The 40,560-nt window shown below is 76.2% G+C and carries 41 protein-coding genes and 1 pseudogene (1 of these 42 cut by a window edge); 22 read left to right on the plus strand and 20 right to left on the minus strand.

All coding sequences use genetic code 11. The features are described from left to right. On the plus strand, positions 1–126 hold the 3' portion of the coding sequence (locus tag C8D89_RS19495; protein WP_116709784.1) for a CaiB/BaiF CoA transferase family protein. The gene continues 1,101 nt to the left of window position 1, outside the view; 126 of the gene's 1,227 nt are visible here — the last part of the coding sequence; its start codon lies beyond the left edge, outside the window; its stop codon occupies positions 124–126. Here the strand turns inward: C8D89_RS19495 and C8D89_RS19500 are convergent. Beyond that, positions 123–557: an SRPBCC family protein gene (locus C8D89_RS19500; RefSeq protein ID WP_207787317.1), complete on the minus strand. Its 435-nt coding sequence runs from the start codon at positions 555–557 to the stop codon at positions 123–125. The genes C8D89_RS19495 and C8D89_RS19500 overlap by 4 nt on opposite strands. A gap of 64 nt (positions 558–621) precedes the next feature. On the opposite strand from C8D89_RS19500, the gene C8D89_RS19505 reads away from it, so the two are divergent. Continuing rightward, positions 622–906, plus strand: coding sequence for a DUF3253 domain-containing protein (locus C8D89_RS19505; protein WP_207787318.1), 285 nt, complete (start codon positions 622–624; stop codon positions 904–906). A 12-nt stretch (positions 907–918) separates the two neighbouring features. After that, the gene (locus C8D89_RS19510; protein WP_243418254.1) at positions 919–1,974 is read left to right on the plus strand and encodes an alpha/beta hydrolase; all 1,056 of its coding nucleotides are present in this window, start codon (positions 919–921) and stop codon (positions 1,972–1,974) included. Between the two features lie 187 nt (positions 1,975–2,161). Here the strand turns inward: C8D89_RS19510 and C8D89_RS19515 are convergent, their stop codons facing one another. Then, the gene (locus C8D89_RS19515; RefSeq protein ID WP_116709787.1) at positions 2,162–3,154 is read right to left on the minus strand and encodes an aldo/keto reductase; all 993 of its coding nucleotides are present in this window, start codon (positions 3,152–3,154) and stop codon (positions 2,162–2,164) included. 87 nt (positions 3,155–3,241) lie between these two features. Here C8D89_RS19515 and C8D89_RS19520 point away from each other — a divergent pair, with 87 nt between their 5' ends. From C8D89_RS19520 to C8D89_RS30430, 3 genes and pseudogenes are all read left to right on the plus strand, one after another. Continuing rightward, positions 3,242–3,688, plus strand: coding sequence for a hypothetical protein (locus C8D89_RS19520; RefSeq protein ID WP_133251976.1), 447 nt, complete (start codon positions 3,242–3,244; stop codon positions 3,686–3,688). Between the two features lie 223 nt (positions 3,689–3,911). Next, positions 3,912–4,613, plus strand: a complete 702-nt coding sequence (locus C8D89_RS19525) for a carbon-nitrogen hydrolase family protein (protein ID WP_116709852.1) — start codon at positions 3,912–3,914, stop codon at positions 4,611–4,613. 533 nt (positions 4,614–5,146) lie between these two features. Beyond that, a pseudogene (locus tag C8D89_RS30430) lies at positions 5,147–5,344 on the plus strand (NAD-dependent epimerase/dehydratase family protein); the annotation flags it as partial. A 304-nt stretch (positions 5,345–5,648) separates the two neighbouring features. On the opposite strand, the gene C8D89_RS19535 reads toward C8D89_RS30430, so the two are convergent. The 3 genes from C8D89_RS19535 to C8D89_RS29400 form a co-directional block, all read right to left on the minus strand. Next, on the minus strand, positions 5,649–7,292 hold the full coding sequence (locus C8D89_RS19535; protein ID WP_116709790.1) for an FAD-binding dehydrogenase: 1,644 nt from the start codon (positions 7,290–7,292) through the stop codon (positions 5,649–5,651). Positions 7,293–7,425: 133 nt separating this feature from the next. Continuing rightward, positions 7,426–7,800 carry a transglycosylase family protein gene (locus tag C8D89_RS19540; protein WP_116709791.1) on the minus strand — a complete coding sequence of 125 codons (375 nt, stop codon included), beginning with the start codon at positions 7,798–7,800 and terminating at the stop codon, positions 7,426–7,428. Positions 7,801–8,103: 303 nt separating this feature from the next. Next, entirely contained in the window at positions 8,104–8,955 is an 852-nt protein-coding gene (locus C8D89_RS29400) for an SAM-dependent methyltransferase (RefSeq protein ID WP_165825810.1), read from the minus strand. Positions 8,956–9,304: 349 nt separating this feature from the next. Between C8D89_RS29400 and C8D89_RS19550 the strand changes: the two genes are divergently transcribed. The 5 genes from C8D89_RS19550 (at position 9,305) to mihF (ending at position 13,670) form a co-directional block, all read left to right on the plus strand. Beyond that, positions 9,305–10,453 carry a glycosyltransferase family 4 protein gene (locus C8D89_RS19550; RefSeq protein ID WP_116709792.1) on the plus strand — a complete coding sequence of 383 codons (1,149 nt, stop codon included), beginning with the start codon at positions 9,305–9,307 and terminating at the stop codon, positions 10,451–10,453. A gap of 73 nt (positions 10,454–10,526) precedes the next feature. Continuing rightward, positions 10,527–11,447 (plus strand): GNAT family N-acetyltransferase, encoded by a 921-nt coding sequence (locus C8D89_RS19555; protein ID WP_116709793.1) that lies wholly within the window; start codon positions 10,527–10,529, stop codon positions 11,445–11,447. Continuing rightward, on the plus strand, positions 11,444–12,412 hold the full coding sequence (locus C8D89_RS19560; protein WP_133251977.1) for a lysophospholipid acyltransferase family protein: 969 nt from the start codon (positions 11,444–11,446) through the stop codon (positions 12,410–12,412). The genes C8D89_RS19555 and C8D89_RS19560 overlap by 4 nt, the downstream gene beginning before the upstream one ends. Continuing rightward, complete coding sequence (locus C8D89_RS19565) at positions 12,402–13,025, plus strand: class I SAM-dependent methyltransferase (RefSeq protein ID WP_116709795.1); 624 nt, start codon at positions 12,402–12,404, stop codon at positions 13,023–13,025. The genes C8D89_RS19560 and C8D89_RS19565 overlap by 11 nt, the downstream gene beginning before the upstream one ends. Positions 13,026–13,358: 333 nt before the next feature. Continuing rightward, entirely contained in the window at positions 13,359–13,670 is a 312-nt protein-coding gene (gene mihF, locus C8D89_RS19570; protein WP_116709796.1) for an integration host factor, actinobacterial type, read from the plus strand. 79 nt (positions 13,671–13,749) lie between these two features. On the opposite strand, the gene C8D89_RS19575 is transcribed toward mihF, so the two are convergent. Then, positions 13,750–14,466: a hypothetical protein gene (locus C8D89_RS19575; RefSeq protein WP_116709797.1), complete on the minus strand. Its 717-nt coding sequence runs from the start codon at positions 14,464–14,466 to the stop codon at positions 13,750–13,752. Positions 14,467–15,097: 631 nt separating this feature from the next. Here C8D89_RS19575 and C8D89_RS19580 point away from each other — a divergent pair. The 4 genes from C8D89_RS19580 to C8D89_RS19595 all read left to right on the plus strand — a co-directional run bounded on the left by C8D89_RS19580 (position 15,098) and on the right by C8D89_RS19595 (position 21,097). After that, complete coding sequence (locus C8D89_RS19580) at positions 15,098–15,847, plus strand: pyridoxamine 5'-phosphate oxidase family protein (RefSeq protein ID WP_116709798.1); 750 nt, start codon at positions 15,098–15,100, stop codon at positions 15,845–15,847. Then, complete coding sequence (locus tag C8D89_RS19585; RefSeq protein WP_116709799.1) at positions 15,844–16,902, plus strand: MBL fold metallo-hydrolase; 1,059 nt, start codon at positions 15,844–15,846, stop codon at positions 16,900–16,902. Before C8D89_RS19580 ends, C8D89_RS19585 begins: the two co-directional genes overlap by 4 nt. A 65-nt stretch (positions 16,903–16,967) precedes the next feature. Further along, complete coding sequence (locus C8D89_RS19590; RefSeq protein WP_116709800.1) at positions 16,968–19,448, plus strand: HelD family protein; 2,481 nt, start codon at positions 16,968–16,970, stop codon at positions 19,446–19,448. Between the two features lie 239 nt (positions 19,449–19,687). After that, the gene (locus tag C8D89_RS19595) at positions 19,688–21,097 is read left to right on the plus strand and encodes a serine/threonine-protein kinase (protein WP_116709801.1); all 1,410 of its coding nucleotides are present in this window, start codon (positions 19,688–19,690) and stop codon (positions 21,095–21,097) included. 1 nt (position 21,098) lies between these two features. Here C8D89_RS19595 and eccB read toward each other — a convergent pair whose 3' ends face one another. Continuing rightward, positions 21,099–22,550, minus strand: a complete 1,452-nt coding sequence (gene eccB / locus C8D89_RS19600; protein ID WP_116709802.1) for a type VII secretion protein EccB — start codon at positions 22,548–22,550, stop codon at positions 21,099–21,101. A 115-nt stretch (positions 22,551–22,665) separates the two neighbouring features. Then, positions 22,666–23,157 carry a hotdog fold domain-containing protein gene (locus C8D89_RS19605; RefSeq protein WP_116709803.1) on the minus strand — a complete coding sequence of 164 codons (492 nt, stop codon included), beginning with the start codon at positions 23,155–23,157 and terminating at the stop codon, positions 22,666–22,668. A gap of 149 nt (positions 23,158–23,306) precedes the next feature. Between C8D89_RS19605 and C8D89_RS19610 the strand changes: the two genes are divergently transcribed. Continuing rightward, positions 23,307–23,681, plus strand: a complete 375-nt coding sequence (locus tag C8D89_RS19610; protein WP_133251978.1) for a DUF2795 domain-containing protein — start codon at positions 23,307–23,309, stop codon at positions 23,679–23,681. Between the two features lie 19 nt (positions 23,682–23,700). Here C8D89_RS19610 and C8D89_RS19615 read toward each other — a convergent pair whose 3' ends face one another. Further along, positions 23,701–23,955: a hypothetical protein gene (locus C8D89_RS19615; protein WP_116709805.1), complete on the minus strand. Its 255-nt coding sequence runs from the start codon at positions 23,953–23,955 to the stop codon at positions 23,701–23,703. Positions 23,956–24,211: 256 nt separating this feature from the next. On the opposite strand from C8D89_RS19615, the gene C8D89_RS19620 reads away from it, so the two are divergent. Further along, the gene (locus C8D89_RS19620) at positions 24,212–25,549 is read left to right on the plus strand and encodes an LCP family protein (RefSeq protein ID WP_243418248.1); all 1,338 of its coding nucleotides are present in this window, start codon (positions 24,212–24,214) and stop codon (positions 25,547–25,549) included. 15 nt (positions 25,550–25,564) lie between these two features. Here C8D89_RS19620 and C8D89_RS19625 read toward each other — a convergent pair whose 3' ends face one another. The 6 genes from C8D89_RS19625 to C8D89_RS19650 all read right to left on the minus strand — a co-directional run bounded on the left by C8D89_RS19625 (position 25,565) and on the right by C8D89_RS19650 (position 31,139). Next, on the minus strand, positions 25,565–26,800 hold the full coding sequence (locus C8D89_RS19625; RefSeq protein WP_116709854.1) for a S1C family serine protease: 1,236 nt from the start codon (positions 26,798–26,800) through the stop codon (positions 25,565–25,567). A gap of 246 nt (positions 26,801–27,046) precedes the next feature. Beyond that, positions 27,047–27,574, minus strand: a complete 528-nt coding sequence (locus tag C8D89_RS19630) for a dihydrofolate reductase family protein (RefSeq protein ID WP_116709807.1) — start codon at positions 27,572–27,574, stop codon at positions 27,047–27,049. Positions 27,575–27,581: 7 nt separating this feature from the next. Continuing rightward, complete coding sequence (locus tag C8D89_RS19635) at positions 27,582–28,424, minus strand: alpha/beta fold hydrolase (protein WP_116709808.1); 843 nt, start codon at positions 28,422–28,424, stop codon at positions 27,582–27,584. 373 nt (positions 28,425–28,797) lie between these two features. Beyond that, complete coding sequence (locus C8D89_RS19640; RefSeq protein ID WP_165825811.1) at positions 28,798–29,403, minus strand: class F sortase; 606 nt, start codon at positions 29,401–29,403, stop codon at positions 28,798–28,800. A 73-nt stretch (positions 29,404–29,476) separates the two neighbouring features. Further along, on the minus strand, positions 29,477–30,136 hold the full coding sequence (locus tag C8D89_RS19645) for a hypothetical protein (RefSeq protein WP_116709810.1): 660 nt from the start codon (positions 30,134–30,136) through the stop codon (positions 29,477–29,479). Positions 30,137–30,248: 112 nt separating this feature from the next. Beyond that, positions 30,249–31,139, minus strand: a complete 891-nt coding sequence (locus C8D89_RS19650) for an aldo/keto reductase (protein WP_116709811.1) — start codon at positions 31,137–31,139, stop codon at positions 30,249–30,251. 183 nt (positions 31,140–31,322) lie between these two features. Here C8D89_RS19650 and C8D89_RS19655 point away from each other — a divergent pair, with 183 nt between their 5' ends. The 3 genes from C8D89_RS19655 (at position 31,323) to C8D89_RS19665 (ending at position 34,043) form a co-directional block, all read left to right on the plus strand. Then, on the plus strand, positions 31,323–32,564 hold the full coding sequence (locus C8D89_RS19655; RefSeq protein ID WP_133251979.1) for an excalibur calcium-binding domain-containing protein: 1,242 nt from the start codon (positions 31,323–31,325) through the stop codon (positions 32,562–32,564). Positions 32,565–32,567: 3 nt separating this feature from the next. Continuing rightward, complete coding sequence (locus C8D89_RS19660) at positions 32,568–33,209, plus strand: sortase domain-containing protein (RefSeq protein ID WP_116709813.1); 642 nt, start codon at positions 32,568–32,570, stop codon at positions 33,207–33,209. Positions 33,210–33,386: 177 nt separating this feature from the next. After that, positions 33,387–34,043, plus strand: coding sequence for a phosphatase PAP2 family protein (locus C8D89_RS19665; RefSeq protein ID WP_116709814.1), 657 nt, complete (start codon positions 33,387–33,389; stop codon positions 34,041–34,043). On the opposite strand, the gene C8D89_RS19670 is transcribed toward C8D89_RS19665, so the two are convergent. Then, positions 33,991–34,755, minus strand: a complete 765-nt coding sequence (locus tag C8D89_RS19670; protein WP_116709815.1) for a methyltransferase domain-containing protein — start codon at positions 34,753–34,755, stop codon at positions 33,991–33,993. The two genes, C8D89_RS19665 and C8D89_RS19670, sit on opposite strands and share 53 nt — an antisense overlap. Continuing rightward, positions 34,752–36,242, minus strand: a complete 1,491-nt coding sequence (locus tag C8D89_RS19675; RefSeq protein WP_165825812.1) for a WS/DGAT/MGAT family O-acyltransferase — start codon at positions 36,240–36,242, stop codon at positions 34,752–34,754. Before C8D89_RS19675 ends, C8D89_RS19670 begins: the two co-directional genes overlap by 4 nt. 239 nt (positions 36,243–36,481) lie before the next feature. Here C8D89_RS19675 and C8D89_RS29840 point away from each other — a divergent pair, with 239 nt between their 5' ends. Both C8D89_RS29840 and C8D89_RS19685 read left to right on the plus strand, forming a co-directional pair. Beyond that, positions 36,482–37,177, plus strand: a complete 696-nt coding sequence (locus tag C8D89_RS29840) for a hypothetical protein (protein ID WP_207787319.1) — start codon at positions 36,482–36,484, stop codon at positions 37,175–37,177. Positions 37,178–37,273: 96 nt separating this feature from the next. Continuing rightward, positions 37,274–38,992 (plus strand): MFS transporter, encoded by a 1,719-nt coding sequence (locus tag C8D89_RS19685; protein WP_207787320.1) that lies wholly within the window; start codon positions 37,274–37,276, stop codon positions 38,990–38,992. A gap of 67 nt (positions 38,993–39,059) precedes the next feature. On the opposite strand, the gene C8D89_RS19690 is transcribed toward C8D89_RS19685, so the two are convergent. The 3 genes from C8D89_RS19690 to C8D89_RS19700 form a co-directional block, all read right to left on the minus strand. Beyond that, complete coding sequence (locus C8D89_RS19690) at positions 39,060–39,356, minus strand: hypothetical protein (protein ID WP_116709818.1); 297 nt, start codon at positions 39,354–39,356, stop codon at positions 39,060–39,062. A gap of 220 nt (positions 39,357–39,576) precedes the next feature. After that, on the minus strand, positions 39,577–39,981 hold the full coding sequence (locus tag C8D89_RS19695; protein ID WP_207787321.1) for a hypothetical protein: 405 nt from the start codon (positions 39,979–39,981) through the stop codon (positions 39,577–39,579). A gap of 227 nt (positions 39,982–40,208) precedes the next feature. Continuing rightward, positions 40,209–40,560: hypothetical protein (locus tag C8D89_RS19700; protein WP_243418249.1), on the minus strand; the 352-nt coding region annotated here is incomplete at its 5' end.

Here is a 40,560-nt window from a genome sequence, read left to right on the forward strand (position 1 = left end):
GCCACACCCGGCGCGGTGCGCTGGGCCGGGCCGCCGGTGCCGGGGCACCACAACGCCGAGGTCTACGGCGAGCTCGGCCTGTCGCCCGACGACCTCGCCGCCCTGGCCGAGGAGAAGGTGGTCTAGGAGGCCTCGGCGTCCTTCTTGATCGACGCCAGGTTCTTCTCCGCGCTGGAGCCCATCGCGCGCTCGAGCCCCCATCGCGGCACCGGGACGGTGACCTCCATCGTCGAGGACATCTCCACGCGGGACCCGCCGTCGCCCCGGGAGTGGATGCGGTAGGCGATCGTGCTCTCCTCGATCAGCTTGCCCGCGACGCAGGTCAGGGTGATCGCGTCGTCGGTGTAGCTCACCGCGTAGGTCGACGTCGTGGTGAACCCGATGGCGCCCAGCGTCACGTCGATCTTCGCCGGGCGGCCGTGCTCGTCGTGCTCGGTGACCCGGGCGGACTTGGCCTCGTTGGCCCACCGGTCGGTGTTCTCGAGGTCCGAGATCACCTCCACGACCCGCGACACGGGGGCGTCGATCTCGATCGACCTGGTCACCGGCTTGCTCACGGGTCTCCCTCCGACGGCGGTCAGCTCCCCACTACCCCGTGCCGAGGGTGGGTATCCGGTCGGCGTGGGTGGTGACCGGGCACTCGAGGACGCGATCGGTGAGCTGCTCGACCGCCGGGCGCCCGGAGCGACGATCTGCCCGTCCGAGGCCGCGCGGCGCGTCGACCCCGGACGCTGGTGTGAGCTCGTGCCGGACGCCCGGCGCGTCGCCGGCCGGCTCGTCGCGGACGGGCGGATCGAGATGACCCAGCGCGGCGAGGTCGTCGACCCCGCGACGGCCCGCGGCCCGGTCCGCCTGCGACGCCCGAGTGACGCGGTCGAGAGGCCGGGAGACGATCGGCGATCCTAGGCTCGACGGGTGATGTTCGGAGCCCTGCGGCGCATCCTGCGCGCCCTCATCGCCCTGCCGGCGCCCGCGCGGCGCGCGCTGGCCGGCCCCGCGGTCACCCGCGACGGGCAGGTCCTCGACCTCGACGTGCAGCTCGTGCTGCGCCTGCTCGGGCTGGTCGCCGGGGGCGACGAGCCGTCGCTGGTCGAGCAGCGACGGGCCACCGACCGGGCGGCGGGACTGGCCTGGTCGGCCACGCCCGGCGTCACCGCCCGCGAACTGATGCTGCCGGTGCCGGTCGGGCCCGGACGTGACGAGCCGGGCACGCTGCCGGCCTGCCTCTACGAGCCCGCCGAGGTCGGCGACGGGCCGGCCGGGATGCTCGTGCACTTCCACGGCGGGGGGTTCGCGCTGGGCAGCATCGCCTCGAGCGCGCCGCTGTGCCGGGCACTCGCGCACCAGGCCGGGGTCCGGGTGCTGTCGGTGGAGTACCGGCTGGCGCCCGAGAACCCGTTCCCGGCGGGGCTGGCGGACGCCGCGGCGGCACTGCACCACGTGCTGACCCACCGCGAGGAGTTCCGCGCGACGTCGGTGGCCGCGGGCGGGGACTCGGCCGGGGCGAACCTCGCGCTCACCGCCGCGCACCAGCTCGCCCGCCACGGCGAGGAGACCGCGGCGTTCGTGCTCGCGCTGTACCCGGTGACCGACGCCGGGCGCGTCGGCGGGTCGCGGGAGCTGTTCGCCGAGGGCTTCGGGCTACGCACCGCGGACATCGAGGTGTTCGAGCGCTACTACCTGCCCGACGGCCTCGACGTCATCCGGCCCACCGGCCTGCTCGAGGCCCAGGACCTCGCGATCATGCCGCCCTGCTACGTCGCGACCGCCGGCTTCGACCCGCTGCGCGACGAGGGCGAGGAGCTCGTGGCGGCGCTGCGCGGCGCCGGCGTGCCGGTCGTGTCGCGGCGCTTCCCCGGGCTCGTGCACGGCTACGCGGGCTTCGCGGGCCTCGTGCCGGCGGCCCGCGATGCCGTGCTCGACGCCGCCTCGGCCCTGCGCGCGGGCCTGGCGCTGCGTGCCGCACGTGCGTGATCTTCTGAGCTATAGCGCAGAAGATCACGCACGTAGGAGGCCAGCTGCTCCCGGCCGGGCCGGCGCCGAAGGCAGCAGACGGACACGTCCCCTATAAGGCACGCAGCCAGTCAGATTTCGGGTCACGGCTGCCACCAACGCCGCCAGCCCACCACGACACCGTGGACCGGCCCAGAAAGCCTCACAGTCAGTGGTCGAGCGTCTGCATCGCCGCGGCGGGGTAGCGCTCGCCGCTGGCGACACCCACGGGCGCGACCTCCTCGATCGCTGCGAACTCCTCGCTCGTCAGGGTCACGTCGACCGCGCCGACGTTCTCCTCGAGGTAGCGACGGCGCTTGGTGCCGGGGATGGGGACGATGTCCTCCCCCTGGGCCAGCACCCACGCGAGCGCGAGCTGGGTCGGGCTGACGCCCTTGCGCTCGGCCAGCGCGTTCACCTCGTCGAGCACCCGCAGGTTGGCCTGCAGCGCCTCGCCCTGGAACCGCGGCGAGTTGCGGCGCCAGTCGCCCTCCGGCAGATCCTCGGTGGAGCGGATCGTGCCCGCGAGGAAGCCGCGGCCGATCGGGCTGTAGGGCACGAAGCCGATGCCCAGCTCGCGGCACGCCGCGAGCACGCCGTTGTCCTCGACGTCACGGGTGAACAGCGAGTACTCGGTCTGCACGGCGCTCATCGGCGCGGTGGCGTGGGCGCGGCGGATGGTCTCCGGGGCGGCCTCGGAGATGCCGAGGTGGCGCACCTTGCCGGCCGTGACGAGCTCGCCCAGCGCGCCCCAGGTCTCCTCGATCGGGACGTCGGGGTCGACGCGGTGCTGGTAGTAGAGGTCGACGTGATCGGTGCGCAGGCGCTGCAGCGAGCCGTCGATCTGCCCGCGCAGGTAGTCGGGGCGCCCGTTGACCCGCCCGGTGCCCTGGCCGTCGGGGCCGATCTCGTTGCCGAACTTGGTGGCGATGACGACCTCGTCGCGCCGCGGGCCCAGCACCGAACCGAGCAGCTCCTCGTTGGTGTGCGGGCCGTACATGTCGGCGGTGTCGAAGAAGGTGACGCCGAGCTCGAGGGCGCGCTCGAGCGTCGCGCGCGACTCGGCGTCGTCCTGACCGCCGTAGGCGAAGGTCATGCCCATGCAGCCCAGGCCCAGCGCGGAGACGCGCAGGCCCTGGCCGCCGAGGATTCGTTGCTCCATGCCGCGTGGCTGCCCCGGGCCACGGTGCCCTGAACGTGTGGCCTCACGCTGACCCGCGGGGCGTGACGGGCCTGGCACGGTGACCGGGTGCGTGTGGTGCTGACGGTGCTCGTGGTCCTCGTCCTCTCGCTGGCCGCCGGGCCGGGCGCGGTCGCCGACCCGGGCCTGGTCGTCGGCGACGGCGCGCCGGTCGCGCCCGGGGCCACCGTGCGGGCGCAGATGGGCTGCGAGGAGCCGACGACGGCACCGGCCACCGGGCCCGGGGTCACCGGCGGCCCGTGGGAGCGCGACCCCGAGGGCCACCAGCCCTGGGCCGTCTTCTCGACGATCACCGTCGCGCCGGACGCCGCGCCCGGCCCGGTCACCGTGACCGCGACCTGCGGGGACCGGCCCCTGACCGCGACGCTCACCGTCGCCGACACCGGCTCGGGGAGCACCACCACCCGGCTGCTCGCCGGCGCGGGCATCCTGCTCGCCGTCGTCGCCGCGATGGTGCTGCTGCAACGACGGCGGCGGGGGACGTCGACGCGCTGAGGTGTGCGAGCAATGCGGCTTTGCTGGCGTTCAACGCCAGGATCGCCACATCCTCGCTCGCACGACACGCCGTGGTCGGCCGCCACCCTCCTCGAGGACGTCGCCCCCCTCGCCGCCGGACGGCGCGTGGAGCACCCGGCCGGCGGAGATGCCCGCGGCGATCACCGAGCCGATCGAGCGCTCGGCGACGTCGGCGGGACACCGTTCGGCGACGATGAACGCCGTGGGCAGATCGTTGACCGTCGCCGCGGCCCAGCCCGCCTGCCAGGCCCGCGACCCCGCGTCCAATGTCGCTACCCACGCCGCGGCCGTGCGCGCCGCGCGGGCGCGGGTGGTGGTGTTCCCCGAGCTGTCACTGACCGGGTACGAGCTCGATGCCGACGCGGTGGACTGCGACGACCCGGTGCTCACCCCGCTGGTCGCCGCCTGCGGTGATGCCGGCACGCTCGCGCTGGCCGGTGCACCGGTGGAAGAGCCGGAGGGGCGCTTCATCGCCGTGCTCGCCGTGGACGGCGCGGGAGCGAGGGTGGCGTACCACAAGACCTGGCTGGGTGGCCGCGAACCGGAACACTTCGTCGCCGGGTCCGGGCCGGCCGTGCTCGAGATCGACGGCTGGCGCGTCGGGCTCGGCATCTGCAAGGACACCGGCGCCGCCCGGCACACCGCCGGCACCGCCGCCCTCGACGTCGACGTCTATGTCGCCGGACTCGTGCACCACGCCGACGAGCTCCCCGAACAAGAAGCCCGGGCCACCGTCATCGCACGCGCCTGCGACGCCTTCGTCGTGTTCGCCGGCTTCGCCGGCCCGACCGGTGAGGGCTTCGACCGGACCGCGGGTGCCTCGGCCATCTGGGCGCCCAGCGGCCTGTCCATCTCTCGTGCGGGGCCGGCGCCCGGCGCGATCGTGCGAGCCGTCCTGAGCTGAGCCCGAGGTTCGCCCGCAGCGGAACGTCCCCCGCGCGCCCGGGCGGAGCTGCGAGGCTCGGTGCCGTGCGGATCGTGGTCCTCGGTGGGACGTGGTTCCTCGGGCGACGGGTGGTCGAGCGGCTGCGCGCCCGCGGCGACGAGGTGCTGGTGGTTCACCGCGGCCGCGGCGAGCCCGAGGGCGGGGACGGGTCGCAGCACCTGCATGCCGACCGCCAGCACCTGGCCGAGCACCGCGCCCGGCTGCGGGACTTCGGCCCCGACGCCGTCGTGGACAGCTTCCCGCTCACCGCCCGCGACGTCGACGCCGTGCTCCCGGCGCTGCCCGACGTGCCCGCGGTCGTGCTGTCGAGCCAGGACGTCTACCAGGCCTTCACCGGCCTGCGGACCGGTCGCTGCGAGGCGCCCGTGCCGATCGACGAGGACGCCGGGCTGCGCCGGGAGCGACACCCGTACCGGGGTCTCGGGCTGGACGGGGTGCCCGACGACTACGACAAGCTCGACGTGGAGGAACGCTGGCTCGCCCGCGACGCGGTGATCCTGCGGCTCCCGGTGGTCTACGGCCCGCACGACCGGCAGCGCCGCGAGGACCTCGTCCTGCGCCGGTTGCGCGCCGGGCGGACCCGCATCCCGGTCGGTGCCGGGGACCTCCTGTGGACCCGCGCCCACGTCGACGACGTCGCCACCGGCGTGCTCGCCGCCCTCGACACCCGTGCCGCCGACGGGCTCGCGGTGAACCTCGGTGAGACGCTCGTCTGGCCGGTCCGCACCTGGATCGAGCAGATCCTCGCCGCCGCCGGGTCGGACGCCGAGCTCGTCCGTGTCCCCGACGAGGTGCTGCCGCCCGACCTGGCGCTCACCGCGGCCCCCGCGCAGCACCTGCTGATGTCGGTGGCCGGGCCCAGGAGCTGCTCGGCTGGGCGCCGGGCGACCCCGCGGCCCGGGTGGCCGAGTCGGTGCGCTGGCACCTCGACCACCCGCCGCCCGAGGCGACCTGGACCGCCGACGACGCCCGTGCCGACGAGACGGCGCTCGCTCAGGCCAGCGCCCGCCCCACCTGACGTCCCGAGAACAGGCAGCCGCCCAGGAACGTGCCCTCCAGCGAGCGGTAGCCGTGCACCCCGCCGCCGCCGAAGCCCGCGGCCTCACCGGCGGCGTACAGCCCGGGGAACACCGACCCGTCCGGGCGCAGCACCCGCCCGTCGAGGTCGGTCCAGAGCCCGCCGAGGGTCTTGCGGGTCAGGAGGTGCAGCTTGACCGCGACGAGCGGGCCGGCCTCGGGGTCGAGGATGCGGTGCGGCGGCGCGACGCGAACGAGGCGGTCGCCGAGGTAGGCGCGCGCGGCCCGGACGGCGGCGAGCTGGCCGTCCTTGCCGTAGCCGTTGGCCAGCTCGGCGTCGCGGGCCAGGACCTCGCGCTCCAGGCCGTCCTTGTCGAGCAGCGGTGTCGGGGTGAGGGCGTTCATGCGGTCGACCAGTTCGCCCAGCGAGTCGGCCTGGACGAAGTCCTCGCCGGCGCGCTGGAACGCGGCGACCGGCTCGGTGGGCCCGGGCCGGACGCGCTGGAGCGTCAGGCGGATGTCGCGACCGGTGAAGTCGGGGTTCTGCTCGGAGCCCGAGAGCGCGAACTCCTTCTCGAGGATGCGCTGGGTCAGCACGAACCAGGTGTGGTCGTGCCCGGTGCGCCGGATGTGCGCGAGCGTCGCGAGCGTGTCGAAGCCCGGCCACAGCGGCGGCGGCAGGCGGCGCCCCTCGGCGTCGAACCACAGCGACGACGGGCCGGGCAGGATGCGGATGCCGTGCAGCGGCCAGACCGGGGAGTGGTTGACGATCCCCTCGGTGTAGTGCCACATCCGGTCGCGGTTGACCACGCGGGCGCCGGCGTCCTCGCTGATGCCGATCATGCGCCCGTCGACGTGGGCGGGCACCCCGCTGATCATGTGCTGCGGCGGCGGGCCGAGGCGCTCGGGCCAGTGGCGGCGCACGGCGTCGTGGTCGCCGCCGATGCCGCCGGAGGTGACGACGACGGCGTCGGCGGTCAGCGCGAAGGTGCCGATCGCCGTGCGTGAGCTCGACTCGCCGCGGGCGACCTCGGAGGGCTCGAGCACCGCGCCCGACACCCCGGTCACCGCGCCGGCGGTGACCTCCAGCGCGTCGACGCGGTGGCGGTGGCGGAGGACCACGCGCCCGTCGGCGACGGCGTCGCGGACCCGGCGCAGGAACGGCTCGAGGATGCCCGGCCCCGTGCCCCACACGATGTGGAAGCGGGGCACCGAGTTGCCGTGCCCGGTGGCCGACGCCCCGCCGCGCTCGGCCCAGCCGACCACGGGAAAGAAGCGCACTCCCATGGCGTGCAGCCACGCCCGCTTCTCGCCGGCGGCCCACTCGACGTAGGCGCGCGCCCACTCGCGGCCCCACCGATCCTCGTCGGGACGGTCGAAGCCGGCGCTGGAGGTCCAGTCCGACCAGGCGAGGTCGACGGAGTCGCGCACGCGCAGGCGGCGCTGCTCGGGGCTGTCGACGAGGAACAGGCCGCCGAAGGACCACCACGCCTGCCCGCCGAGCGACGCCTCGGGCTCTTGGTCGAGCACGAGCACGCGGCGTCCGGCGTCGGCGAGCTCGGCGGTGGCGACGAGACCGGCGAGGCCGGCTCCGACCACGATGACGTCGGCGTCGGGCATGCCCGACATCGTGGCAGCTCGGGTGTCGAGGATGCGGCGTTTCTGGCGTCAGACGCCAGCAAAGCCGCATTGCTCGCACACCCCGTGTGCGGACGCACCCCGGGTGCGAGCACCCCGCGGGTGGGCCGGGGGGCTACTGCAGGCCGAGCTCCTGCGAGCAGGTCGGCCAGGCGTTCCAGCCCTGCTCGTCCTGCACCTTTCGGGCGACGGCGATCTGCTCGGAGCGGGAGGCCTCGTCGGCGGCCTCGGCGTACTGCTCGCCGCCGAACTCCTCCCAGGTCGAGTCGGTGAACTGCAGTCCGCCCTTGAACCCGTTCCCGGTGTCGGCCTCCCAGTTCTGGGTGCTCTCGCACATGGCGAGCTCGTCCCAGGTGCTCGACGACGCCGCCGGCGCGGCCACGGCGGTCCCGGCGACCGCGAGCGGGCCGGTGACCGCGGCGGTCGCGAGGACACCCGCGCGCAGCACGGGGCGGGAGGGGGTCGACGGCAGGTGGTGACGGCCAGACATCGGGACTCCGATCCGTTCGGGGTTCGGTCTCGGAGGCCGGCCGCGGCGCGGCCGACCCGGGTGGCGGACGGGGCCCCGCGGGGCGACCCGTGCGTCGCCCGGGGGAGTGCTGGGGAGCGGGTCGACGCGGAAGCGACCGTAACCGAACCGAGACCTTTAGTGACAAGCCGTGACGACCGCGCCGAGTGGGTGTCGCGGTGAGTGGTCACCCGGCCGCGTTCGGCGGCGAACGGAGCAACCATGTGCCCGTGGCGTTGCTCCGAACGGTGCGACGGGACGGCCGGCGGCCGAGGTGGGCGGGGCCTACCGGGCTCGCACGAACCCCACGGCCGCACGGTGTCCGCAGCAGGGCTCCCCGTTCGGGCTGCCGGGACGCGGGGGCTCGGGGCGCCACTGGGCGGCGAACACGAGTCCGGGGTCCACCAGCTCGACCCCGGCGACGATCCGCGCGAGCTCGGCGGCGGAGCGGGGCGTGACGGGCCCGCGCGGGTAGGCGTGGCTGACCCGGCGCAGCGCGGCGGCGTCGACCCGCGGGTCGTCCGCGGAGAGGTGCGAGACGGCCAGGGCGCTGCCGGGAACGAGGCGCGACAGGTACTCGTCGACCACCGTGTGCGCCTCGTCGGTGTCGGGAACGTGCTGGAGCACCGAGAACAGGAGGAGGCCGACCGGCCGGGCGAGGTCGAGCACCGCGGTCACGGCGGGCGCGTCGAGGATCTCGGCGGGCCGGCGCAGGTCGGCCTGGGACACGGAGACGCCGTCGGTGTGGCCGAGCAGGAGCTCGCCGTGCGCCACGGCCACGGGATCGACGTCGACGTAGGCGACCCGCGCGTCGGGCCGCACCCGGCGCGCCACCTCGTGGGTGTTGCCCATCGTCGGGATACCGGAGCCCAGGTCGAGGAACTGGTCGATGCCCTCGCGCGCGAGGAGCGTGACCGCCCGCCGCAGGAACGAGCGGTTCTCGCGGACGATCGGGACGACGAGGGGCTCGGCGTCGATGAGGTCCCGGCCGAGGCCCCGGTCGACCTCGCCGTGCGAGGTCCCGCCGAGCAGGAAGTCGTAGACGCGTGCGGAGCTGGGCCGCTCGAGGTCGTCGCCGACGGCGCCGCCGACCCGCACCGGGAGGCCGGTCGGGGGAGTGCGCGGGTCGTCGACCACGGTCCTCCTCCCGGCGTCCCGGCAGCCGGGCGCCCGATCGTCGCGGGCTCCGGACCGCCGTCGCTGTCCAGCGGTGTGTCCAGTAGCCGACAGTTCGCGGCGTCTGTCAACACGGCCGGTTCGCCCGACCATCCCAGCGCCGGGGCCGTGGTCGACCGACCGTGGTCGACACGCCGACGGGGTCCCGGGCGACACGCAGGTCGGGCTCGACCGGCGACGTCCCGCAGCCACGGTCGGTGACGTCATCGGATGCGCCACACGACGCCGCAGGAACAGTGTTGGGGAGGTGTTGGGGCGGGCGACACGTCGTCGTCGGCCGGCGGGGTCCCGGGCCCGCCACGGTGCCGACGTGCGCGTCGCGGTCGTCACCGAGTCCTTCCTCCCCGCCGTCAACGGCGTGACCAACTCCGTGCTCCAGGTCGTCGCCCACCTGCAGCGTCGCGGGCACGACGCGATGGTCATCGCGCCCGGAGCGGGGCCGGACGTGGTGCCGGGGGCGCCGCGTGTCCCCGTCGTGCGCGTCCCGGCGGTCGACCTGCCGGTGGTGGACTCCCTGCCGGTCGGGGTGCCGACGCCGGCGGTGCGCGCCGCGCTCGAGGAGTTCCGCCCCGACGTGGTGCACCTGGCGTCGCCGTTCGTGCTCGGCGCCCGCGCGCTGACCGTCGCGCGGCGCCTGCACGTGCCGTCGGTGGCCGTGTACCAGACCGACGTCGCGGGCTTCGCCTCGTCGTACGGGGTCGGCCTGACGGCGCGGGCGGCCTGGCGCTGGATCCGGCGCCTGCACAGCGGGGCCACCCGCACGCTCGCCCCGTCGCGCTGGGCGGTGGACGCACTGCGTGCGCACGGCGTGCCCCGCGTCCACCGCTGGGGCCGGGGCGTCGACACGGCGCGGTTCGACCCGGCGCGCCGCGACGAGCACCTGCGCGCCGAGCTCGCGCCCGACGGTGAGCTGCTCGTGGGCTACGTGGGGCGCCTGGCGCCGGAGAAGCAGGTCGAGCGGCTCGCCGCGCTCGAGGGGCTGCCGGGGGTGCGGGTGGTCGTCGTCGGCGACGGCCCGGCGCGGGCTCGTCTGGGCGCGATGCTGCCGTCGGCGCACTTCCTGGGCTTCCGCGGTGGCACCGAGCTCGCCCGCGCGTACGCCTCGTTCGACGTCTTCGTCCACACCGGCCCGCACGAGACGTTCTGCCAGGCGGTGCAGGAGGCCCAGGCCTCGGGGCTGCCGGTGCTCGCCCCGGACGCGGGCGGCGTCGCCGACCTCGTGGTCCCCGGCCGCACCGGCTGGCGCTACGACCCGTCGTCCCCGACGGCGGGCGCCGAGATCGCCGGGCGCGTCGCCGCCTGGCGCGACGACCCCCGCGCCCGCCGCGCGATGGGCGCCGCGGGCCGTCGCGCCGTGCTCGGCCGGACCTGGCCCTCGGTGTGCGAGGAGCTGCTCGGGCACTACGCCGCCGTGCTCGGCGGGGGCACCGGGGGCGCCGCCGCCGCCCGCGCGGCCTGAGTTCACCGGGACCACACTCGACGGTCACGCCGGGGTGGGTCGCCGGGCGATCTCGGCCCGTAGACACCGGCCCATGGCCACATCCCAGGTGCTGGCGCGGTCCACCGGACCCGCCCCCGACAGCCAGGACGAGCGCCTCCCGTCCCCCACCGTGCCCCCTACCGTGCCCCCCACCGGGCCCGCGCCGGCGGTGCCCGACCGCGACACCGCCGCGGTGGTGTCACCGTCGGGGCCCTACAGCCTGCTGCTCACCCGCGAGCCCGACGACGTCGCCGCGGCGCAGCGGCTGCGCCACGCGGTGTTCGCCGGCGAGCAGGGCGCCCGCCCCGCGGCCGGGGACGCGGTGGCCGTCGCGGCCGCGGCGCAGGGGCGCGACGCCGACGCCTTCGACGAGCACTGCGACCACCTCGTGGTGCGCGAGGACGCGTCCGGCGAGATCGTCGGCACCTACCGGATGCTCACCCCCGCCGGGGCGCGGGCGGCCGGACGCCTCTACTCCGACACCGAGTTCGATCTGACGCCGATCGACCCGCTGCGCGACGAGATCGTCGAGGTCGGGCGCTCCTGCGTGCACCCCGCGCACCGGCACGGCGTGGTGCTCTCGCTCGTGTGGGCCGGGATCGGGCGCTACATGGTGCTGACCGGGCACCGCTGGGTCGTCGGCTGCGCGAGCGTCCCGCTGACCGTCGCCGGCGCCCTGCCCGGCGGGGTCTGGGACCTCGTCGCGTCGCGCCACCTCGCCCCGGCCGCCCGCCGCGTACGCCCCTGGCGCGAGGCCCCGATCGGCGAGCACGACCCGCACGCACCGGGCGCCGGCCGCGCGGCGCGGGCGGCCCTGCCCCCGCTGCTGCGCGGCTACCTGCGCCTCGGCGCCGAGATCGGCGGCCCGCCCGCGCTGGACCCGGACTTCGGCGTCGCCGACCTGTTCGTCCTGCTCGACCAGACCGCCATCGACCCGCGCTGGCGGCGCTACCTGTTCGGGGAGGCCGGGTGAATCCCTGGTCGCCCACCTCGCCCTGCGATCCCGGCTGCCTGCCCGCGCCCGAGCCGGTCCACGGCCGGGCACGGGCCATGCGCGTCGCGCGGGTGGGCGTGCGGGGCACCGCCCTCGCGGCGGTGCTCGTGGCCGGCCTCGCGCTGGCGTTGGTCGTCCCGCTGCTGCGGCCCGCGGCCGTCGGCCGGGCCCAGCAGGTGTGGGCGGCCGCCGTCCTGGGCGCCTGCGGGGTACGCGTGCGCCGCAGCGGTCCCCCCGCCCCGCCCGGGGCCCTCGTCGTCGCCAACCACGTCTCCTGGCTCGACGTGCTCGCGCTCAACGCCGTCGCGCCCGTGCGGATGCTCGCCAAGCACGAGGTCCGGCAGTGGCCCGTGCTCGGGGTGATGGCCGCGTGCGCGGGCACGGTGTTCCTCGACCGCGACCGGCTGCGCGCCCTGCCCGACGCCGTCGGCGGGCTCGCCGACGCCCTGCGCGCGGGCACTCCGGTGGGGGTGTTCGCCGAGGGCACCACCCGCTGCGGGCGCGAGCTCGGTCCGTTCCGGCCCGCCGCCTTCCAGGCCGCCCACGACGCCGGCGCGCCGGTGCTGCCCGTGGCGATGCGCTACGGGCGGTGGGGCCCCCACGGCGTCACCCACACCACCGCCGGCACCACCGCCGGCACCACCCCCGACACCACCCCCGACACCACCGCCGCGTTCATCGGCGACGACACCCTCGCCGACTCCCTGCGCCGGGTGCTGGCCGTGCGCGGGCTGGTGGTGCACGTCGTGGCCTGCCCTGTCGTCGACCCGCGCACCGTGCCCGCCGGGCCCGCCCGGGCCGACGCCCGCCGGGCACTCGCGCGCACGTCCGCCGCGGCCGTCGCCGCGGCCCTGCCCCCCGGGCGCGGCGGGCACCCGGCCGCCGCCCCGCCGCACCCCGTCAGCGCGCTGCCCACCACCCCGGACCTCGAGCATGTCGCCTGAGCCGCGCCGCGACCCCTCGCTCGCCGACCGTGCGGTCTTCGCCGCCCAGTTCGTGCGCGCCCCGCTGGCCACGGCGTCGGTGTGGCCGAGCAGCTCCGCGCTGGCCCGCGCCGTGGCCGGCGCCGCGCTGCGTACCGCGCCCGCCGACCCGGTCGTCGTCGAGCTCGGCGCGGGCAGCGGGGCGTTCACCGGCCTGCTCGCCGACCGACTCGGCGGGCGGGGGCGGCAGCTGGCGGTCGAGATCAACCCCGTGCTCGCGCACCGCCTCGCCGACCGCTTCCCCCGCGTCGAGGTGGTGCCGGCCGACGTCGCCGAGCTGGCCGCACTGCTGGCCCTGCGCGGCCTGCAGGGCGCCGACGCGGTGGTCAGCGGCCTGGGCTGGTCGGCGACCCGGCCGGGACGCGAGGACTCGCTGGTGCCGGTCGTGGCCCGCGCCCTGGCCGACGACGGTGTCCTCGTGCAGTTCGCCTACTGCGCGACCTCCTGGGCGACCCCGGCGCGGGCGCTGCGCGCGGAGCTCGGCGCGTGCTTCGCCGAGGTCGACACGTCGCCGGTCGTCTGGCGCAACCTGCCCCCCGCCGTCGTCCACCGGGCGGCACACCCGCGGCGCTGACACCCGCCGCAGGGGCCGCCGCACCGGACGGCCGCGCGGGCGTGCACCGGCGGCTCACCGGCGGCGCCCGTGGGTGACACGCGGGGCCACCCGGTCGTCGCCCGGGTGTCCGCGAGGGCCGACGCGCGGTGATCCGCCCAGGTCAGGGGCAGGGTGGTCTCCGGGCTGGTGTACGGTCCCGCAACCATCGGCCCGGCCGTCCGGGCCGCGGCACCCGTCGCGGCGTGGCGTCACCGGCCGACCGACCGTCCGTGTGACCGTCCGTGTGACCGGTCCGACCGACGTCGCGGTCCCCCGCGACGACCCCGCACCACAGAGAGGGGAGACACCGCGATGGCCCTCCCGACGTTGACCCCCGAGCAGCGCGAGGCCGCCCAGGCCAAGTCCCGCGAGGCCCGCCAGGCCCGCTCGGCCCTGCTGGCCGGCATCAAGAGCGGCGACGAGTCCATCCCCGCTGTCCTCGACCGCGGCAAGAGTGACCCGATCGCCGGCAAGACCAAGGTGTCCCAGCTCGTGCGGGCGCTGCCCGGCTACGGGCCGGCCAAGGCCGCGGCCGTGCTCGAGCAGGCCGGCATCCCCGAGGACCGGCGCGTGGCGGGCCTCGGGTCGCGTCAGCGCGAGGCGCTGGTCAGCGCGCTGAGCTGACGGCGCCCACCGCCACGACGGACGGGGCGGTCGGTGGTCCGGGAACCCGGATCACCGACCGCCCCGTCGTGTGTGGAGGTCAGGAGTCGCCGTCGGAGGACCGGTCGGCCCGGTGCCGGCCGCCCTCGCGGTCACCGGACCCCTGGTCGGCCCGGCTGCCGGCCCGGTTGTCGTCGCGGTCGCCCGACCCCGTCGACGTCTCGCGGGAGGCCGGGGCCACGGTCGCCGCCGCGGCGCCGGCCTCGGCGACGCGCAGCTCGCCCGTCTCCGGCGTCGGGTCGGCGGCGAGCATCGAGCCGCCGCCGATCACCGCGACCCCGCCGCCGGCGAGCGCGCCGACGAGGGCCAGGGCTCCCGCCGTACGGGTGGGCAGGGGCACGCGACGGCCGGGACGGCCGCGACCGACGGCCGGCACCGCGTGCGAGGGCGTCGGCGGTGCCAGCGCGCTGGGCACGGCCGCCGGGTAGGCGGGCCGGGGCGTGCCGCCGGTGGTGGGGTCGTCGGCGACCGTGCGGGCGACGGGTGCCGAGGCCGACCGGCCGGTGGGCGACGAGCCGGTCGGGGGGAGGCCGGCGCGCCGGTCGCGGGCGGCGGCCAGGGCGATCGCGGCCAGGTCCAGCGGCGAGGTCTCGGGGGCGTGCCCGCCGGGAGCGCCCGCCGCGGGGCCCGGGGCCGGGGCGGCGGCGCGTGGGGCGCGACCGACCCGGGGGAGCGGCCCCGAGGGGTGCGCCTCGCCACGGCCCTGCTGCGGCAGGAGGTCGCCGAGGTCGCGCCGGGTCGCGGGGGCAGGGGTCACGGGGGGTGGGGCGGGCGCCGTCCGGGCGCCGTCCGCACGGTGTCGGGCCATGCGTCGTCTCCGTTGCGCCGCCCGTCGTACCGACCTGGCCGAGGGGGAGCGAACCAGGTGCCGCGCGGCCGGTGGGGAGTCCGGCGCCGACGGCGTTCGTGGCCTGTCCGCGCGGGGCTCGGGGGCCGCGCCCGCCGGACAGGCCCGGGGCGGACGAGCGCGGGTCCGGCACCGGCTGTACGGGTGTCCGGACGGGGACGAGACTAGGGGCCGGGGGAAGACCTCGGGGTGCCCGCGTCGTGCGGGCCGCGCGCGGCGGCCGATCGTCGTCGGAGCAGCTCAGGCGGTCAGCGGATGGTGACGAGCCGGCGTCGCAGAGGTCTCGACCAGGTCACGATGTGATCGGAGTCACAACCAAGTGCCGCTGTTCGGAGGACGAGACGTCGTCGCGCTCCGCACACGACGCGCGTTCCGTTGCGCCGCGTGGGGGTCACGTACGGTGGCGGGTCGACAGAGTTCGGACGACCGGGTTGCATCGGGTCGTCCCCCGACCGACGCGGCTCGGGTCCGGGCCCGTCCCGGACACCCCGACCACGGCCAGCACGGCGTCCCGGCACCCCCGGGTCGCGGAGAGGCGTCGATGAGCGACCGGGTTCCCCCCCACCCCGATCACCACACCGACCCCCACCCCGAGCGACCGGGATCCGCCGGCGAGCACGTCCTGCAGGACGCGCTGGGCACCACGTCCCGGGCGGAGCGCTTCTACGACGACCAGGTCTGTGACCGGCTGGTGCCGTCGATGCAGGAGTTCGTCGGCCGGATGACGATGGCGTTCGTCGCCACCGCCGACGCGCACGGCGAGTGCGACTCGACGCTGCGCGCCGGCCCGCCCGGGTTCCTGCGTGTCCTCGACGACCGCCACGTGGCCTGGCCGGAGTACCGCGGCAACGGCGTCATGGCGAGCCTGGGCAACATCACCGAGAACCCGCACGTCGGGCTGCTGATGGTCGACTTCACCGACGACCTCATCGGCCTGCACGTCAACGGCGCCGCGCGCATCGTGGACGACGCGCAGCTGCGCAGCGAGCACCCGGACCTGCCGCGGGAGACCGCGCCGGGGCGTCGCGCGGACGTCTGGGTGGAGGTCACCGTGGAGGAGGCCTACATCCACTGCCGCAAGCACATCCCGCGGATGGTCCCGATGGGCCGCCGGCGGGCGTGGGGCACCGACGACGCCCGCCGCAAGGGCGGCGACCACTTCGGCGTCGCCGCGGTCCGTCGCGCGGCGGCCGAGAGCGCCGTCCCGGCCGCCGAGCAGGGTGAGACGGCCCACGCCGGGGACCCCCGGGCGGCGGAGCGGGCGGCGGCAGGGGCATCCTCCGGGGAGTGATCCCCGATCGGCACGCGTGGAGCAGGCCCGAGCTCGAGACGGTCGCCCCCGGCGTCCACCGCCTGCCGCTCCCGCTGCCGAGCGACGCCCTGCGCGCGGTCAACGTGTACCTGCTCGCCCCCGAGGGGGCCGACGGCGAGCTGACCCTCGTCGACGGCGGCTGGGCCATCGACGCGTCGCGCGAGGTGCTGGCCCGGCTGCTCGGCGAGCTCGGCCTCGGTGTCGGCGACGTGCGGCGCTTCCTCGTGACCCACGTCCACCGCGACCACTACAGCCAGGCCGTCGCGCTGCGCCGCGAGCACGGCGCCCGCGTGGCCCTGGGGGCCGGGGAGCGCGAGTCCCTGGCGCGGATCCAGGGCCCCGAGCGCGGGATGGCGGCCCAGGTCGACCTGCTCGACCGCGCGGGGGCCACGACGCTGGCCGCCGAGGTGCGGTCGTGGCTGGCCCGGGCGGAGGCGCCGCCGGCGGAGGGCTTCGCCGACCCCGACGAGTGGCTCGTCGACGGCCAGCAGCTCTCCGCCGGTGGACGTTCGCTCGTGGTCCGGGAGACCCCCGGACACACCCGCGGGCACCTCGTCTTCGTCGACGAGACCACGGCCGACGCCACGATGCTCTTCGCCGGCGACCACGTCCTGCCCCACATCACGCCGTCGATCGGCTTCGAGCCCGCCGCCCGGCCCGGCGCGCTGACGCGCTTCCTGTCCTCGCTCGCGGCGCTGCGCGCGGAGCCGGACCGGCGGCTGCTGCCCGCCCACGGCCCGGTCGCCGAGAGCGTCCACGCCCGCGTCGACGAGCTGGTGGCCCACCACGACCAGCGCCTCGACGAGGTCGCCGCCGCCGTGGCCGCCGGTCTCCCGACCGCCGCCGAGGTCGCCGGCGCGCTGCGCTGGACCCGACGCGGCTTCCGGCTCGACGAGCTCGAGACGTTCAACCGCATGCTCGCGGTGCTCGAGACCGACGCCCACCTCGAGGTGCTCGCGGCGCAGGGCCGCGTGCAGCGCGCCGCCGAGCCCGACGGCGAGGGCGTCGACGTCGTGCGGCACGCCGCGGCCTGACCGGCGCCGTCGGCCAGATCTCCTCCGGTGCGGCGGCGCGGTGTCGCCGGGCGGAGCTACCGTGGATGGTCGTCCCGGCGCACCCGCGCCGGCCCGTCCCGCTGGAGAAGGCCTGCGTGACCGCCTCGTCCACGTCCGCCGCCGACACCGCCCGCGGTGAACCCCCCGACGGCACCGATCCGGTGGCCGTCGAACAGCCCTACGTCACGATGCTCTACGGCAAGCTCGACGAGCGCCGGGCCGAGACCGCCGCGCTGCTCGCCCGGGTGCTGCGCGACGAGACCACGGGCACACCGCAGGCCGTGTCCGAGCGCGACGCGGCCGCGCAGATGTACTCCGAGCAGCTCGCCACCCTCTCGGCGGTCGAGCAGGGCCTGTGCTTCGGCCGCCTGGATCTCGACCCGGACCGGCCGCCGCCCCCGCCCGCCGACGGGTCGGGAGAGCAGATCGAGGGCCTCGACCAGGACGTCCTCTACGTGGGGCGCCTGGGGCTGCTCGACGCCGAGCACGACTACGAGCCCCTGCTGGTCGACTGGCGTGCCCCGGCCGCCCGGCCGTACTACACGGCCACCGCGGCCTCGCCCGACGGCGTGCGCCGTCGCCGGCACATCCGCTCCCGCAGCCGCCGGGTCACCGCGGTCGACGACGAGGTGCTCGACCTCGCCGAGGCCGCCCGCCTCGGCGCGGCCACCCAGCGCACGGGCCTGACCGGCGAGGCGGTGCTGCTCGCAGCCCTGTCGGCCGGGCGCACCGGGCGGATGGGCGACATCGTCGCCACGATCCAGGGCGAGCAGGACCGGGTCATCCGCTCCGGCGCCAACGGCGTCGTGGTCGTCGAGGGCGGTCCCGGCACCGGCAAGACCGCCGTCGCGCTGCACCGCGCGGCCTACCTGCTCTACACCCACCGCCGCCAGCTCGCCCGCCGCGGCGTGCTCGTCGTCGGCCCCAACCCGACGTTCCTGCGCTACATCGAGCAGGTCCTGCCCTCGCTCGGCGAGACGAGCGTGCTGCTCTCCACCGTCGGCGAGCTCTACCCGGGTCTCGCCGCCCGCCGCGCCGAGCCCGCCGAAGCCGCCGCGCTCAAGGGCCACCCCGAGATGACCCGCGTGCTCTCCACGGCCGTGCGCGACCGCCAGGAGCTGCCGCGCCGCCCGATCGAGCTCGTCGTCGACGGGGAGAAGGTGGTCGTCGACCGCGACGTGGTGGCCCACGCCCGTACCCGCGCACGGCGCACGCGGCGACCCCACAACGACGCCAAGCGGACGTTCGTGCGCGAGGTGGTCGACCAGCTCGCCCGCCGCGAGGTCGAGCGGGTGGGCCGCGATCTCGACGGACGGTCCAACCTGCTCGACCGCGGCGACCTCGCCGACGTCCGTGCCGGGCTGCGTGCCGACCCCGACCTGCGCGCCGTCCTCGACGAGCTGTGGCCGACGCTGACGCCCCCGCAGCTCCTCGCCGACCTGTGGACCACCCCGCAGCGCCTTCGGGCCGCCACGCGCGGCTGGTCCGACGCCGACCGCGCGCTGCTCGGGCGCGAGGCGCTCCCGGCCGACCTCCTCGACGGCGGCTGGTGGAGCCCGGCCGACGCGGTGCTGCTCGACGAGGTCGCCGAGCTGCTCGGCGAGGACGACACCGCCGCCCGCGAGGCCGAGGAGCGCAAGCGTGAGGCCGACGAGGCCTACGCCGCGGGCGTCCTGGAGATCCTCGCGATGGAGGAGGACTGGGACCCCGAGCTGCTGCGCCCCACCGACGTCGTCGACGCCAGCGTGCTGGCCGACCGCACACGGGAGGCCACCTACGCCTCCGCGGCCGAGCGCGCCGCCGACGACCGCACGTGGACCTTCGGCCACGTCATCGTCGACGAGGCCCAGGAGCTCTCGCCGATGGCGTGGCGGGTGCTCATGCGCCGGTGCCCCAGCCGCTCGATGACGCTGGTCGGCGACGTCGCCCAGACCGGCGCCCGGGCCGGCGCGTCGTCGTGGAGCGAGGTGCTCTCGCCCTACGTGGCCGCGCGCTGGCGCCGCGAGGTACTCACGGTCAACTACCGCACGCCCGCCGAGATCATGGCGGTGGCCGCTGACGTCCTCGCGGCGATCGACCCCACCGCGGCGACCCCGACGTCGGTGCGCGAGTCCGGGATCGAGCCCCGCGCGGTCGCCGCCGACGAGGACTCGCTCGTCGACGCCGCGGCGTCGTGTGCCCGCGAGGCCCGCGACGCCGTCCTCGACGCCGAGGGCGCCGGCCGGGTCGCGGTGCTCGCCCCCGGGGAGCGGGTGCCCGCGCTCGCCGCGGCGCTGGGCGTGGCCGCCGGTCAGGTGACCGACGCCGACCCGGCGGTCGACCTCGAGTCCGCCGTGGTGGTCTGCGAGGTGGGCGAGGCCAAGGGCCTGGAGTTCGACGCCGTCGTGCTCGTCGACCCGGCGGGTGTGGTCGATGCATCGCCCCGGGGCCTCAACGACCTCTACGTCGCGCTGACCCGCGCCACCCGGTCGCTGGTCGTGGTCCACCCGGGCGATCTCCCGCCGGTCCTGCGCCGCCTGGACTGACCCGCCTGGCCCGATCGGGGTGGTCCGTCCCTCGATCGGGTAACGCCGGTGCCGCCGGGGCCGAACCACGGGGTAGGCCGGGCGCGGTCGGTGGCCCGTGACGTCGTCCGCGACCGCGAGCCCGTGCGGGGCGACCCGCCGTTCGGGCGACGCGCCGCCCGGGACGTCACGCAGACGAGGGACCCCGTCGTACGGGATGATCGGGGCCCGACAGCCGCGCACCGGGAGGAGGGCCGGCAGTGAGCACGGACACCGGCCCGCCGGCGATGGTCGGGGGTCGCTACACCCTCGGCGACCTCATCGGTCGCGGCGGCGCCGCGGACGTGTTCCGGGCCCGGGACGAGCTGCTCGGCCGCGACGTGGCCATCAAGATGTTCAACGCCGCCGGGTCGGCGGTCCCGGACGGCGCCTCCCCGTCCGGTCCCGCCGATCCCGCCGACCCGGCGGAGAAGATCGGTGACATCGAGGAGGGCCAGGAGGCCCGCCACCGCCGCGAGGTGCTCACGCTCGCCGGGCTGTCGCACCCCGGGCTGGTCACGGTCTACGACGTCGGCGACGAGGACGGGCGCGCCTACTTCGTCATGCAGCTCATCGAGGGCGACACGCTGGCCCAGCGGGTGCGCGTGGGCCCGCTGCCCGTCGTCGACGTCGTCGCCCTCGGTGCCGCGCTGGCCGACGCGCTGGCCTACGTGCACCGCCGCGGCGTCGTGCACCGCGACGTCAAGCCCGGCAACGTCCTGCTCGACGCGGAGGGCCGCGCCCACCTGTCGGACTTCGGGATCGCGGCGGTCCACGACGCGGCGCCGGTGACGGCCGCCGGCATGGTGATCGGCACCGCGTCCTACCTGAGCCCGGAGCAGGTCCGCGGCGAACCCATCGACGGTGCCGTCGACATCTACGCCCTCGGCCTCGTGCTCATCGAGTGCCTCACCGGGCGCCGCGAGTACCCCGGCAACGCGCTGGAGGCCGCGGTCGCCCGGCTGCACCGCCGCCCCGTGGTGCCCCCGGGTCTCCCGCCCGGCCTCGAGGCCCTGCTCACCGCGATGACCGCCGACGAGGCCGTCGACCGGCCCACCGCCGAGGAGGTCGTGGCGTCCCTGCGGGGTGTCTCCCGCGAGGTCGGCATGGAGGCCGAGACGATCCTGTCGCCGGTGCTCATGAGCGCGCCGACCGGTGTCATCGCCGGGTCCGGTCCGGTGGCAGTCGGGCCCGCCGCCGAGGCCCGCGCCCCCGAGCTCGAACCCACCGGCGCCTCGGTCAGGGCCCGCCCGGCGGCACGCCGTCGCCGCCTCGTCGCGGCCGCCGCGGTCGTCGTGGCGGCGCTGCTCGTCGCCGGGTCGGCGGTCGCGTACGGGCTGCTCTCGCAGGACCAGCCGCTACCGCCTCCGCCGTCGGCCACCCTCGCCCCGCCCCCGCCGCCGCTGCCGCTCCCGCCCCAGGTCACCACGACCAGCGAGGACGAGACCGAGGTCGCGACGGTGCCGCGCACCCGGCGCAGCACCACCGAGCGCCGCACGACCACCACGACGACGACCACCACGACGACGACCACCACGACGACCCGCCCATCGGTCGTTGTCCCGCCGTCCACGGTGGAGGAGTCCCGGGACCCGACGGTCACCTCGACGACGGCGACGGCCCGGCCGTGAGTCAGCCCGCGGGCAGGGGGGTGAGCGCGTCGGCGACGGTGAGCACCGGCCCGGCGGGCAGCAGCCCGACCACCGCCTCGGGTGCGGGCGGGAAGACCTCGCCGAGCCCGAGCGCCGTCGCCGTCCCCGGGTCGGGCACCGCGGAGGCCGTCCCCGAGCCCGAGATCACCGTCGGGCTGCCCGGCGCGTCCGGGCGGCCGACCGGCACCGCGCGCACCGTCACCCCGCCGCCCGGCACGGAGACGGCGTCCACCCGATCGCCGGACCCGTCGGCCTGGGCCAGCGTCACCGGCGTGGTGGCCGTCGCCGGCGGCGACGTGCCGACGGTGAGCAGCACCGGGCCGGCGCCGTCGGCGCTCGCGCAGGTGGTCGGCGCCTCGGCCATCGGCACCGCGCGCGGCACCGGGTCGGGGTAGGTGCTCACGGCGATCCCCCGGGCGGTGCCCAACGGCCGCAGCTGACCCGGCGACACGACCGGCGCCGGCGTCGCGGCCCGCGCCCGGTCGGGGTCCGAGAGCCGTACGAGGCGGGCGACGACCTCGGGCACCTCCTGCACGCCCTCGCGCTGCACGACGTACGAGCGGTCGGGAGTCCCGGGACCGACCAGGCGCACCACGCCGCCGACGGGCTCGCCGGCCAGCAGCCCGCCCGGCGGGACCTCGCCGCGCCCGGCGATGACCGGGGCGGTGACGGGCGGCCCCTCGACGAGCGTGTTCAGCAGGCTGGTGCTCACCGGGCGCGGAAGCTGCCCGGCGAGGTCGAACGCCACGACCACGGCCGGGTCGCGCAGGTCGAGCCGCGAGCGCACGCCGTCGTGGACCAGCCAGGTGCCGTCGAAGCGGTCGCGGAGCAGCAGCCCGCGCCCGGGGTCCAGGGGACGGGCGGGGGCCGAGGAGCCGGCGAGCACCGTGGTCCACACGCGCGGCTGCTCCCACGGGCGGGCCGCGCCGGGCCGGGGGCTGCCGGTGTCGCACACCGACCACACCGGCGGCACGGGCGCCCCGGCGGGCGGCAGCGGCGGCGCGTCCACGATGCCGACCCCGCGCTCGCGGGGCGCGCCGGCGATGTCGGTCTCGCTGACCTCGACCGGTGCCGGGTCGCCCGCCGGCCCGCCGGCCGCGGCGAGCCCCGCGAGCACGAGGCGCGCCGAGGCGAGGTTGGGCACCGGCACCAGCCGGTCGGGCCCGTGCACGACCACGTAGAGCGCGCCCGAGCGCTCGGCCACCACGATGCCGGCGCTGCGCCAGTCGGTGGGCCGGTCGAGCAGCCCCCACACCGCGGCCACCCCGAGCGCGAGCGCGGCGACCACCACGCCGGCGAGCGTGGCGCGGGTCTGCGAGCGCAGCGGGTCGGCGCCGGGCACGGCCTGGCGCCGGACCAGCGCCGACTGGAGCCGGCGCGACCCGAAGCGGTGGGCGTGGACCTGGTCGGAGGTCGTCGTCGGGGCGGGCATCTCGCCGCGGATCGTGGCACGCCGGGCCGGGGTGGCGGGCCCCGTTGCAGCGAACGCGCGGTTCGTGCGCGTAGACGCAGCGAACAGCGCGTTCGCTGCGGGACCCGGACGGACCTCAGGCGGCGACGGACGCGCGCGCCGGGCGCGGGGAGATCCGCAGCGTGATCGTCGCGCGGACGACCTCGCGGCCCTGCGCGTCGGTGATCACCACGTCGGCGTCGACGTCCTCGCGCTCGTCGGCGAAGGCCGGCGGGGTGGGGAAGGTGGCGACCGCGTGCAAGTCGGTCTCGGCCTTCGCCAGGTACTGCACGCTCATCCCGCGCGGGATCCAGCGGTGCGTCGAGGGCACCGTGGCCTCGGCGAGCACGCCCATCGCGTACTCGGCGAGGTTGCAGGACGCGATCGCGTGGACGGTGCCGAGGTGGTTGTGCACGAGCCACCAGTTGCGCAGCGACACCTCGGATCGCCCGGGCTCGAGGCGGCGGATCACCGGCGCCGCGGTGAGGAAGTACGGCGCGCGCAGCCACACCGCGGCACTCACCAGGAGGCGGCCCGGCCACGAGCCGGAGAAGCGGCGCCAGGTGCCGAGGACGCTCGGAGTACTCACGCCACGCAGGTTACCCGGCGGTAGCAAGGGGCGGTTGCCGGTGCGTCGTCGGACGATCCCCCACGCAGCAGTGACGCGGTGGTTGACGAATGAGCGTTCGGGGAATCTCGACGGCGCGCAACCGTGCGCCCGCCCCGCCGGGAGGACCCATGACCCCTCGACCCGAACGCGCCGTGCCCCCGCCGGCACCCGAGGGCCTGCGTGCCGTGCTGGCCGCCGTGCTCGACGACCTGGTCTTCCCGGCCCGCCGCTGGCAGGTCCTCACCGCCGGCGACCTCTACGGCGTCGACACCACCACCCGGCGGCTCCTGGAGCTGCTGCCGGAGCGCCGCTACGGCTCGCTCGCCGAGATCGCCGCCGTGGTCACCGCGGTGCTCGCGGGCCGCCCCGTCGCCGCCGTCGGGCAGGCGCCGCCCCCGCCGTCGCCGCGCGTCGCACCCCGCCGCGGTCCGTCGCCGGTGGCCGGGCGCCCGGCCGTCCGCACCCCGGGGCGCCGCCCGGTGCCGTCCACGCCGGTCGCCTGACGCCCCGGCCGGGCGCGGCTCAGAGCTGCTCGACGAGGTCGAAGGCGTCGTCGCCGATCCACACGCGCAGGCCGTCGCCGTCGTCGGTGATCGCGCCCTCCTCCTCCTCGGAGAGCTCGCGCGCGGCGCCGAGGGAGCGCTCGTCGTAGGCCACGCGACCGTCGCCGAGGTCGCGCGGGCGGTACTCCGAGGCGAGGACCGCCGTGCGGCTGCGCGTCGCCAGGAACGACGCGTTCTCCGGCCCGACCTCGGCGACCCAGCGCTGCGCCCGCATGCATGTGGGTCTACTCGACCCGCCCCCCACGCACAAATCCGCTGGACCTGGACCGTGTGGACGTCCTAGCGCCGGCGCGACACGTGAGGGCACCGGCGCCGTTCGCCGCAGTTGTGCGCCGGCTGTGAACCCCCATCCGGCCCAGGCGATACCGCCCGAGTGTTCCGATCTGAGATGCCCTGCGCTGAGAGGTGACGAGGGCGCGACAAGCGGGAACGCTGAGTGGGTGATCCGTTCCGATCGTCCTGCACGGCGTGTGCGCTTGCTCGCTCGCGTCGCCCTGGGCGTGCTGTCGGTGGCCGTGCTCGCGGCCTCGGCACTGGGGTGGGTCCAACTGCGCACGCTGGATCGGTCCACGCCGTCGGCCGCCGTCATCGACAGCCCGACGCCACCGCCGGCCGCCGAGCAGAACATCCTCCTCGTCGGCCTCGACACCCGGACCGACGCCCAGGGCAACCCGCTGCCCGAGGAGGTCCTCGCCGCGCTCAACGCGGGCGACAGCTCCTCCGGGGGCGGCACCGCCGACTCCCTGACCGTCGTGCACGTCCCGGCCGGTGGCGGGCGGGCCACGGCCATCTCCATCCCGCGCGACGCCTACGTCGACCTGGGGCAGGGTCTGGGCCGACACAAGATCAATTCAGCGTGGTCCCGCGCGTCGGCGCGGACCACCGAGGCCCTGACCGGCTCGGACGGACCGACGGGGAGCACGAGCCTCTTCGCCGCCGGAGCCGCCGCCCCGCGGTCGCCCGACGATCCCGCCGTGGTGCGCGCCGCGAAGGCCGCGGGCGCGCGGGCGACGATCGGCGCGGTCGAGCGGCTCACGGGGTTGCAGATCGCGCACTTCGCGGCCGTGAACCTCGCCGGGTTCGCCGACATGAGCGACGCGATCGGCGGTGTGCCGGTCTGCCTGCGGGCGCCGACCGAGGACTCCTACACCGGCCTGTCGCTGTCCGCCGGGTGGCACGAGATCAGCGGGCCCGAGGCCCTGGCCTTCGTCCGCCAGCGCCACGGGCTCCCGGGCGGCGACCTGGACCGGATCGCGCGCCAGCAGGTGTTCCTCGCCGGCGCCACCGACACGCTGCTCTCGGCGGGCACGCTCACCGACCCGTTCGCTCTGTCGCGGATCACGGAGGCCGTCTCGCGGTCGGTCACCCTCGACGCCGGATGGGACGTGCTCGCCTTCGCGCGGCAGATGCAGGGGCTCTCGGCCGGGGCGGTCACCTTCCGCACAATCCCCACGGGCACGACCCAGCTCAGCACGCCGTACGACGGCACCGCCGTCAAGGTCGACCCCGCCGCCGTGCGCTCGTTCGTCCGCACCGCGATCGCCGCCGACGCCGGTGACCCCGCCGCCATCGCCGCCCTCACCGGCCCCCCGGAGGCCGATGCCTCCGACGCCTCGATCAGCGAGCGGCAGGACCGGCTGGTGTCCTCGGCGTCCTCGTCGGACGACGTGTCCTCGTCGGACGAGGCGCCCTCGTGGGAGGGGTCCGACGAGGAGACCGACGGCGAGGACGGGACCACGACGACGGCCGCGCCGCCGGCATCCTCGTCCCCGCCGATCACCGCCGCCGCGCCCGGCTGCGTCACCTGACCGGCGCGCCTCGCGTCAGTCCGCGCGTTCGGAGCCCAGGGTCACGGGCACCTGGCGGGGCTGGCCACCCGGTGAGACGACGGTCAGCGTCACCGTCTCGCCGGGGTTCTGCGACCGGATCGCGGCGACGAGGCTGTCCGCGTCCTGGATGAGGCGGTCGTTCACCCGGGTCACGACGTCGCCCTGCTGGAGGCCGGCCGCGGCCGCAGGGCCGCCGGGAGCGATCTGTTGGAGCACGGCGCCGTCGGGGCCGTCGGTCACGCCGACCCCGAGGACCGCCCGGGTCGCGTAGCCCTGGTTGATGATCTCGTTGCCGATCCGCTGCGCCTGGTTGATCGGGATGGCGAAGCCCAGGCCGATCGACCCGGAGGGCCCGCCCGAGGACTGGCCCAGGGACGCGATCGCCGAGGTGATGCCGACGACGCGGCCCTGCATGTCGACCAGGGCGCCGCCGGAGTTGCCGGGGTTGATCGCCGCGTCGGTCTGGATCGCGTCGAGCACCGTGGCCTGCCCGCTCTGCGCACCGCCGGTGGCGACCGGGCGCTGCAGGGCGCTGACGATGCCGGAGGTCACCGTGCCCGACAGGCCCAGCGGGGACCCGACGGCCACGACCTCCTGGCCGACGTCCAGCTGCGAGGAGTCGCCGAGCGTCGCCGGCGTGAGGCCGGAGACGCCCTGGGCGCGGACGACGGCGAGGTCGGCGCTCGGGGCCGTGCCGACGACCTGCACCGGCGCCTCGACCCCGTTCTGGAAGACGGCGGTGAGGCCCTGCTGGCTCTGCTGACCGGGCGCGGGGCCGAGCGGCGACTGCTGCGCGGGCTGGCCCGCCTGGAGCACGTGGGCGTTGGTGAGGATCAGCCCGTCGGCGGAGATGACCACGCCCGAGCCCTCACCCGACGGGCCCTGGAACTGGACGACGCTCGGCAGGACGGTGTCGGCGACCTGCTCGACCGATCCTGGGGGCGCGGGCGCGGCGGGCGCCTCGTTCGAGCCACTCGGGGCCGACAGCACCGAGGTGGAGCCGCCGCCGTTCGACGACGCGGCCTGGTAGCCCACGACGCCGCCGACACCGCCCGCGACCAGCGTCGCGACGAGCGCGCCGGCCACGAGGGCGACCGGCCGGCCCCGGCGGGGGCGGCCGGAGGGCGGGCCGGGCGACGCGGCCGGGCCGGGCGTGGCCGGGGGGCCCGGCGGTCCCGCACCCTCGGCGCGGGACCAGGGATCGCCCGGACGGTCGGAAGGGGTCGTCATGTCGGAGGGGCTACCCGCGGGGCGCCCGAGGCCCGATCCGCGCGGCGCCGTCGGGAGGCCGCCGGTCGGCTCCCCGGACCGACCCGGAGGCAGTGTGCCGGCGCCGTACCCGCTCGCGGGGCGCGGCGGACCGGACGGGGAGGAGGGGCTGGTGTCGCTCACGTCGACCAGGGTCGGACGGCGCCCTGTGCCCACCCTGCGCCGTACCTGCGGGTCTGCTGAGAGAACACCACGGGTTCGGCCACATCAGCGCACGACGCGGTACCAGTGCTCGGTCTCGCCGGGCAGGCGTTCGAGACGCACCTGTCGCCCGCCGGGTCGCCGGAAGACGGGGGTGCCGTCGCCGAGGAACACCGGGGCGAAGAACAGCAGCACCTCGTCGAGCAGGCCGGCGTCGAGGCACTGCGCGGCGACGTCGGCCCCGAGCACGTTGACGTCGCCATCGCCGGCGAGAACCCTTGCGCGGTCGACCGCCGTGACCAGGTCGGTGGCGAACTCGACGCCGGTCGGCGGGTTCGCGGGGGGACGGTGGGTGAGCACGACGACCGGCCCGTCGTACTGCCCGCCGAAGGCCCCCTCGGCGTCGGTGCCGGCGTTCGGGTCGTCGCCGTCGTAGGTCACGCGCCCGACGAGGAGCGCGCCGAGACGAGCGAGCAGCCGGTCGGCCGCGGCGTTCTCGCCGCCGAGGTGCTCGGTCAACCAGCGCATGTCGCCACCCGGGCCGGCGACGAAGCCGTCGAGGGACGCGGTCGCGGAGTAGATCACCTTCGTCATCGGGTCCTCACTGCTCGAGCAGCGCGTCGACGAACCGGTCCCAGGTGGGCTCGGGCGGCAGCTGGTGACCCATGCCCTCGATCTCGAGCAGCCGGGCGCCGGGAATCGCGGCGGCGAGCGCGCGGCCGTGCTCGACGGGGAAGAGCGGGTCGGCGGTGCCATGGACGACGAGCACGGCAAGCCCGGCCAGCTCGCCCAGGGCGGTCGGTCCCGCGGTCCCGGACGCGACGATGAATGGGTTGGTGGTGCTCGCGGCGAGGTCGCGGCTGCGGGCGACGACGCGCTCGGCGATCGCCCGGATCCTCTTCTCGTCGAACGCGCCCGGGCCGGCGAGGGGCCGCTCGGCCTCGACCAGCGCGGTGGCCGCGGCGTCGGGGTCCGACCAGTCCGGGCCCGGGCCCTCGTCGGCGAACACCGCCGCGGCCGCGGGCGTCGGCCCCGGCAGCTCGCCGACGTCCGGGTCGATCGGGCTCGTGGCGATCAGGGTCAGGGCCGCGACGCGCCCGCGGTGGGTCAGGGCGAGCTCCTGTGCCGTGCCGCCCCCCGCGGACAGGCCGACGACGTGCGCGTGCTCCACCCCCACGGCGTCGAGCACCGCCACCGCGTCGGTGACCAGCTCCGCCCCGGTGTAGCCCGGGGCGCCCGCGGGCCAGGACGTCGACGCCCCGGTGTCGCGCTGGTCGTAACGGACGACCCGGCGACCGCGGTCCACGAGCCGCGCGCAGAGGTCGTCGTCCCACCAGTCCCGCGACCAGCCCCCGCCGGCGATCAGCAGCACCGCCGGCGCGGTGCCGTCGTCCCCGAGCACCTCCACGTCGAGCTGCACGCCCTCGTCGACGTCGATCAGCACCCCGACCTCCTCTGGTTGCTTTTCGCCACCGGTAGGGAAGCGGACCGCGCGAGTGGTTGTCAAGTGCAACCGGTCGTGGCGGCCGAGGGCGACGGCCGGCTGCGCCGGCACCTGATGCGCGAGGTCCCCGTGTCCTTCCGTCGATCAAGGACCCGGGGAGCGCACTTCACGCCGATCGACGGCGCGGAGGCGCAGGCTGTGAACGGGCTCGGCACCCCGCAACTCCCGGGCGTCGCGTGACGCCGCTGGACCACCGGCTCCGGCCGGTGCACCGCGAGGGCCGTGTGGAGTCTCCCCCCGGCTTCGCGCGGCCCTCGCCCTGCCTCGGTGACGAAGTCCGCGCCTGGCGCGGACTTCGTCACCGAGGACTGGGTCAGGCCGGGCGGTAGGCCTCGACGAGGTGCCCGAAGACCACGATGTTGTCCTCGTAGCTGCCGGTGCGCTCGTTGAACACGCCACCGCAGGTGATCAGCCGAATCTGGCCGTCGTCGGTCGGCCCGTAGACCGCCTCGGTCGGGAACGCGTCCTTCGCGTACTGCTCCACGCGGTCGACGGTGAAGACGGCCGTCGTGTCGTCCTCGCGGTGCACCTCGACGGTGTCGCCGGGGCGCATCTCATCGAGGCGCGCGAACGCGCCGGCCTCACCGCGGAAGTCGACGTGCGCGGCCAGCACCGCGGGCCCGACCTCGCCGGGGCTCGCGCTGCGCTGGTACCAGCCGATCGTCCCGGCGCGGCGCGGCACGTCGAGGGAGTTGTCGTCGCGCAGACCGAGGTCGGTGGTGTCGTCCGTGGCCAGCCCGATCGAGGGCGCGTCGACGCCGCTGATCGGGGCCGCGGGCAGCGGGACCGGCACCGCGACGCGTTCCGCGACCGGCACCGACGTGCTCCGTGGCCCGTCACCGCCGCCGCCCTGCACCAGCGACACCAGGACCCCGATGGCGAGCAGGGCGAGGACGAAAGCGGTGAGGCGTCCGGTCACGCCGCTGAATATGCCCCCTCGGCGGGACGCGCCCCGCGGCGGTGCCTCGAGCGGTACCTCCGGAGCCGCCACGTCAGCCGGCCGCCCGGCGGGTGGCCACCATCTGGCGGCCGCGGACGACCCCCGCGCCGGCGCCGATGGCGGCGATCGCCAGGAAGATCACCTGGCCGGGCGTCGGGCCGGAGCCCGAGCCGTCACCCGCGGCGATGCCACCGACCGGGTAGCCGGCGTACTCGCGCGGCCCACCGACGCCCCAGTCGCAGGCCTGACCGTCGTTGTCGCCGTCGAGGTTGTGCGGGTCCGACGGGTCGGCGATCAGCACGGCCTGCGCGTCGGCGGTGTCCGCGAAGTCCCAGCAGTCCAGGTCCCACGCCGGCACGGCCGGCGCGACGTAGTGGTAGTGCGTGCTGCCCGGCCCGTAGATCGCCGGCGGCACGACGACGACGTGGGTCGTGTCGTGGTCGTGCGACGCGGTCGGCGACGAGGTGGTGGGCGACGTCGTGGTGGGCGGGGTCGGCACGCCCGGCACCGAGGGGATCGTCGGCACCCCGCCGCCGCCCTCGAGCGCGCCGGTCAGGGTGTCGACGATGCCGCCCACGAGGTCGCCGATGCTGCCGCCCGGGTCCGAGAGATCCAGCGGGCCGGCCGCCGACGCCACCCCGGCCGTGGAGATCATCCCCGCCGCCACCAGCCCGACCAGCGCCGTCACCCCGCGCCGACGTCCGTTCGCCATTCCCCGACCGCCCCGTCCTCGCCGTTGTCTCCCGGGGCGTCGACCGGCGGCGACTCCCCCGATCGACCTAACGGAGACGTGACGCGCAGGGCACGGACGAGTACACCGCGCGTCAGGTGCCGGCGGGACGTCCGGCGGAGTCCAGGCGCGCGAGGGCGTCGTCCGGCAGGCGCAGCGAGCCCGCGGCGACGTTCTCCTCGAGGTGCGCGGGGTCGCCCGTGCCGGGGATCGGCAGCATCCACGCCGACCGGTGCAGCAGCCACGCCAGCGCGACCTGCGCAGGCGCCACCCCGAGGTCGGCGGCCAGGTCGGGCACCGCGCCCGGGTCGGCCACCGCACCGACCGCCAGCGGGAAGAACGGCAGGTAGGGGATGCCGGCGGCGTCGCAGTGGTCGACGACCGGGTCGTCGTCGCGCTGCAGCGGGCTGTAGAGGTTGGAGACGGTCGCGACCTCGACGTGCTGCTGGGCCGTGCGCACCTGGTCGAGGTCGACGTTGCTCAGCCCGATCGCGCCGATCTTGCCCTCGTCACGCAGCTCGATCATGGTGCCGAGCGCGTCGGAGAACGGCACGACGTCCGTGCCGCCGTCGTCGATCCAGCGCAGGTGCGCCACGGGCACCGACTCGACCCCGAGCACCGCGAGATCGCGCTCGCACCCCTTGCGCAGCTGCTCGGGACGCAGCGCCGCCGCCCACCCGGCGTCGTCGGTACGCCGCCCGCCGAGCTTGGTGACGAACACGAGGTCGTCCGGGTAGGGGCGCAGCGCCTCGGCGAGGACCTCGTTGGCGACGTCGCGGTCGGGCGTGCCGTAGTACCAGGCGGTGTCGATCACGCGAACGCCGAGCTCGACCGCACGGCGGCACACCGCGATCGCCCGGTCGCGGTCCGGCGGCGGCCCCCACACCCCGGGCCCGGGCAGGCGCATGGCGCCGAAGCCCATCCGCGGCACCTCCCGGCCCGCGAGGCGGAGGGTGCCGGCGTCGCTCGCGCTGACGGTCGTCATGGTCCGTCACCCCAGCACACGGCGCCCCGACCGGCAGGTCGGCCGCCACTGCCCCGAACGGGTGTTCTCAGGTTCCGCTCAGCTCCGGCCGCCCCCGTATCGCTAACGGCGATCACTCGCCGGGCGACGACTCGGCGTGACGGCCGAACGCGCTCGGCCGCGAGGACCCGATGAGGAGCGAGGATGAGGGGTCGACGGAGCAGCCGCAGCGCCGCGGTCGTGCTGGCCGGCTGCGTGGGCCTGGCGGTGATGGCGCCGGGCCTGGCGCTCGCGGCGCCGGTGCCGACGTCGGAAGACGCGTGCGAGGCGGCCGGCGGTCGATGGACGGCCGGGACCTGTGTTCCGCAGAGGACGGCCCCGCTCACCACCTCTCCGGCGGTGGAGGACGAGACCGGTGGTGCCGCCACGACCCCGGACACCCCCGAGACGGCGGCGCCCACCACCACGACGGACGGGCTGCCGTCCGGCGGCAACCCGTCCTCGGGGACGCCCGCCACGGGTGGAGGGTCCGGTGGCGCGGGCGGGGCGGTGGGTGCGGGTGCAGGCGCCCAGGAGACCCCCGACCCGACCGCCGACGAGGCGAGCGCGTCCGCCGACCAGACGACGCGGAGCCCCGAGGAGATCGGCACCCAGCAGTCGACGGCCCGGGCGCTGATCGGCCCGTCCGCGCTCACCTCCGCTGACCCGGCCGCACTGGTCCAGGACCTCGTCGAGGGGGCGAGCGGACCGGGGATCGACTTCACGAACGTGCCCTCGCCACTCACCGAGGGTGGCCTGCCGTTCGAGAACCTCGAGATCCCCGAGCTGCCGGCTGACGGCGTCTTCGCGAGCCCGCGTGACGCGTGCGCCTACCTCGCCGGTTCCGTGCCGGCGCCGGAGCAGGGCGCCGAGGACCTGGCGGCCGCTTTCGAGTCCTTCTGCGGCGCCCTGCCGGAGGACTTCACCGAGTTCGACCCGACCACGATCGTCGGCGGGCTGCTCGACCTCATCAACAAGCTGCTGAAGGCGCTGCCCACCCCGGGCAACCCCATCCCGAGCAACCCGCCCGCGCACGTGCCCCACGAGTACTGGGGCTGGTGGCACAAGCAGTACGACGTGAACTGCGACGACGTCACCTACGACGAGGCCAACGCCATCCTCGCCTGGGACTACTCCGACCCGTTCAACCTCGACGGCGACAACGACGGCGAGGCCTGCGAGCGGAACTGGCACCACGACGACGTCGAGTACGTCGAGTACGTCGAGTACGTGGAGTACGTCGAGTACGACAGCTACCCCGTCGGCGGGGTCGCGACCGGCGACGGCAGCACGGGCGCGGACAGCTCGGCCGCCACGGGCGCCGAGGTCGCGCTGGCGGCCGGCGCGCTGTCCGGGCTCGGCCTGACGGGCCTGGTCCTCGTCCGGCGCTTCGCGCGGCAGGGCTGAGACGTGGCCGTCACCGAGCAGAAGGACACCGGCACCAGCGGCACCACCCGCGCGACGATCGGCATCCTCGTCGTCCTCGCGCTGCTCGCGGTGGTGGCCTACCTGTCGGGCGACCCGTCGCAGCGCGTCGGCCCCGCCTCGGCCGACCTGCCGGCCGACCGCACCGCGGTGGCGCTCCCGCTGGAGCCCGCCCGCACGACGAACCTCCGCATCCCGTCGATCGGGGTGGACACCCGGCGGCTGACGGAACTCGGCCAGACCGAGGACCGTCGCCTCGAGGTGCCGACGGACGCCATGACCGTCGGCCACTACCAGGGCGGTGCGGCTCCCGGCGAGCGCGGTCCGGCCGTCTACGCCTCGCACGTGAACTACCGCGGCGTGGACGGCGGCTTCGCGAAGCTGGCCGACGTCGAGGCCGGCGACCAGGTGGTGATCGAGCGCGAGGACGGGGTCACGGTGGTCTACGCCGTCGACCGCGTCGACGAGGTCGACAAGGACGCGTTCCCGACCGCCCAGGTCTACGGCCCGACCGTGGGCGCCGAGCTGCGCCTGATCACCTGCGGCGGCGCGTTCGACTCCGACGTGCGCAGCTACGAGGACGACGTGATCGTCTTCGGGCACGCGGTGGAGGCCTACCGGGCGTAGGCGCGTCCGGCGCCACCCGGTGGCCGGGTCCCCGCGGCGGGGGCCCGGCCGCCGGCGTTTTCGAGCGTGTGGCGATACGGACGTCCAGCGTCAGCGATGGCCCACGGCTGACACTTCTCAGGCTCCGCACAGGTCCGGGTCAGGCGGGCCACAACCGCCGGGCGGAGCGTCGGGACCATGACGACGCTCGCGACCGCACCCACGGTGCCCCTGATCGAGGCACCGCCGCGCCGGCGCGCGGGCGGGATCGTCGTCGCGGTGCTCGCCGTGGTCCTCGGCGCCGCGACGGTCGTCGGCTCGTACGTGCTCGCCGTGCTCGATCCCCGGGGACGTGCCCTCGACGAGGCGGTGTTGCGCGCCGCCACCGGCGTCGGGCTGCGCACCGAGGGGCTCACGGTGCTCGAGCTGGTCGGCATCCCGTCCGTGGCGCTGGCCGTGCTCGTACTCACGGGCGTCGCGCTCGCCCGGGGCCGTGGCGGGCGCGCGGTCACCGTGGTGGGCCTGGTGCTCGGCTCCCAGCTCGTCACCCAGGCGCTCAAGGCGGGTCTGGTCCGGCCGGAGTCGGCCGAGGGCAACTCGCTGCCCAGCGGGCACGTCACCCTCGTCGCCTCGCTGGGGCTGGCCCTCGTGCTGGTCGTGCCGCGCGCGCTCCGGCCGGTCGCCGCGCTCGCCGCCGTCGGGGTCACGGGCCTCGCCGGGGTGGCGACGATGGTCGCCGGCTGGCACCGGCCCAGCGACGTCGTCGCCGCGCTCGGCGTGGTGGCCGCGACGGCCGGGGTGCTCAGCCTCGCGGCGGCGCTGCTCCCGGGGCGACGGCGTCCACGATGTGCATGACCGACTCCCACAGCGTGCGCACCCGCACGAACCCGTGGCGCACGAGGGCGTCGGCGAGCTCGCCGCGCCCGAACACCCGCATCTGGGCGGCACGGCCCAGCAGCTCGATGACCACGCGCGTCGGCCCGGGTCCCTGCCCCGGCACCGCGACGGCCAGCCGCCCGCCGGGCTTGAGCACCCGCGCGATCTGCGCGAGCGCGGTGTCGAGGTCGGGCACCAGGTGCAGGCACAGCGAGCACGAGACGGCGTCGACGGTGTCGTCGCGCAGCGGCGGGTCCATCGCGTCCGCGCGCACCAGCACCGTGTTGTCCGCGCGGACGGCCCGGGCCGCCCGGTCCAGCATCGGCGGGGAGAGGTCCGCGCCCACCACCAGGCCCGAGGGACCGACCGCGTCGGCGAGCCGGCGGGTGTGGGTGCCCTGCCCGCAGGCGAGGTCGAGGACGGTCTCGCCGCCCACGAGGTCGAGACGCCGGTCGACGGCGTAGAAATCGCGCACCAGCCCGCCCGCGGCGAAGCGCGGCAGCCGCTGGCGCACGCGGTCGCCGGTGGCGAGGACGAGGTCGTAGACCCGGGCACCGCCGCCGGACTCCCAGAAGTCCTGCACCCGCCCGCGGGAGCCGGGCCGGCCGTTCACGAGGTCGAGCCACGCCTCGCCCGACGGTGCGGGCACCGGCACCGTGAGCAACGGCGCCAGGCGGTCGACCGCGCTCATCCGCCGCTCCGGACCGTGGCGCGCAGCGCGTCGAACTCGCCGATGATCGCGTCGGCCAGGTCGGGCAGGTCGGGCACCAGTTCCGCGCAGGACAGCAGGCCGATGTCGAGCTGGTCGACGTAGCTCTGGACCGTGACGTTGAGGCCGACGGGGTCGGCGATCGCCGAGACCGGGATGTAGTGACGCATCGTCGCGCCGCCGAGGTAGAGCGGCTCCCGCGGCCCCGGCACGTTCGAGATCACGAGGTTGAAGGGCGCCGGGGTCACCGCGCTCCAGCGGGCGAGGGCGCGGCTCACGGCGCTCACCGTGGCCGGGACGCCCAGCCCGGCCGCGTCGGGGCTGAGCTCGCCGGGCAGCGCGGCGAACACCTGCTTGGCCACGCGCAGCCCGTCGTGGGCGAGGCGCAGCCGCTCGACCGGGTCCTCGACGTCGGTGGGCAGCGCGGCGACGGTCGCGGAGACCCGGTTGGTCCACTGCTCGTCCTCGCCGCCCTCGCGCAGCGAGACCGGGATCATCGCGGTCAGCGGCTGGTCGGGGAGCTCGCCGCGGTCGAGCAGCCAGTGCCGCAGCCCGCCGCTGCACAGGGCGACGACGACGTCGTTGATCGTCGCGCCGGCCTCCTTGCCGACGGCCTTGACCTCGGCCAGCGGCAGTGAGCGGTGCGCGAAGCGCCGGTACCGGCTGACCGGGGCGTTGAACGGGGTGGGTGGGGTGACCAGCGGCGGGAGCCTGGGCAGGTCCTGGTCGGGGTCGCGCTCGCGGCCGATGTTGAGCACCGAGCCCACCCGCCCGCGCAGGCTCCCGCGCACCCGGTCGGCGAGGTCGATCACCGCCGGGTTGCGGGACGCGCGGGCCAGGCTCTGCCCCGCCCGCGCGGCCAGCACCAGGCCCCGCGCCGGGCGGCGCACGCCGTTGACCGCCGCGCGGGCCAGGACCACGGCGGTGGACGGCGGTGGCTCGGTCGCCCACTGCCCGGCGTGGCTGGGCGGCTCGGCGTCGGGGACGTCGTCGAGCATGAGCTCGAGCAGGTCGGCGCCCGCGGCCCCGTCGACGGTGCTGTGGTGGATCATCGTCAGGATCGCGAACCGGTCGGCCCCGCCTTCCTCCCCGGCGAGGCCCTCGATCACGTGGGACACCCACAGCGGGTGGTCGCGGTCCATCGGCGCGGCGACGAGGCGCCCGACGAGCTCGTCGAGCTGCTCGTCGGTGCCGGGCGGGGGCACCGCGCTGTGCCGGACGTGGAAGTCGAGGTCGAAGTCCGGGTCGGCGATCCAGTACGGGTGGTCCAGTCCGAACGGCACCTGGACGAGCCGCCGGCGCAGCGGCTCGAGCTGGTGCAGCCGGTCGGCGAGCTGGCGCCGCCACGCCGGGAAGGGCTCGAAGTCGGCGTGGGGCCGCTCGAGGATGAGCAGCTGGCTGACGTGGAGGAACTGGTGGTCGTCCTCGAGGTCCAGGAAGGCCGAGTCCAGGCCCGACAGCTGCTTCACGGTGGTGACCTCCTCGTCGACCGCCGGGGCGTCGCCCGGTGCGCACCGCATCCTGCCCCGGCCACCGGCCGTCCGTGCGGGGTGCGTCGGGGGACGGTGCGGTTCACCTCATCGACGGACTCAAGCGCAGCCTCCGGGACTGCGTAACCTCCGGCGGTCACGGCCGTTGAGCGGTTCGGAGGAGTAGTCACCCGTTCGGTGGCGCCCTCGGATCGCGCGAACGGACGGGGAGTCCAGACATGGGTAGGCACCAGATGGCGGCGTCCTCGTCGGCGCGCGCCCGGGTCGCGCTCGGTGCGCTCCCGCTGGTCGCCACCGTCGGGGCGATCGGTGTCGGCTCGGTGGTGATGACCCCCGTCGCCACCGACGCGCCGCTGCCGCCCCCGACCCTCGGTGGGACGGGTGGGGCTCCCGCGGCCCTGCCTGCTGCTCCGCCGGTGCCGGGTGCGCCGGTCACCGTGCTCGGCCTCGCCGCGAGCGGCGACCCGGCCGCCGACCCGGCCCGGCCCGACCGCACCTCGTCCGCCTCGTCCGCCTCGTCCGCCTCGACCGCCCCGACCGCGGGGAGCGGCGACGCCGACACCCCGCGGCGCAGCGCCGGCGCGGGCGGCGCGGACCGCGCTACCGCGGGTGCCCGCGACGCCGGCGCCCCCGCACGCGGCTCCTCGGGCGGCTCCGGTGGTGGATCCGGTGGTGACCCCGCCGGCGGTGCGGTGGATCGCGACGACGCCGGGAGCCCGGGCAGCGGCTCCGGCGGCTCCGGCGGCTCCGGGAGCTCCGGCGGCTCGTCGGGGTCCGGCGGGTCCGGCGGCGGTCGCGAGGGGGGACTGGTCGGCGGTGTCGTCGGCGGCCTCGGCCAGACCGTGTCCGGGGCGACCTCGCTGCTCTCGTTCGGCGAGTCGCCCTCGCCGTCGTTGCTCTCGTTCGGTTCCTGACCCCGGCCGCGGGCCCCGCTGCGGCAGCGATCACTCACGCACAAGTTAGTTAGGGTGATACAACAGTCCGGTGACGGCACCGACCCGAGGACAGTCGTGAGCACCCCCGTCGCCGGGACGCAGACCGGCAGCCCGTTCCGCCAGCCCAGGGCCGTCTGGGCCGTGGCGTTCGCGTGCGTCGTCAGCTTCATGGGCATCGGGCTGGTCGACTCGATCCTGCCCGCGCTGGCCCAGCAGCTCGCCGCGACGCCGGCGCAGGTCTCGTTGCTGTTCACGAGCTACCTGCTGATCACGGCGGTGGCCATGCTCGTCACCGGCTGGGTCTCCAGCCGCATCGGCGCCAAGGCCACCCTGGTCACCGGCCTGGTGATCATCGTCGTCTTCGCCGCGCTGGCCGGGGCCTCGGGCTCGATCGGCGAGATCGTCGGTTTCCGGGCCGGCTGGGGGCTGGGCAACGCGCTGTTCATCGCCACCTCGCTGGCGGTGATCGTCGCGTCCGCCAGCGGCGGGTTCGCGGGCGCGATCATCCTCTACGAGACCGCGCTGGGCGTCGGCATCGCGCTCGGGCCGCTGGTCGGCGGCCTGCTCGGCTCGGTGAGCTGGCGCGCGCCGTTCTTCGGCGTCGCCGTGCTCATGGCGATCGCGCTGATCGCGACGCTGGTGCTGCTCGACAAGACCCCGAAGCCCGCCACGAGGATCGGGCTCCTCGACCCGGTCCGGGCACTGCGCCACCGCAGCCTCGCGACGATCGCGCTCACCGCGTTCGCCTACAACTGGGGCTTCTTCACGTTGCTCGCGTACTCGCCGTACTCGATGGGCGGTCTCTCCGAGCTGGGCCTCGGCGGCGTGTTCACCGCCTGGGGCGTGCTCGTGGCGATCTTCGCGGTGTTCGTCGCGCCCGCCGTCGAGCGCCGCTTCGGCACGGTGCGCGTGCTCTACGTCGTGCTCGGCCTGCTGGCCGTCGACCTGCTCGTCATCGCGGTGTGGAACGACACCCCGAGCGTCGTGATCGGCGCGGTGATCGTCGCCGGCGCGATGATCGGCCTCAACAACACCCTGGTCACGCAGGCCGTCATGTCCGTCGCCCCCGTCGAGCGGCCGGTCGCGTCGGCGTCCTACAGCTTCGTGCGCTTCCTCGGCGGCGGCCTCGCACCGTGGATCGCCGGCATCCTCGCCGACGCCTTCGTCCCGGGGACACCGTTCTGGGTCGGGGCCGTGGTGGTCACCGTGGGCGGGCTCGTCCTCGCGACGGCGCACCGGCTGCTGCGCGCGGTGGAGACCGGGGCGGTCGCGGTGCCCCCCGAGACCGCCTCGGCGGTGACCGACGCCCCCGTCCTCGTGGCCGTCGACGCCGCGGCGCACGCGGCGGCGGTCGCGGCCACGGGGGGCCGGCTCGCGGCGCTGGTGGACGCCCCGGTGATCGTCGTGCACGTGCCCGGGAGCGCGGTCGTCGACGGTGCCACCGCCGACGACGCCGGCCACTCCGACCTCGCCCTCGACCGCTCGGTCGCCGCCGTCCGCGAGGCCCTCGGACGCGGGGGCAGGGTCACCGCCGAGACCCTGGCGCCCGTGGGCGGGCACGGCGACGTCGGTGCCGCGCTCGCGGATCTCGCGTGGAGCCGCGGGGCCCGCGCGGTCGTCGTCGGCCCGCCGCGCGGAGGAGCGCTCGCCGCCCTCGCCGCACCCGGCACCGACCGTGCGCTCTGGACGCAGGGGCCGTGCCCCGTGGTGGTCGTGCCCGAGGGCGCGGCGACCGAGCCGGCGGGGACTCCGACGGCCACCTCCGCGGCCCCGTCGGTGCCGGCCGGGCGCTGAGAGGGCGTCCACGGCAAAGGCCCGGCCCACCGCGGGGGTGGACCGGGCCCGGGACGTGCGCGGAGCCTCAGGCGGGGACGCTCGGGAGCTCGAACTGGCTCGGGACCTCGGGGAGCAGGTCGCCCACCGACGGGAGCGGCGGCAGCTCGGGGGCGTCCGGGAAGCCGGGGACCTCGACCCCGTTGAAGGTGTTGCCCTGACCGTTGCCCTGACCGATGACGTTGCCGGCGTCGACGCCGATGTTGTTGGTCTCGGTCGTGACGTTGTTGTTCTCGTCGACGTGCGACTCGGCGGAGGCGAGCGGCGCGGCGGCCATCAGGCCGGCGGTGACGCCGACGGTGACGAGACCCAGCTTCTTCAGCACGGAAACTCCTGAGGGTGTGTTCGGGGGAGCACGGCGTCGGACCGACCGGGGGTGACAGCGGCATCGACGCCTCCCAGGACCAACGACGGCGTGACGTCCTCGTGACCTCCGGACCGCAGAGCCACCCGATCGAGGGATCAACTCCGCGGAACTCCTGTCCGAGAACGACGACGGCCCGGCCACCGTGCGGTGGCCGGGCCGTCGTCGGTTGCGGGGGTCGTCAGAAAGTGGCGGTCTGGTCGCTGAGCACGTCCGAGGTGCCCCCGGTCGCGTCCTCGTCGGTCGCGTCCTCGTCGGTCGCGTCCTCCTCGTCCGCCGTGGCGGCCGGACCGCCGATGGCCACCGCGACGTCGTTGCCGCTGAGGTTGCCGTTGAGGATGTCGTTGCAGACGATGTTGGCCGCGTTGTTGCCGCCGATGGGGGCCTGCACGAGGGCGTTGCCCAGGAACGCGTCACCGTCGATGCCGCCGTTGGCCTCGGCCTCGCCGCCGACGACGTTGCAGTTCGACGAGTCGTCGCCGTGGTGGCGGTCGGAGTGGTCCGACTCGTGGGCGGAGGCGATCGGGGCGACGGCCACGAGGCCGGCGGAGACGCCGAGGGTGACCAGACCAAGCTTCTTCAGCACGAGAGAACTCCTGGTGATGGTTGTCAGGGGAGCGGACGTGGGCCACACGGATGACGCGCGGTTCCCACGCTCGGACGGCCCAACGAGGGCGTGACGGACCTGTTACCTCCCGATCCGGTGAAGCGCCCGAACGAGGGATCCGTGGGTCGCCCGCCCCGGACACACGTCGACCCGGCCACCGATGCGATGGCCGGGCCGAGCGCGGTCGTGATGACGCGGAGAGGGGCCTAGGAGACCGGGAGGTCGGGGCCCTCGGGGAACTCCGGCAGCGTCGCGGCATCGCCGCCGATGGCCACGGCGACGTCGTTGCCGCTGAGGTTGCCGTTGAGGATGTCGTTGCAGACGATGTTGGCCGCGTTGTTGCCGCCGATGGGGGCCTGCACGAGGGCGTTGCCCAGGAACGCGTCGCCGTCGATGCCGCCGTTGGCCTCGGCCTCGCCGCCGACGACGTTGCAGTTCGACGAGTCGTCGCCGTGGTGGCGGTCGGAGTGGTCCGACTCGTGGGCGGAGGCGATCGGGGCGACGGCCACGAGGCCGGCGGAGACGCCGAGGGTGACCAGACCAAGCTTCTTCAGCACG

Origin of the sequence: Actinomycetospora cinnamomea (assembly GCF_003096675.1) — a bacterium.
GTDB lineage: Bacteria > Actinomycetota > Actinomycetes > Mycobacteriales > Pseudonocardiaceae > Actinomycetospora > Actinomycetospora cinnamomea.

Coding starts and splice junctions, on each gene's coding strand:
- C8D89_RS29840 (WP_207787319.1), top strand. CDS start 36,482: ATGGGTAGGCACCAGATGGCGGCGTCCTCGTCGGCGCGCGCCCGGGTC.
- C8D89_RS19555 (WP_116709793.1), top strand. CDS start 10,527: ATGGCCACATCCCAGGTGCTGGCGCGGTCCACCGGACCCGCCCCCGAC.
- C8D89_RS19645 (WP_116709810.1), bottom strand. CDS start 30,136: ATGGCGAACGGACGTCGGCGCGGGGTGACGGCGCTGGTCGGGCTGGTG.
- C8D89_RS19655 (WP_133251979.1), top strand. CDS start 31,323: ATGAGGGGTCGACGGAGCAGCCGCAGCGCCGCGGTCGTGCTGGCCGGC.
- C8D89_RS19630 (WP_116709807.1), bottom strand. CDS start 27,574: ATGACGAAGGTGATCTACTCCGCGACCGCGTCCCTCGACGGCTTCGTC.
- C8D89_RS19625 (WP_116709854.1), bottom strand. CDS start 26,800: ATGACGACCCCTTCCGACCGTCCGGGCGATCCCTGGTCCCGCGCCGAG.
- C8D89_RS19610 (WP_133251978.1), top strand. CDS start 23,307: ATGACCCCTCGACCCGAACGCGCCGTGCCCCCGCCGGCACCCGAGGGC.
- C8D89_RS19580 (WP_116709798.1), top strand. CDS start 15,098: ATGAGCGACCGGGTTCCCCCCCACCCCGATCACCACACCGACCCCCAC.
- mihF (WP_116709796.1), top strand. CDS start 13,359: ATGGCCCTCCCGACGTTGACCCCCGAGCAGCGCGAGGCCGCCCAGGCC.
- C8D89_RS19615 (WP_116709805.1), bottom strand. CDS start 23,955: ATGCGGGCGCAGCGCTGGGTCGCCGAGGTCGGGCCGGAGAACGCGTCG.
- C8D89_RS19665 (WP_116709814.1), top strand. CDS start 33,387: ATGACGACGCTCGCGACCGCACCCACGGTGCCCCTGATCGAGGCACCG.
- eccB (WP_116709802.1), bottom strand. CDS start 22,550: ATGCCCGCCCCGACGACGACCTCCGACCAGGTCCACGCCCACCGCTTC.
- C8D89_RS19565 (WP_116709795.1), top strand. CDS start 12,402: ATGTCGCCTGAGCCGCGCCGCGACCCCTCGCTCGCCGACCGTGCGGTC.
- C8D89_RS19670 (WP_116709815.1), bottom strand. CDS start 34,755: ATGAGCGCGGTCGACCGCCTGGCGCCGTTGCTCACGGTGCCGGTGCCC.
- C8D89_RS19535 (WP_116709790.1), bottom strand. CDS start 7,292: ATGCCCGACGCCGACGTCATCGTGGTCGGAGCCGGCCTCGCCGGTCTC.
- C8D89_RS19540 (WP_116709791.1), bottom strand. CDS start 7,800: ATGTCTGGCCGTCACCACCTGCCGTCGACCCCCTCCCGCCCCGTGCTG.
- C8D89_RS19590 (WP_116709800.1), top strand. CDS start 16,968: ATGGTCGTCCCGGCGCACCCGCGCCGGCCCGTCCCGCTGGAGAAGGCC.
- C8D89_RS19515 (WP_116709787.1), bottom strand. CDS start 3,154: ATGGAGCAACGAATCCTCGGCGGCCAGGGCCTGCGCGTCTCCGCGCTG.
- C8D89_RS19510 (WP_243418254.1), top strand. CDS start 919: ATGTTCGGAGCCCTGCGGCGCATCCTGCGCGCCCTCATCGCCCTGCCG.
- C8D89_RS19650 (WP_116709811.1), bottom strand. CDS start 31,139: ATGACGACCGTCAGCGCGAGCGACGCCGGCACCCTCCGCCTCGCGGGC.